This is a genomic window from Halobellus inordinatus (genome assembly GCF_024464655.1).
Classification (GTDB): Archaea; Halobacteriota; Halobacteria; order Halobacteriales; family Haloferacaceae; genus Haloquadratum; species Haloquadratum inordinatus.
Map to the genome: position 1 here is coordinate 386,888 of NZ_JANHAV010000002.1, position 55,875 is coordinate 442,762.

59 protein-coding genes and 1 tRNA gene (1 of these 60 running past the window's edge) are annotated in these 55,875 nt (G+C 65.1%); 26 read left to right on the forward strand and 34 right to left on the reverse strand.

Going from position 1 to position 55,875, the window contains the following annotated elements; genetic code table 11:
- Positions 1-81 precede the first annotated feature (81 nt).
- Both NO347_RS06280 and NO347_RS06285 read left to right on the forward strand, forming a co-directional pair.
- Complete coding sequence (locus NO347_RS06280) at positions 82-510, forward strand: 30S ribosomal protein S12 (RefSeq protein WP_089768796.1); 429 nt, start codon at positions 82-84, stop codon at positions 508-510.
- Between the two features lies 1 nt (position 511).
- The gene (locus tag NO347_RS06285; RefSeq protein ID WP_256288772.1) at positions 512-1,126 is read left to right on the forward strand and encodes a 30S ribosomal protein S7; all 615 of its coding nucleotides are present in this window, start codon (positions 512-514) and stop codon (positions 1,124-1,126) included.
- A gap of 94 nt (positions 1,127-1,220) precedes the next feature.
- On the opposite strand, the gene NO347_RS06290 is transcribed toward NO347_RS06285, so the two are convergent.
- Complete coding sequence (locus NO347_RS06290; RefSeq protein WP_256288773.1) at positions 1,221-1,994, reverse strand: DUF5781 family protein; 774 nt, start codon at positions 1,992-1,994, stop codon at positions 1,221-1,223.
- 410 nt (positions 1,995-2,404) lie between these two features.
- Between NO347_RS06290 and NO347_RS06295 the strand changes: the two genes are divergently transcribed.
- The 11 genes from NO347_RS06295 (at position 2,405) to NO347_RS06345 (ending at position 12,646) form a co-directional block, all read left to right on the forward strand.
- Entirely contained in the window at positions 2,405-4,594 is a 2,190-nt protein-coding gene (locus NO347_RS06295) for an elongation factor EF-2 (RefSeq protein ID WP_121568526.1), read from the forward strand.
- 158 nt (positions 4,595-4,752) lie between these two features.
- Positions 4,753-5,880: a sensor histidine kinase gene (locus tag NO347_RS06300; protein ID WP_256288774.1), complete on the forward strand. Its 1,128-nt coding sequence runs from the start codon at positions 4,753-4,755 to the stop codon at positions 5,878-5,880.
- A 235-nt stretch (positions 5,881-6,115) separates the two neighbouring features.
- Positions 6,116-6,742, forward strand: coding sequence for an amino acid-binding protein (locus NO347_RS06305; RefSeq protein WP_256288775.1), 627 nt, complete (start codon positions 6,116-6,118; stop codon positions 6,740-6,742).
- On the forward strand, positions 6,739-7,704 hold the full coding sequence (locus NO347_RS06310; RefSeq protein WP_256288779.1) for a homoserine dehydrogenase: 966 nt from the start codon (positions 6,739-6,741) through the stop codon (positions 7,702-7,704). Before NO347_RS06305 ends, NO347_RS06310 begins: the two co-directional genes overlap by 4 nt.
- Positions 7,705-7,861: 157 nt before the next feature.
- Positions 7,862-9,127, forward strand: coding sequence for a translation elongation factor EF-1 subunit alpha (tuf, locus tag NO347_RS06315; RefSeq protein ID WP_121568523.1), 1,266 nt, complete (start codon positions 7,862-7,864; stop codon positions 9,125-9,127).
- A complete protein-coding gene (rpsJ, locus tag NO347_RS06320) occupies positions 9,128-9,436 on the forward strand; it encodes a 30S ribosomal protein S10 (protein WP_121568522.1) in 309 nt (102 codons plus the stop codon).
- A 188-nt stretch (positions 9,437-9,624) separates the two neighbouring features.
- Positions 9,625-9,696, forward strand: a tRNA-Ala gene (locus NO347_RS06325).
- A 266-nt stretch (positions 9,697-9,962) separates the two neighbouring features.
- Positions 9,963-10,223, forward strand: coding sequence for a DUF7563 family protein (locus NO347_RS06330; RefSeq protein WP_256288780.1), 261 nt, complete (start codon positions 9,963-9,965; stop codon positions 10,221-10,223).
- Entirely contained in the window at positions 10,220-10,417 is a 198-nt protein-coding gene (locus tag NO347_RS06335) for a hypothetical protein (RefSeq protein WP_256288781.1), read from the forward strand. Before NO347_RS06330 ends, NO347_RS06335 begins: the two co-directional genes overlap by 4 nt.
- Before the next feature lie 112 nt (positions 10,418-10,529).
- A complete protein-coding gene (locus tag NO347_RS06340; protein WP_256288782.1) occupies positions 10,530-11,000 on the forward strand; it encodes a hypothetical protein in 471 nt (156 codons plus the stop codon).
- Complete coding sequence (locus NO347_RS06345; protein WP_256288783.1) at positions 10,997-12,646, forward strand: DUF7845 domain-containing protein; 1,650 nt, start codon at positions 10,997-10,999, stop codon at positions 12,644-12,646. Before NO347_RS06340 ends, NO347_RS06345 begins: the two co-directional genes overlap by 4 nt.
- Positions 12,647-12,938: 292 nt before the next feature.
- Here the strand turns inward: NO347_RS06345 and NO347_RS06350 are convergent, their stop codons facing one another.
- The 14 genes from NO347_RS06350 to NO347_RS06415 all read right to left on the reverse strand — a co-directional run bounded on the left by NO347_RS06350 (position 12,939) and on the right by NO347_RS06415 (position 25,208).
- Positions 12,939-13,223, reverse strand: a complete 285-nt coding sequence (locus NO347_RS06350) for a hypothetical protein (RefSeq protein WP_256288784.1) — start codon at positions 13,221-13,223, stop codon at positions 12,939-12,941.
- Positions 13,220-13,648 carry a hypothetical protein gene (locus NO347_RS06355; protein WP_256288785.1) on the reverse strand — a complete coding sequence of 143 codons (429 nt, stop codon included), beginning with the start codon at positions 13,646-13,648 and terminating at the stop codon, positions 13,220-13,222. Before NO347_RS06355 ends, NO347_RS06350 begins: the two co-directional genes overlap by 4 nt.
- Positions 13,649-13,709: 61 nt before the next feature.
- Positions 13,710-14,018, reverse strand: a complete 309-nt coding sequence (locus tag NO347_RS06360; protein WP_256288786.1) for a hypothetical protein — start codon at positions 14,016-14,018, stop codon at positions 13,710-13,712.
- The gene (locus tag NO347_RS06365; RefSeq protein WP_256288787.1) at positions 14,015-17,143 is read right to left on the reverse strand and encodes a hypothetical protein; all 3,129 of its coding nucleotides are present in this window, start codon (positions 17,141-17,143) and stop codon (positions 14,015-14,017) included. Before NO347_RS06365 ends, NO347_RS06360 begins: the two co-directional genes overlap by 4 nt.
- Positions 17,144-17,363: 220 nt before the next feature.
- Positions 17,364-18,740 carry a hypothetical protein gene (locus NO347_RS06370; protein WP_256288788.1) on the reverse strand — a complete coding sequence of 459 codons (1,377 nt, stop codon included), beginning with the start codon at positions 18,738-18,740 and terminating at the stop codon, positions 17,364-17,366.
- Positions 18,737-19,648, reverse strand: a complete 912-nt coding sequence (locus NO347_RS06375) for a hypothetical protein (protein ID WP_256288789.1) — start codon at positions 19,646-19,648, stop codon at positions 18,737-18,739. The genes NO347_RS06370 and NO347_RS06375 overlap by 4 nt, the downstream gene beginning before the upstream one ends.
- Positions 19,641-21,404, reverse strand: a complete 1,764-nt coding sequence (locus tag NO347_RS06380; protein ID WP_256288790.1) for a hypothetical protein — start codon at positions 21,402-21,404, stop codon at positions 19,641-19,643. Before NO347_RS06380 ends, NO347_RS06375 begins: the two co-directional genes overlap by 8 nt.
- Positions 21,401-21,841, reverse strand: a complete 441-nt coding sequence (locus NO347_RS06385; RefSeq protein ID WP_256288791.1) for a hypothetical protein — start codon at positions 21,839-21,841, stop codon at positions 21,401-21,403. The genes NO347_RS06380 and NO347_RS06385 overlap by 4 nt, the downstream gene beginning before the upstream one ends.
- 58 nt (positions 21,842-21,899) lie before the next feature.
- Complete coding sequence (locus NO347_RS06390; protein WP_256288792.1) at positions 21,900-22,136, reverse strand: hypothetical protein; 237 nt, start codon at positions 22,134-22,136, stop codon at positions 21,900-21,902.
- Positions 22,133-22,639: a hypothetical protein gene (locus NO347_RS06395; protein ID WP_256288793.1), complete on the reverse strand. Its 507-nt coding sequence runs from the start codon at positions 22,637-22,639 to the stop codon at positions 22,133-22,135. Before NO347_RS06395 ends, NO347_RS06390 begins: the two co-directional genes overlap by 4 nt.
- Positions 22,639-23,031 (reverse strand): hypothetical protein, encoded by a 393-nt coding sequence (locus NO347_RS06400; protein ID WP_256288794.1) that lies wholly within the window; start codon positions 23,029-23,031, stop codon positions 22,639-22,641. The genes NO347_RS06395 and NO347_RS06400 overlap by 1 nt, the downstream gene beginning before the upstream one ends.
- A gap of 46 nt (positions 23,032-23,077) precedes the next feature.
- Positions 23,078-23,521 carry a hypothetical protein gene (locus NO347_RS06405; RefSeq protein ID WP_256288795.1) on the reverse strand — a complete coding sequence of 148 codons (444 nt, stop codon included), beginning with the start codon at positions 23,519-23,521 and terminating at the stop codon, positions 23,078-23,080.
- A 6-nt stretch (positions 23,522-23,527) separates the two neighbouring features.
- Complete coding sequence (locus tag NO347_RS06410) at positions 23,528-24,991, reverse strand: hypothetical protein (RefSeq protein ID WP_256288796.1); 1,464 nt, start codon at positions 24,989-24,991, stop codon at positions 23,528-23,530.
- Between the two features lie 34 nt (positions 24,992-25,025).
- Positions 25,026-25,208, reverse strand: coding sequence for a hypothetical protein (locus NO347_RS06415; protein WP_256288797.1), 183 nt, complete (start codon positions 25,206-25,208; stop codon positions 25,026-25,028).
- Between the two features lie 180 nt (positions 25,209-25,388).
- Here NO347_RS06415 and NO347_RS06420 point away from each other — a divergent pair, with 180 nt between their 5' ends.
- On the forward strand, positions 25,389-25,646 hold the full coding sequence (locus NO347_RS06420) for a DUF8053 family protein (protein ID WP_256288798.1): 258 nt from the start codon (positions 25,389-25,391) through the stop codon (positions 25,644-25,646).
- On the opposite strand, the gene NO347_RS06425 is transcribed toward NO347_RS06420, so the two are convergent.
- Together NO347_RS06425 and NO347_RS06430 are read right to left on the reverse strand one after the other, a co-directional pair.
- Positions 25,647-26,249, reverse strand: coding sequence for a site-specific integrase (locus tag NO347_RS06425; protein ID WP_256288799.1), 603 nt, complete (start codon positions 26,247-26,249; stop codon positions 25,647-25,649).
- A 189-nt stretch (positions 26,250-26,438) separates the two neighbouring features.
- Complete coding sequence (locus NO347_RS06430; protein WP_256288800.1) at positions 26,439-26,765, reverse strand: hypothetical protein; 327 nt, start codon at positions 26,763-26,765, stop codon at positions 26,439-26,441.
- Positions 26,766-26,968: 203 nt separating this feature from the next.
- On the opposite strand from NO347_RS06430, the gene NO347_RS06435 reads away from it, so the two are divergent.
- Positions 26,969-27,973: a Cdc6/Cdc18 family protein gene (locus NO347_RS06435; protein ID WP_256288801.1), complete on the forward strand. Its 1,005-nt coding sequence runs from the start codon at positions 26,969-26,971 to the stop codon at positions 27,971-27,973.
- Between the two features lie 167 nt (positions 27,974-28,140).
- A complete protein-coding gene (locus NO347_RS06440) occupies positions 28,141-28,419 on the forward strand; it encodes a hypothetical protein (RefSeq protein ID WP_256288802.1) in 279 nt (92 codons plus the stop codon).
- Positions 28,420-28,424: 5 nt separating this feature from the next.
- On the opposite strand, the gene NO347_RS06445 is transcribed toward NO347_RS06440, so the two are convergent.
- On the reverse strand, positions 28,425-28,679 hold the full coding sequence (locus tag NO347_RS06445) for a MarR family transcriptional regulator (RefSeq protein WP_425492353.1): 255 nt from the start codon (positions 28,677-28,679) through the stop codon (positions 28,425-28,427).
- 620 nt (positions 28,680-29,299) lie between these two features.
- Between NO347_RS06445 and NO347_RS06450 the strand changes: the two genes are divergently transcribed.
- The 4 genes from NO347_RS06450 to NO347_RS06465 all read left to right on the forward strand — a co-directional run bounded on the left by NO347_RS06450 (position 29,300) and on the right by NO347_RS06465 (position 31,167).
- Positions 29,300-29,593: a hypothetical protein gene (locus tag NO347_RS06450; protein WP_256288804.1), complete on the forward strand. Its 294-nt coding sequence runs from the start codon at positions 29,300-29,302 to the stop codon at positions 29,591-29,593.
- 130 nt (positions 29,594-29,723) lie between these two features.
- Positions 29,724-29,858, forward strand: coding sequence for a hypothetical protein (locus NO347_RS06455; RefSeq protein ID WP_256288806.1), 135 nt, complete (start codon positions 29,724-29,726; stop codon positions 29,856-29,858).
- Positions 29,855-30,133, forward strand: coding sequence for a hypothetical protein (locus NO347_RS06460; protein WP_256288807.1), 279 nt, complete (start codon positions 29,855-29,857; stop codon positions 30,131-30,133). The genes NO347_RS06455 and NO347_RS06460 overlap by 4 nt, the downstream gene beginning before the upstream one ends.
- Positions 30,130-31,167, forward strand: coding sequence for a tyrosine-type recombinase/integrase (locus NO347_RS06465; RefSeq protein ID WP_256288808.1), 1,038 nt, complete (start codon positions 30,130-30,132; stop codon positions 31,165-31,167). Before NO347_RS06460 ends, NO347_RS06465 begins: the two co-directional genes overlap by 4 nt.
- Before the next feature lie 323 nt (positions 31,168-31,490).
- Here NO347_RS06465 and ddfA read toward each other — a convergent pair whose 3' ends face one another.
- Together ddfA and NO347_RS06475 are read right to left on the reverse strand one after the other, a co-directional pair.
- Positions 31,491-31,754, reverse strand: a complete 264-nt coding sequence (gene ddfA, locus NO347_RS06470) for a DdfA family disk-determining factor (RefSeq protein ID WP_256288809.1) — start codon at positions 31,752-31,754, stop codon at positions 31,491-31,493.
- Between the two features lie 176 nt (positions 31,755-31,930).
- Complete coding sequence (locus tag NO347_RS06475) at positions 31,931-32,746, reverse strand: hypothetical protein (RefSeq protein ID WP_343217977.1); 816 nt, start codon at positions 32,744-32,746, stop codon at positions 31,931-31,933.
- A 152-nt stretch (positions 32,747-32,898) separates the two neighbouring features.
- Between NO347_RS06475 and NO347_RS06480 the strand changes: the two genes are divergently transcribed.
- Positions 32,899-33,762, forward strand: coding sequence for a DUF2250 domain-containing protein (locus NO347_RS06480; RefSeq protein WP_256288810.1), 864 nt, complete (start codon positions 32,899-32,901; stop codon positions 33,760-33,762).
- A gap of 149 nt (positions 33,763-33,911) precedes the next feature.
- Here the strand turns inward: NO347_RS06480 and NO347_RS06485 are convergent, their stop codons facing one another.
- The 14 genes from NO347_RS06485 to arcC all read right to left on the reverse strand — a co-directional run bounded on the left by NO347_RS06485 (position 33,912) and on the right by arcC (position 48,280).
- Entirely contained in the window at positions 33,912-34,325 is a 414-nt protein-coding gene (locus NO347_RS06485; RefSeq protein ID WP_256288811.1) for a universal stress protein, read from the reverse strand.
- A gap of 1 nt (position 34,326) precedes the next feature.
- On the reverse strand, positions 34,327-35,076 hold the full coding sequence (locus NO347_RS06490) for an ABC transporter ATP-binding protein (protein ID WP_256288812.1): 750 nt from the start codon (positions 35,074-35,076) through the stop codon (positions 34,327-34,329).
- A gap of 2 nt (positions 35,077-35,078) precedes the next feature.
- The gene (locus NO347_RS06495; RefSeq protein WP_256288813.1) at positions 35,079-35,876 is read right to left on the reverse strand and encodes an ABC transporter ATP-binding protein; all 798 of its coding nucleotides are present in this window, start codon (positions 35,874-35,876) and stop codon (positions 35,079-35,081) included.
- Positions 35,869-36,936: a branched-chain amino acid ABC transporter permease gene (locus NO347_RS06500; protein WP_256288814.1), complete on the reverse strand. Its 1,068-nt coding sequence runs from the start codon at positions 36,934-36,936 to the stop codon at positions 35,869-35,871. The genes NO347_RS06495 and NO347_RS06500 overlap by 8 nt, the downstream gene beginning before the upstream one ends.
- Complete coding sequence (locus tag NO347_RS06505; protein WP_256288815.1) at positions 36,933-37,820, reverse strand: branched-chain amino acid ABC transporter permease; 888 nt, start codon at positions 37,818-37,820, stop codon at positions 36,933-36,935. Before NO347_RS06505 ends, NO347_RS06500 begins: the two co-directional genes overlap by 4 nt.
- Before the next feature lie 5 nt (positions 37,821-37,825).
- Entirely contained in the window at positions 37,826-39,154 is a 1,329-nt protein-coding gene (locus NO347_RS06510) for an amino acid ABC transporter substrate-binding protein (protein WP_256288816.1), read from the reverse strand.
- A 225-nt stretch (positions 39,155-39,379) separates the two neighbouring features.
- Positions 39,380-40,924, reverse strand: a complete 1,545-nt coding sequence (locus tag NO347_RS06515; protein WP_256288817.1) for an SLC13 family permease — start codon at positions 40,922-40,924, stop codon at positions 39,380-39,382.
- The gene (locus NO347_RS06520) at positions 40,924-41,172 is read right to left on the reverse strand and encodes a helix-turn-helix domain-containing protein (protein WP_115821740.1); all 249 of its coding nucleotides are present in this window, start codon (positions 41,170-41,172) and stop codon (positions 40,924-40,926) included. Before NO347_RS06520 ends, NO347_RS06515 begins: the two co-directional genes overlap by 1 nt.
- Positions 41,173-41,290: 118 nt before the next feature.
- Positions 41,291-42,139 carry a hypothetical protein gene (locus tag NO347_RS06525; protein ID WP_256288818.1) on the reverse strand — a complete coding sequence of 283 codons (849 nt, stop codon included), beginning with the start codon at positions 42,137-42,139 and terminating at the stop codon, positions 41,291-41,293.
- 253 nt (positions 42,140-42,392) lie between these two features.
- Entirely contained in the window at positions 42,393-42,686 is a 294-nt protein-coding gene (gene yciH, locus NO347_RS06530; protein WP_049985144.1) for a stress response translation initiation inhibitor YciH, read from the reverse strand.
- 124 nt (positions 42,687-42,810) lie between these two features.
- Entirely contained in the window at positions 42,811-45,081 is a 2,271-nt protein-coding gene (locus tag NO347_RS06535) for a transglutaminase TgpA family protein (RefSeq protein WP_256288819.1), read from the reverse strand.
- The gene (locus NO347_RS06540) at positions 45,078-46,211 is read right to left on the reverse strand and encodes a DUF58 domain-containing protein (RefSeq protein ID WP_256288820.1); all 1,134 of its coding nucleotides are present in this window, start codon (positions 46,209-46,211) and stop codon (positions 45,078-45,080) included. Before NO347_RS06540 ends, NO347_RS06535 begins: the two co-directional genes overlap by 4 nt.
- A 1-nt stretch (position 46,212) precedes the next feature.
- Positions 46,213-47,187 carry an AAA family ATPase gene (locus tag NO347_RS06545; protein ID WP_256288821.1) on the reverse strand — a complete coding sequence of 325 codons (975 nt, stop codon included), beginning with the start codon at positions 47,185-47,187 and terminating at the stop codon, positions 46,213-46,215.
- Positions 47,188-47,314: 127 nt separating this feature from the next.
- Entirely contained in the window at positions 47,315-48,280 is a 966-nt protein-coding gene (arcC, locus tag NO347_RS06550; RefSeq protein ID WP_256288825.1) for a carbamate kinase, read from the reverse strand.
- Between the two features lie 89 nt (positions 48,281-48,369).
- On the opposite strand from arcC, the gene NO347_RS06555 reads away from it, so the two are divergent.
- The 5 genes from NO347_RS06555 to NO347_RS06575 all read left to right on the forward strand — a co-directional run.
- Positions 48,370-49,710 (forward strand): cyclic 2,3-diphosphoglycerate synthase, encoded by a 1,341-nt coding sequence (locus NO347_RS06555; RefSeq protein ID WP_256288826.1) that lies wholly within the window; start codon positions 48,370-48,372, stop codon positions 49,708-49,710.
- A gap of 54 nt (positions 49,711-49,764) precedes the next feature.
- Positions 49,765-50,472 carry a TVP38/TMEM64 family protein gene (locus NO347_RS06560; RefSeq protein ID WP_256288827.1) on the forward strand — a complete coding sequence of 236 codons (708 nt, stop codon included), beginning with the start codon at positions 49,765-49,767 and terminating at the stop codon, positions 50,470-50,472.
- 211 nt (positions 50,473-50,683) lie between these two features.
- A complete protein-coding gene (mutS, locus tag NO347_RS06565; RefSeq protein ID WP_256288913.1) occupies positions 50,684-53,518 on the forward strand; it encodes a DNA mismatch repair protein MutS in 2,835 nt (944 codons plus the stop codon).
- Positions 53,511-55,217 carry a DNA mismatch repair endonuclease MutL gene (gene mutL / locus NO347_RS06570; RefSeq protein ID WP_256288828.1) on the forward strand — a complete coding sequence of 569 codons (1,707 nt, stop codon included), beginning with the start codon at positions 53,511-53,513 and terminating at the stop codon, positions 55,215-55,217. The genes mutS and mutL overlap by 8 nt, the downstream gene beginning before the upstream one ends.
- Before the next feature lie 334 nt (positions 55,218-55,551).
- Positions 55,552-55,875 carry the 5' portion of an MFS transporter gene (locus tag NO347_RS06575; protein WP_256288829.1) on the forward strand. Its footprint extends 879 nt past the window's final position, so only the first 324 of its 1,203 coding nucleotides appear in the window; its start codon is at positions 55,552-55,554; its stop codon lies off the right edge, out of view.

Below are 55,875 nucleotides of genomic sequence, written 5' to 3' on the forward strand. Positions count from 1 at the left end.
GGTCGCTAACCCGACCTGCGCCCGTTTCGTCGGATCGGAAAAGGGAGGCTTAAGTAGCTCCGACGGGAAATCCGGGTCACTATGGCGAACGGCAAGTACGCCGCGCGGAAACTCAAGCAGGACCGGCAGAAGCGACGCTGGTCCGACTCCGAGTACGCGCGACGCGAGCGCGGTCTTGGCGCGAAGTCCGATCCCCTCGAGGGAGCCCCGCAGGGTCGCGGGATCGTCCTCGAAAAGGTCGGGATCGAAGCGAAGCAGCCCAACTCGGCGATCCGAAAGTGCGTCCGAGTGCAGCTGATCAAGAACGGCAAGCAGGTCACCGCCTTCTGTCCCGGTGACGGTGCGATCTCGTTCATCGACGAGCACGACGAAGTCACGATCGCCGGGATCGGCGGCGCGAAGGGTCGCGCGATGGGTGACCTTTCCGGCGTGAACTACAAGGTCGAGAAGGTCAACGGCGTCTCGATGATCGAACTGGTCCGCGGTAACGCAGAGAAACCGGTGCGCTAAGATGTCTGAGAGCGAAGCCCCCGAACCCGACGCCCCCGCAGACAGCGAGGAAGCCGAGACGAACGCACAGCTGTTCGGCGTCTGGGACGTCACCGAGATCGAGTACGCGGACCCCTCGACGGAGCGCTACATCAACGTGACGCCGATCGCCCACACGATGGGCCGTCACGCCTCGAAACAGTTCAAGAAATCCGAGATCAGCATCGTCGAGCGCCTCGTCAACCGCCTGATGCAGACCGAGGAGAACACGGGCCACAAGCAGAAGACGATGAAAATCGTCAAGAACGCCTTCGAGATCGTCAACGACCGGACCGAGGAGAACCCGATCCAGGTCCTCGTCCGCGCGGTCGAGAACGCCGCACCCCGTGAGGAGACCGTCCGCCTCAAGTACGGTGGCATCTCCGTTCCGCAGGCCGTCGACGTCGCGCCCCAGCGTCGCGTCGACCAGGCGCTGAAGTTCATCGCCGAAGGGACCCAGCGCGGCTCCTACAAGACGCCGCAGGGCGCCGACGAAGCGCTCGCACAGGTGCTCATCGGCGCGGCCGACTACGACGTTCAGTCCTACGCCATCAGCCAGAAAGAAGAGTCCGAGCGCGTCGCCGAAGCGGCCCGGTAGACCGTTCGCAGTCGCGACTCCTCGAACACGTTCGTTTTCTCTCTGCTCTCTCTGCCCTCTCCGGTCTGTCTTCTCGTACTTCTGTCCGACAGTATCAGTCGGCAGCGACGTCGCCGCGAGCGTCACCCGGTTCACCGACCACGTACGCGCGGGTGGCGTCGACCAGCGTCTTCCGATAGTCGCTGTCGGAGGGGTCCTCGCCGAGTGAGCGGAAGCGCCGCTTGAACGCGTCGAGATCGACGGTTGGGGCGTCGTCGGCGGCAGCGTGCGCTAAGTCGTAGAGCCGGTGTTCGGGGTCGATCACGTCGTGGCGCTCGACGAGGCCGAGCGCGAACGCCGCGTTGACGGCCGTGATCTCGGGGTCCGAGCCGGCGGTGACGCGGCGGGAGTCGGGCCACGGTGCGGGGTCCGAGCGAGTCGCGACCGCGCGCGCGAGCTCGGATTCGAGGAAGGAGACCAGTTTCTCTGGCGGCATCACCGAGAGTGTGATGTCGTCGGCGTAGATGTCCTTCATATGATTCGCGATCTGATAGCAGTGTGCGACCTTCCGCCGCTCGACTGACTCGCCCGACAGCGCGAGAAAGAGCGCCTCTTCCGTTTTGAGGTGATGAGAGGCGTGGCCCTCCTCGTTGCGGGCCATATGCGCGAGTTCGTGGACGACCAACTCGCGGGCCATCGCGCTCGTCGCCGCCTGTCGGGAGATGTTCAGGACGTGGTGGTCGTCGTAGTGCGCCGCCCAGGTTCGCTCGTCGGGGTCCGTCCGAACGTCGACGTACACCGGCAGTTCGAGGTCGTACTCGGTCTCGAAGAGTTCGCCAGCGCCGAGAAACGGGTCGGCCGGGACGTCCCCGCGTACTCGCAGGTCCATGCGTATCTCTCTCACGGGGTGGCCGAACAAGACTCTTACTCTGCTGTGGGTCCGCTGTCGGGTGTCTGCGGACGTAGTGGACGGCTCGGCCGCGACCCACAGGTCTGGGTTGTCGTAGGGATTATCGTACGTCTGCATAGATGTCTCGCCGGACGGTACGGGAGAATCTCTGAACAGTTACGATAATCCCTATCGCGGCCGGCGCCGACCTCGCCTAATGATTACTCTCACTGTGTACCGCCGAGCGCCACTCCCGGTGGCGATAGTCGGCGGTAAGAGACGAGAGTAATCATTAGCCACCCTACTGTGTCAAAACGAGGCATACCCTGGGTAGCGACCGCCGTATCCGGCGATTTCGCCACCGGCAAAACACTACCCTTTTGACCCTCCTACCGGTACAGGCTCGTATAATGGGCCGACGAAAAAAGATCGTACAAGAGTGTGAGCAATTGATGGACAAACCGGAGCAGATCCGGAACATCGCCATCGCCGCTCACGTCGACCACGGGAAGACCACGCTGACGGACAACCTCCTCGCCGGGGCGGGAATGATCGCCGACGAGGGCGAGGCGACCCGTCTGATGATGGACACAGAGGAAGACGAACAGGAACGTGGGATCACCATCGACGCGGCAAACGTTTCGATGACCCACGAGTACGGTGAGGACAACCACCTGATCAACCTCATCGACACGCCCGGCCACGTCGACTTCGGTGGCGACGTGACGCGTGCGATGCGCGCCGTCGACGGTGCGCTCGTCGTCGTCGACGCCGTCGAGGGCGCGATGCCGCAGACCGAGACGGTCGTCCGGCAGGCGCTGCGAGAGGGCGTCAAGCCCGCGCTGTTCATCAACAAGGTCGACCGCCTCATCTCCGAACTGCAGGAAGGACCCCAGGAGATGCAGGAGCGGCTGATGGACGTCATCGGCGACGTCAACGAACTCATCCGCGGGATGACCGAGGATATGGACGACGTCGACGACTGGACGGTCTCCGTCGAAGACGGCACCGTCGCGTTCGGATCGGCGCTCTACAAGTGGGGCGTCTCCGCGCCGTCGATGGCCGAGACCGGCATCGGCTTCCCCGAGATCATCGAGATGGAGCGCAACGACCAGCGTCGTGAACTCCACGAGCAGACGCCGCTCTCGGACGTCGTCCTCGACATGGTCGCCGAGCACTTCCCGGACCCGCTCGACGCCCAGCCCCGTCGTATCCCGCGCGTCTGGCGTGGCGACGACGAATCCGAGATCTCCCGGCAGATGCAGGAAGTCGACGACGACGGCGAGGTCGTCTTTATGGTGACCGACATCTCGATGGACCCGCACGCTGGCGAAATCGCCACCGGGCGGCTGTTCAGCGGGACGATCAAGCAGGGCCAGGAGCTCTACGTCTCCGGGACCGCGGGCAAGAACCGCGTCCAGTCGGTCGGTATCTTCATGGGTGGCGAGCGCGAGGAGCTCGACCGCGGCGTTCCCGCCGGGAACATCGCGGCCGTGACTGGCCTCCGTGACGCTATCGCCGGTTCTACCGTCTCGTCCATCGAGATGACGCCGTTCGAGTCGATCGAGCACATCTCCGAGCCGGTCATCACGAAGAGCGTCGAGGCGAAGAACATGGACGACCTGCCGAAGCTCATCGAGACGCTCCAGCAGGTCGCGAAGGAAGACCCGACCATCCGCGTCGAGATTAACGAGGACACCGGCGAGCACCTCATCAGCGGGCAGGGCGAGCTTCACCTCGAAGTCATCACCCAGCGTATCCAGAAGAACCAGGGCATCCCGGTCCAGACCGGTGAGCCGATCGTCGTCTACCGCGAGGCTCCCCAGCAGGAGTCCCGCGAGGTCGAGGGCGTCTCCCCGAACCGCCACAACAAGTTCTACATCACCGTCGAACCCCTTTCGGACGACGTCGTCGAGACGATCAAGCTCGGCGAGGCCTCGATGGATATGCCGGAACTGGAGCGCCGCGAAGCGCTGCAGGAAGCCGGAATGGACAAAGACACCTCCCAGAACGTCGAGCACATCCACGGGACGAACATCCTCATCGACGACACGAAGGGTATCCAGCACCTCAACGAGACGATGGAACTCGTCATCGAGGGCCTCGAAGAGGCCCTCAACGACGGCCCGCTGGCTAACGAGCCTGTCGAGGGTGCGCTCCTGCGACTGCACGACGCGAAGCTCCACGAGGACACCATCCACCGCGGTCCGGCACAGGTCATCCCCGCCGTCCGCGACGCCGTCCACCGCTCGCTGATCGACGCCGACATCAAGCTGCTCGAACCCATCCAGAACGTCCGCATCGACGTTCCCTCCGAACACATGGGTTCGGCGTCCGGCGAGATCCAGGGCCGTCGTGGCCGCGTCGACGATATGTACCAGGAAGGTGACCTGATGGTCATCGAGGGCATCGCGCCCGTCGAAGAGATGATCGGCTTCTCCTCGGACATCCGCTCTGCGACCGAAGGTCGCGCGTCGTGGAACACCGAGAACGCCGGCTTCCGCGTGCTCTCGGACAACCTCCAGCGCGAGAAGATTATGGAGATCCGCGAGCGCAAGGGGATGAAGCTCGAACTCCCCAGCTCCGTCGACCAGTTCTAAGCGACGACGAGCCGATTTCGGCTCACTCTCTCGTCGGCCCGCCGGTTCGCTTTCGCGTTCGGTCGCCGGCCGTTTGATCGCGTTCTGCTCCCCGATTCTCCCGCCCGATAGCCGGGCCAGTACTTTCAAACGGTCGTTAGTCTTCTTTCGAACGATCTATGCGAACGCGACTTCTCACCCTGATCGATCAACTCGGGCTCGGATCACCACCCGAGGCGGTCGCGCCGACCGGACCGTCGGCGGTGCGCGTCGCCGCCAGCGCTGTCGTCTCGCTCACTGGGCTCGGGTTGCTCGTGCCGAATCTGTTCCCGCTTTTGGACGGCGGCGGCCCGCTGGCGGTCGTGCTCGGCGTCGTCGGAACGCTCGTCTCGATCGGCCTGATCGCCATCGGCGGCCTCCTGTACGTCAGCGGGTTCAGCGACCGCAACGCGGTCCGCATCGCGGTCTGGAACCTCCTCGGCGTCGTCGTCCTCGGGAGCGTGATGATCGCACACGCGTACGCGCAGAACCGACTGTCCGGCGGAATCGCGCCGTCGATGTTCACCGTCGGCAATCTGCTGGCGATCGGCGCGGCGGCACACGTCATCATCGGCGTCTACGACGCTCGCCGGGTGCGTGCGGAACAACTCGCCCGCGAGCGGCGGCGGACGGCGGTGCTGAACCGCGTGCTTCGACACAACCTCCGCAACGAGGCGCAGGTGCTCACGGGGCACGCCGATATCGTCGCCACCGTCCCGGACGACGACCAGATCCGACAGTCTGCGGCCGTCTTAAAGCGCAGCGCCGACACCGTCGGGAGCCTCGCCGACGGCGCGAAGACGATCACGCGGGAGCGCGACCGCGGTCCCGAGGAGTACGACGCGACCGATCCGACGGCTGTGTTCGAAGACGTCGTCGCACACGCCCGGGATCGATTCACCGAGACCGACTTCGCGTTCGACGCGCCCGACGACCTCGACGGGACTGTGCGCGCCAGTGACGGGCTCCGGACGGCGCTCGACGAACTGCTCGAAAACGCCGCCGAACACGGCGGCTCACCGGTCGAAGGGTCGGTTCGCATCCTTCCCGACGTGGTCGAACTTTCGGTTACCGATCACGGATCGGGCATCCCCGAACACGAGCGGAAAGTCGTCGCGGGCGACGTGGATATCACCCAGTTGACGCACGGCAGCGGGCTCGGACTCTGGGTCGCGAAGACGGTCGCAGACACCCACGGCGGGTCGCTGTCGTTCACCGAGACCGACGACGCGACGACGGTGACGCTGTCGCTGCCGCGAGCGGCCTGATATTCTCTTCGGGGCTCCCGTCTGCTCCTCCGCCTCGCGTATCGATGCGCCGGGTTGGGACGCCGGCAATGCGTGCCATCGACGAAGGCTTATATCGGTCCGGGGGTTGACCTTGGAGTATGCGTACGGGAACGACCTCACGATCCCGAGCCGTCGATGCGAGACCGGACCGTTGTGCCGTCTCTCACCGCACATCGGCTCGTGAGGAACTGAACCTCTCGGGAGTGATCTGTCTATGACGTCCGCGCTGAACTCCGAGTCCGAAACCGACGCCGAATCCGACGACCGAACGCGGTCGCAGTCGTGTGGTTCGCGCGGCGATTCGGACGTTGACACCGGCGCCGACGGACAGCCACAGCCGCACACGATCCGGCTCGAACTTCCCGACCAGCCGGGACAGCTTCTCGCCGCGCTGGAGCCCATCTCCGACAACGGCGGGAACCTCCTGTCGATCTTCCACGAGCGCGGGAACGTCACGCCGCGCGGCCGCATCCCGGTCGAAGTCGACGTCGAGGCCACGCCGGACCGCTTCGACGCCATCGTCTCGGCGCTCCGCGACGGGGGCGTCAACGTGGTGCAGGCGGGCGCCGAACACTACGCCGAGGAGGTCGTCGTGCTGCTCGTCGGCCACTTGGTCGATACGGACCTCTCGGATACGCTCCGCCGGATCGAGCAGTGCCCCGCGGCCTCGATCGCGGACTTCTCGCTGAACGCACCCGAGGGCCGGACCGATACGTCGAGCGCGCGCCTCCGGATAGCGACGCGCGCCGGCGCGACCGCCGAGGCGCTCGAGATGGTCTCCGACATCGCCGAGGAGAAAGAACTGCACGTCGTCGAACCCCTCACGGGAGGTGCGGCATGAGCGACGGAAAGCGACTCGCCGTCGTTGGCGCGGGCGCGGTCGGCGGTTCCGTCGTCGACCTCGCCGCGGAGTACGGCCACACCGTCGTCGCCTTCGCAGACTCCTCGTCGGCGGCCGTCGCCGGCGACGATTCCGGGATCGACGCGGCTGCGGCCCTCGACCGCAAGGCCGACGAGGGAACCGTCGGCGACGCCGACCCCGACGACGCGTTGCACGCCGACTACGACGTCCTCGTCGAGGCGACGCCGACGACGCTCGGCGACGCCGAACCGGGCTTCTCGCACCTGCAGACCGCGCTGGAGCGCGACCGTCACGTCGTGCTCGCGAACAAAGGCCCCGTCGCCGAACGCTACGGCGACGTCCGCGACCTGGAGCGAAACAGCGCGGGACAGGTCCGATTCGAGGCGACCGTCGGTGGCGCGATTCCGATCGTCTCGACGGTCGAGGACCTCTCGCCGTCGCACGTCACCGCCGCGCGCGGCATCCTCAACGGGACGGCGAACTTCATCCTCTCGCGGATGGCCGCCGAGGGCATCGACTACGAGCACGTCCTCGCGGAGGCCCAGGACCTCGGCGTCGCCGAGGCGGACCCGACGTTCGACGTCGAGGGGACCGATGCCGCGCTGAAGTGCGTCATCCTCGCGAACGTCCTCTCGGAGGGCGAACGGGAGTTCACGCTCTCGGACGCCGACGTCGAGGGTATCACGAACGTACCGGGCAGCGCGCTCGAACTCGCCGCCGAGGACGGACGGACGATCCGCCTCGTCGGTGAGGCGACGCGCGATGGCATCCGCGTGGGCCCGCGCTTGGTCCCGCAGAACGCCGCGCTCGCGGTGACGGGTACGCGGAACATCGTGCAACTGGAGACGACGCACGCCGGGCAACTGAACCTCAGCGGCCGCGGTGCGGGCGGTCCCGAGACCGCTTCGGCGGTGCTCGGCGACGTCGGACGACTCGAATAACGGGGGGTCGGACCACCTCGGGGTCGCTCGAAATGCCGTGGTAGATGCTCCCACAAACCGCGATACTCCGGCGTTTCGGCCGTCTACGTATCGAAATGGTTTTAGGGCTTTCTGGCCAAAGTCGTCGGTACAGAGCGCCTTAGCGCGTGACCCACCTATGAGTGACAAACCGCACCAGAACCTGGCCATCATTGGCCACGTCGACCACGGTAAGAGTACGCTGGTCGGGCGACTCCTGTTCGAGACAGGATCCGTCCCCGAGCACGTAATCGAGCAGCACCGAGAGGAAGCCGAAGAGAAGGGTAAAGGCGGATTCGAGTTCGCCTACGTGATGGACAACCTCGCCGAAGAGCGCGAGCGTGGTGTCACCATCGACATCGCCCACCAGGAATTCGACACCGACGAGTACTACTTCACCATCGTCGACTGTCCGGGCCACCGCGACTTCGTGAAGAACATGATCACGGGCGCGTCCCAGGCAGACAACGCGGTCCTCGTCGTCGCCGCAGACGACGGCGTCGCGCCGCAGACCCGTGAGCACGTCTTCCTCGCCCGCACCCTGGGCATCAACGAGCTCATCATCGGCGTCAACAAAATGGACCTCGTCGACTACAGCGAGGACTCCTACAAGGAGGTCCAAGAGGAAGTCAACCAGCTCCTCAAGCAGGTCCAGTTCAACTCCGACGACGCGCTGTACATCCCGATCTCCGCGTTCGAGGGCGACAACGTCGCCGAAGCGTCGGAGAACACGTCGTGGTACGACGGCCCCACCCTGCTGGAAGCGCTGAACAACCTGCCGGAGCCGCAGCCGCCGACGGACGCGCCGCTGCGCCTGCCGATCCAGGACGTCTACACGATCTCGGGCATCGGTACGGTCCCGGTCGGACGTGTCGAGACGGGTACCATCAGCCCCGGCGACAACGTCTCCTTCCAGCCGTCGGACGTCGGCGGCGAAGTCAAGACCGTCGAGATGCACCACGAAGAAGTGCCGCAGGCCGGCCCCGGTGACAACGTCGGGTTCAACGTCCGCGGCATCGGCAAGGACGACATCCGCCGCGGTGACGTCTGTGGTCCCGCAGACGACCCGCCGTCGGTCGCCGAGACCTTCAAGGCTCAGATCGTCGTGATGCAGCACCCCTCGGTCATCACCGCGGGTTACACGCCGGTCTTCCACGCCCACACGGCACAGGTCGCGTGTACGATCGAATCGATCGATCAGAAGCTCGACCCCGCCTCGGGCGAGGTCGCAGAAGAGAACCCCGACTTCATCCAGTCCGGCGACGCTGCTGTCGTGACCGTGCGACCGCAGAAGCCGCTCAGCATCGAGCCGTCGGGCGAGATTCCGGAACTCGGGTCCTTCGCAGTCCGTGACATGGGTCAGACCATCGCGGCCGGCAAGGTCCTCGAGGTCAACGAGCGATAGATGCAGCAGGCACGCGTCCGCCTCGCCGGGACCAGCCCGGACGACCTCGACGACATCTGCGACGACGTTCGCGAGATCGCGAGCAAGACGGGGGTCAACCTCAGCGGACCGATCCCGCTGCCGACGAAGACGCTCGAAGTGCCCGCACGGAAGTCCCCGGACGGTGAGGGGACCGCTACCTGGGAGCACTGGGAGATGCGCGTCCATAAGCGTCTCATCGACATCGACGCCGACGAACGCGCGCTCCGGCAGCTGATGCGGATTCAGGTGCCCAACGACGTCAGCATCGAGATCGTCCTCGAAGACTGAGGACGGTCGGACTGCGTCCGACTGCACGACGCCCCCTTCCGGCCCGCGCGGTCTCACGACTGCACCGGGTGACGGCGCTAAGGCGTCGGCGTCACCGCCGTGACGTCTCTTTCGGTGGTGTGATAGCGCGTCTCGCGCGGCGAGCGAAACAGAAGGTACAAATGATCCGCTGTCTTCGAACGTAATGCGGGCTCGTAGATCAGGGGTAGATCGCTTCCTTCGCAAGGAAGAGGCCCGGGGTTCAAATCCCCGCGAGTCCACTCACTTCTGGCCTTCTCACGAAGGCTTCGATTCCTCGCTGGAGAGCGCCTCGCTCGGCATTCTTCACTGAGCGACTGGTGTAACAAAACCAAGAAGGACACGAAGTTCGCCAGGATCTGGCGCGATCCCCGCGCCGTCCCCCGAAGGAGGTGGTCGTTTTGAGCCTCGAGGCTCGCGGCCAGCTCATCTGTGAGTTCTGCGGTTGCCCGATCGACGAAGAGGGACAGCGCTGTCCCGCTCTCGATGACGGGAGGTGTCGCCCTTGATGGACCTCTCTCGGGAGTCCGACGACAACCGGTGCCGCCACTGCGGCGCCCACGTCTCCCGTGACTTCGCCCGGACATTCGGCGACGAGGATGGGCGAGTTCACCGCTGCCTCGCCTGCGACTCTCGCGCGAGACTCCAGAAGGGCTCGGGAGCAGGGTGCACCGTCGGCTATCCGGACCCCGAAGATCAGGAGGGCCGGAACCACGGCCCGCGCGTTCGTGCCTCGACAAGCGGAGTCGTCAGAGGTGACGAGCGGTGACGCACTGCTACGACTGCGGTCAGAAGGTCACGCGGCCGGAGAAGGCCCGCGTCTTCCTCCTCTACAACACCGAGCACGCGGTCGTTCTCTGCTACCGCTGTCGGCCGGGACGGGCTTCCGAGCGGCAGTACAAGCCCAAGATGGGCCTCCCACCACGACCGAAGGTCGAGATTCCCGGAGGTGAGCAGTCGTGATCTGCTTCGGCCCGTGCGACAACGAGGCTGAAGTCGTCGTCGACGGCCGGCGTGTCTGCCGGGAGTGCGCGTCACTCCTCGAAGCCGATCCTGAGCCCGCAGAGACAGCGCTATGAGCAGCCGACGGACGCGCGATCGCGTCGAGTTCCCTCGCCTTCGTGACCGGCTCGGTGAGGATCCCGCGCGGTTCCTCGATCGCCACCTCGTCGGTGATCGCGACGCACAGCGTATGGTCCGTGACCGGATCAAGGGCATCGACTCCCTCGCGGTCCTCTCTGCGTGGCGCGCTGTCGAGAAGAAACTCGCCGATCACCACGATCGCGAGCCGCGCCAGGGAGTCCTCAACCTGCTCGACGAGCGCGGGATCTGGCTCGATGAACACGGCGATCGCGAAGACCGCGCCCAGCGCCTCGATCGCGGCCCGCCTACGGAGAGCGTCGCTGTCTTCCTCGATGAGGACGGCAACGAGCGGACCTCCCGCGACACCTATCAGTCGAGTTCTGCCTTCGACCGCGACCTCGAGGCCTACCTCTCCGATTCGGAGGAGTCGGCTGTCGCAACGGACGGAGGGGAAGAGCAGTGAGCCACCAGGCACCGGCGAACCACGAACTCGACGCCTTCTGGTGGTTCACCGATAACGGACTGAGTCCCTACTGGGCGCTCACCCAGATCGGAATCGAGCGTCTCGACGGCTACGCGGAGATACAGCGCGAAATCGGCGGTGAGGAGTGGAACATCCGATTCAACTACAACGCCGACACCGGCCTCGCACCCCGGCCGTCCGATCCCATCAACGGGGAGAAGGTCTACGAGTGGAAGATCCACGTCGAGAGCGTCTACACCGAGGCAAAGGCCGATTTCGTGGTCTCTCCTCGCTGGGACGGCCTCAAGAAGCCGAACGGCGACGAGGCACAGATTCCGTGGTGTGGCGGCGAGGGCTGTCAGATCCACGTTCAGGGATCGAATCTCGAACTTGAGGAGTACCAGTGGCTCCTTCAGCGCGCGCTCCAACAGCTCGCCGCGCACGCTGGCACCGACTTCTCCCGGCGCTACTTCAACCGCATCCGCGGCGACTCGAATATCAGCACGCTCGAGCGCTACGTTCGGATCAAGCGCGAGTACGGGAAGAAGCTCACCCGGTCGACGGGCGTCTTCTACTCGATGATGCACCTCCTCGCCGACGAGGAGGGGTCTCAGTGGGTTTACAAGGGCGACAACACGGACACCGTCGGGTATCGTCACGCGATGGAACTCGATCCGGTTTCCTCCTCGGATCTGATCGACGACCACCACCTCGGAAAGCGGCTGAAGAGCTATCACCCGGAGTACGTCCGCTTAGCAGAGAGCGAGGACGATCCGCTTTCCTCGCCAAAATTCGGCGTCGCGTTCCACAAGTCGCTGAACACGACGGACGGGTTCACCGGCGAATATCGGTCGGACGGCCACTCGAAGAAGTGGCGCGACCGCGACGAACTCATTCGCGAACTCGACGAGACCCTCGTGAACACGCTCCGATGGGCCGGCGTACCGATCAAGCCCGATCCCACCGTGTTCGTCGAGGACGACCACTTCGAGATCGAGGAGTCCGAGCGGTCGATCGGCTACTGGGACGATCCGACGCCTCAGCTCGAAGCCGAACAGGAGAACCTGATCACGGCCGTTCTCCAAGACCTCTCCCCAAGCGCGCGCGGCGTGATGAAGACGCTCGCGACGGACGGGGGCCAGGTGCGCTACGATGAGCTCGCGGACGAGACCGGGTACTCGGTCAGTCAGATCTACCGCGCCCTCGAGGAGATCGGTGACGTCGTCGTGAACGACAACGGTCTCGTACGGTACTACTCGGAGAAGATCCGCCAGGAGATCACCGCGATCGTCGAGCGCGTCGAGAACTTCGTCGGGAGCGGGATCGAGCGCGTCGCGAAGCTCGCGAACGTCGAGACGCGCTCGGCCGCGGACTCGGCGATCCAGCGCTGGATGGACAAGTACGGCGTGGAGTTCGAACGACGGACCGATCAGGACCGCGGGAAGATCCGCTTCGACACCGTCCTCTCGGAACTGAAGAGCGATCCGGAACCGACGCTCCACGAGGTTCTCGAGGAAGGCCTCGACGCATGGTGTCGTGCCGGTCGGGACCTCATCGACTTCGTGGATCTCGAGTTCCAAGCGCGTGAGGTCCGCGGACGAGATCGCGATGGCGGCCTCGTGAAGCGAGAGAACATCACCTGGTAGCGCGGTGACTGCTGAGTGGCAACACCGTCCCGTCCCCTGTTTCTTTAAATACCTATCTAGATAACCCCTGTTTCCTGTGGAGTGGCGTTTCGGCCGCGATCCTTTGTTTCGGAGCTTGAGGACGTGAAACCGCGCGGGGACTTCGCACCAAGTGCGAAGATCTCCTTAGGGAGTGTCCCTAAGAGGGACAGACTCCAAAAATACCCCTGCGGCTGCGCAAAAATTCGGCCCTCCAGTTGAAACGCAGCGAGAACGACGGTGATCAGAACGGGAGTCGATCGAGTGCGCGACCTCAGCCGGTCTCGACGAAGACAAAATCCGCCAGGTAAGAGCAATATCTACGACAGAGGGCGACTGAGAGTCGCAGCGCAACGACAACGGCGAGCCCGTAGCCGACCGCGTACAGAACGGATGTCTCAGCGAACATAAGCCCACATACCATTGAATCGGTGGGACCCATACAGTACGCGGGAACCGCAGCGTAATCTATCACAAAATATGATAGGATGACGGCCGCGATAGCGAGGGCGTCTCTCGCGATCCCAAGAGCCTCTCGAATCGCGGAGACAGCGTTCATAGATGATCCTCCTCGAGGACACGATCCTCGGGCGTTGTCCGCCGTAGTCGCAGATACTCCGCGAGCCATACGGCCCCGTGATAGCCCAGATACGCGCAAACGAGTACGAGCAGGCCATTCGAGACCGCCGGCGCGATCGCGTAGGCGATCTGTCCCACCGGATTCGCCTGTAGCAGGTAGGTCAGCCCCGTATCCGGCGACGCCACGAACGCCACGATCGCGATCGCGAGTGTACCGAGGAACCCATATCCCAGCTCGCTCACTCGCGCGGCCAACTCCTCGCCTGGATCGAGCGTCACGCCGACAGCGATCGTCCACACTGCCGCGAGCCACCCGACGAAGTTGTTCGACCAGCCGATCCCGAGCATCCCGACGAGATCAAGGTAGTTCACCAGTGCGAGGAGAGCGAGCCCCCCGAGCAGCACAGTCCGCCGGAGACGCGGAGAGCCGGCCGGGAAAGGCCAACGCGGACACCCACGAACGGGATCACGAGATCCACCTCCCGAGTTGTGCGACGAGATCTGTCCGGCGCACGTGATCGAGGCCGACTTGGATCAGCTCCCGGCCGCGCTCGATGTCAATCGTCGCCACGCCCAGCACGAGCAGCACCGTCAGCACCAGCGCGATCACTTTCAAGTCGTGCTGGATCGTCGAGCCCGCGTGCACGACTCGCTGTCCCGCGGTCGCCGCCTTATGCGTGTAGAGCAGAACCGAGACTAACAGCACGAGTGCGACCGTGCTCACGCCTTTGAGCCCGAGCGCCGTGATCGCCCGGCCAGCAATCCCCTCGATCACCTTCGGAACCTCCCGAGGTTGAAGTCAACCGTCGTCTCGGGCGTCGCGGCCTCCTTCTTGCGAGACTGCCACCACGTGACGACCGAGTAGCCGACGATCCCGATCGTCGCGAGTCCCGCCAGCGGGACGACGTCCTGGAGGCCCGCGCCGATCGCCGAGGAGACGATCCCCGGTCGAAGCACCTCCACGGACAGCAGTCCCGTCCCGAGGCTGACCGCGCTGACGAGCACCCACCGCGGCCGTCCGGATAGCTCCGAGCGTCCTGTCGCAGCGACCAGCAGCACGACCAGCGCCGCCCACGCGACGACGACTGCGATCTCCTGGAGTGTGGTTCCCGGCGACGGCTGCGGCCAGTTCCCACCGACGCTGCCGATCGAGGAACTACCACCACTGTCAGAACCACCGCCGTCGGAACTCCCGGCGAGTTGGATCTTCAGGACCTCCTCGCTATCGTCGACGTCAAAGACTGCGACGCCGTTCTCGGCGGTCGCTTTGTCGACGGGTCGCTCTCGGGAAACCGAGTACGCCTCGTAGCTCTCACCGTTCTCGACTGCGTAGTATCGGATCGCGACGTCGTCACCGACAGCGCTCGGACCGCCGCTGATCTTGATCTTCGATCCGTCCGCGTCCTCGAGGCGGACCCGAGCGTCATTGGTCTGCGGGACGACCTCCATCGGAGCGGTGGTGATCCAGGCCGTGTCTCCCGCGTCGGCGTTCGGGAGATAGAGTTTCTGTGTGCCGTCGGATGAGATTACACTTGCGTCCGCGGTAGTCTCCCAACTCTCCTGATATGCGTAGTGGAGCCGTTCGCTCTTCCCGACGACGATATGAAAGCCGCTGCTGCGACTGTCGACCTGGATCTTACTGTCGATCTTCGCCGCATCCGGGTCGGTAGGCTTCGGGACGCTGATCTGACCGTTCTCTACCTGAACCATCCGACCCTCAACACGGACCTCGACTTTCGTCCCGGCGTCGACGTCGCCGTCAGTATCACCGTCTTTCAGATCGACGACGAGCGTGTTATCCGACCAGCTGTAGCGGCTGTCCGGCACGCTGCTCCACGACCCATCGTTGATCGACCACTCCAGCTGCGGGAGTCGGTAGACTGTCGACGAGAATGGGACCTCAAGCGTCGGGTTCGATTGCGTCGAGCTGAATGTGTTTGAGACGTTGTACGTCTCTGCGAATCCGTTGCTATGGTACTCAGTTTTGACAGAGGTCGACGCATCGTGGCTGTACTGGAGGTCCACTTGCATCGGCGGCGCGTCAGCCGAGAGCGCGCCGTCGTCGAGCGAGACATTCAGTTGGTTTGTACCGTCCCGGAGCGACGCCTTGTCGCCGGACAGTGTGGCAGTCTCCCCATCCGAGAGCGTTCCCGAATAGGACGACCATACGCCATTAAGATCGACAGCGGGGTTTTGTGTTTCCGTCTGTTCGGTGAACTGAACTGTCGCGTCGACAGGTCCCCCTGTTAGCGTCGCCGACGCGGTATGAGATCCCACCGAGATGTTTGACAGTGATCGCGTTGCTGACTCGCCAGCCACCAATATCCCCGAATACGATGCTGTCGAGCCGTCTACCGATAGACTCGGGTCCTCGGTCGCCGTCCGCTCTTTCATCCGTAATACGTAATCGATGCTCCCCCAGTCATCCCCGAGGAAGTCGATTGTAGCCGACGACGGAGAAAGCGAAACCTCTCGCGTTTTGGTTTCGCCATCGGCGAAGTCCCCAAAGGAAGCGCTAACGTCACCTCCCACGCTTAGATCGTTAACTGGCTGTGTGATTTTCAACCCAATATCAGCGTAGTCCTCGCGTGTCGTCCCGCCTAATGAGTCGGACATTACCCACACCGACGAGGCGCTATCGTCCGTGGCAATATCGAGGTAGTCTCCAGTATCGTCACCGTCTGAGTTTGTCGTGACAAACTCGATTGTGTAGTCCTGCCCGGATTGAATCTTATACGGAGTGTCGAGCGTGACTGTCTGCGTGCCCGTGGTCCACGACGGATTCCAATTCTCTTTAACGAGTGTTCCCTCGCCTTGAGTAGTATCCGGCGTCTCGTGGACCATATACACATCCACGTTCGGGTTGTATTCGTTTCCATAAACACGGTCTATATTGACTGTTAGCTCTGTGACCTCTCCACTGGCGTCGGGCTGAACACGGAGTTCTATCCAAGTTTTCGCGTTGTTGGAGTCGTCTCCCGCGATGTTCCACCCCTGATCATTTGTGCCGTCTCCGTGTGTGTCAATCGGATTATAGGAGGACGTCGATCCGTGGTGCGCTGTGACCTCCAAAACTGGCTTATTGTTTGATCCCGGTCCGGTCGGATCGAGGTTGCCGCCGATAGAGGGCGAAAACTGGCCCGAAGGAGAGTCGGAGCCCGAGACGTTGTGCCACGAACTTGAGGAGCGGCCGTTGAAGGTAACAGAAGCGTCCGAGGCCGCTGTCGTGCCAGCAACATCCAGGCTGAGGCTATCTCCGTCGGTCAGCGTCGCCGATGCTGATTCGGTTTCTGAATTGGTTACGCCGGTTAGGTCTATCACTGGATCGGAGACGCTGTCGGTGCCGGATAGATCGTAGGAGAAGGACGAGCCGTCAGTCGCCGGCGCCGCAGAGATCTCGACGGTCCCCGAGAACGTCACCGAGTTACTGGAGAACTTCGGGATCTCGAAGTACAGCAGACCGTTCTCCGCGCGGACCTGACTCGACCACTCGTCACCGTCCTCGTGGACACCGTAGACGACATTCGGCACGTGTCCGACCGCCTGCCGGATCGCGTCGGATGGCACCGCGACGGTCCGTCCCTGATGCTCGCTGTCGTCTTTGAACACGAGTGCGAGATCGCCACTCCCGACCTGCGAACTGCTCACGTAGTCGGACGCTCGCTCCGGCGTCGTGATCACGACCTGGAGACTGTCGGCGTGATCGCTCGCCATCACCGAGCCCTCGAGGTCCGACGGTGCGAGCCCCACGCTCGAGCCCGCCGGCAGATCCTCGGTGATGTTGCTGTCCGGGACACCGACGTAGCCACTGCTCTGAGCGAGCGCCGGAGTAGCCGCGCCGGCCAAGACAGACGTGAGTAGCAAGAGCGCCACCAGCGCCGAGGCGATCTTCGATCTCATCGGTCCACCTCCAGCGCCAGCGCTCGCTCAGATCGAGGGGGGTGGGGGGTTGACTTTATTCTCTGTACTACGCGCGGGCGCGTAATCGCTGACAGCGCCCGCCGCGCGAGATTCTCGCTAATCGCTCTCAAATCGGGCCGAACCCGCCGATTCCGCCGTATCTGAGTGGAATCCTTTTCAGAATCGCCTCCGAGCGCCGAAATACGGGTGAGCCCAGGGGTCAGCATCCTCCGAGCACCTCCTGAACCTCGGGGAATCGAAGGTGCAACTGCCCCGGCACCTTGAACTTCGAAGGGACGTCGGACCACGAGAAGTCCGCGAAGTGCTGGGAGTTCCACGAGAGCGCCTGCCCCAACTGCATCCGGTTCGTATAGTTCCGGTTCATCGGCGCCTCGCCCATTCCGGTCGTGTCTCCAGTCGGGTTGTCAGCGCCAGCGAGCGTGATCCGCCAGCGCTGTTTCTTCCGGACCAGTGAAGCGAGATCCTCGGGATCGTGGCCGATCCCGAACACGGAGAACTTGTTTCGGCGAGCGTCGACATACTTGTCTCTGAAAGCCGAGATCCGGTCGTACAGTCGGTGGTAGTCGTTGCTCGCGTGTTCCGGCATCCAGTTCCCGATCTCGTCGGCGAGCAGTGAGACCCAGATCGGCGGTCCGTGGTCGATCTTGTCGATCGCCCAGGCGAACCACCACATCTCCTGCGGCGTCACGTCCTGCGGAGTGAGATCGTCCTCGTCGCTCCGCTTGACGTCCCACGCCGAGATGTGCTCGATCTCCTGAATCTCGTCGGCCTCGCGGAACGCCCGAGTTGCGCCGCGGAACTTCGGATCCGGGTAGACCACGTGGAACATTCCCTCCTGGAGGACCTCGTGGTTCAGTTCTCGGATCGAGTCGTACCGGACGACCTCGTGGACCATCTCCTCGAGGTCGATCTCGATCGGATCCATCGTGTCCGACGGAGGGTCGAGGACTGCGTCGACGTCGAGACCAGCCGGGAGACAGAGCCGCGTCCACGCACGGAGCGGGAGCCACTCCGCACGGGCCGGCGAGCCGCGCCAGACGACAGCGTCGGGGTTGATCTCCAGGTGCCGAATCATCAACGAGATCGCCATCGTCGACTTGCCCGAGCCCTTCGGCCCGAACGCGCCCCAGTCGGTGCCGCCGATCCGCAACTCCTGAACGATCTCCGGATGCTCCTGGAGCCACCGGAACAGTTCTCGCCGCGGCTTCGAGAGCCCCGAGAGGTCGTCGTGCTCGAGCCGCAGTTTGTCGAGATCGTCGATATGGATCAGGTGATCCAGGAACGCTCGCGGATGATGAACGATTGGGTGAGTGCCGTCCTCGATCGCCGGGTGGTTCATCCGCTCCAAGTCCTCGAGGACGTTCGACCACGTCCGGAAGCCGAACGCCCGCCGTAGGTTCTCGCCGATCGTGTGAGCGCGCTCGTCGCCCGTCAGTTGCCGCGTGCGCTCGATCCCTGGCGCGTCCACCTCCTCGACACGCTCGCGCAGGAGGTCCGGATCCTGAACGACCTCCAGCATACTGTACTCCTCGTCGTCGGTGCCGGCGACGTCCGCCGGCGGCGTCTTCGAACTCATGTGATAGATCCGTCTCCTGTTTCGGCTCGGAAGCCGCGCGCGGCCGTGACCTCCTGGGCGCGCTTTCCGAGCGCGTCCGCCGCGCGATTGAACGCGGGGAGGAGGTACTCGCAAGCCCACGACTCCCGGATAAATCGATCTTCGCCGGTCGGTGCAGTCCCCAGCAGCCGCTCTCGAAGCGGCGTCTCGAAGTACGGAGCCGTGACCGTCTCCCGCTCGATCTGCGCGTAGGACGCCGACGTCACCCGGTGCGCCCACGCGAGCAGATCCTCGGGAGCCTCGAAGCCCTCCAAGAGGTCCGAGAGCGCCGCCTCCTGCTGTCCGTGTAGCTCACCGAACGCCGGCCGCATCAGCGGGTACTGCTGCGCCTGCGGATCGATCGGCTCGATTTCGTCATCGTCGGCGTCGTCGTCGAGGTGATCGACACGCTCGACAGCCGCCCAGCGGGCGACCTCGTGGCCTGCGTGGAACGCGGGGAGAAGGTCTTGAGCGGCGATCCCCCGTCGCACCTCGCGAGCGAGCGCCGGCGGCATCTCTTTGGTGGTTCCCCAGGGCTCGCCGAGCAGCGCCGAGACCGTCGGCGCGTTCGCGGCCGTCCGCGAGTACCACGAGTCCTCCAGTTGACCGACTGTCTGGATCACGAGATCCTGCTGCCACTGGAGGAGATCGTGTCGCGTCTCGAAGCCCTCGAGGAGATCGACCAAGAGGTCCATCTGGTCGTGCGTGAGCTTCGACATTGCCGGCCGCGTCGGGTGGTCGATCCCAGCCTCTTCGAGGCGCGCGTGGAGACGATCGCGGACGTCGTCGCCACCCCAACGGTCCTGGTCGACAGCCGCCAGGATCCTCTCGGTGACGTCTGCCGGCCCCTCAACATCGAGATCGAGGTCGCCGTGGAGTGCCTCAGTCATCCGCAGGTGCCTCCTCTGAATCGGTGTCCCTCACCGGTGAGTCGCCGGTGTCACTGCCGACGTAGCGATCGAAGAGCCGCTCCATCTGGCTCTCGCTGCGATCGTCGAGCAGTTCTTTCCGATCCGCGTGCGATTCGGCCTCGCTTTCGGCGTAGTTCCGGAACCAGTCGTCCCAGGACTTCGCGTCAGCGAGTCCGCGGGCGTGCGTCAGCATCGACGCGACCGCGTGGTGGTAGTGGATCGGCGCGAGGTTCGCGAACAGCCGTCCGTCTTTCGGACGGGCGATCTTGAACGCGAACAGTCCGAAGCCGCCCACGAACAGCCCCAGCGGCCACGAGCCGGCCAGCATCGATCCCGCGAGCGCTGAGAAGCCCAGCGCCGAGCCGCCTGCGAAGTACGGCACCGGATGGATCTGCCGGCGGACGTCGCCGTCCTCGGTCTCCTCGTAGGTGATCAGATCCGGGAACTCGATCGAGTGACGTTCGGGCTCGTATTCGAGCGGGTCCGGATCCTCCGGGTCGAGGAGATACAGCTCCTCGATCGGCCCGTCGACGTCGATCCGTGTCTGCATATTCCCGTCGACCTCGAGGTCAGCCGACGCGCCTCGGGCGCGCGCCCAGAACTTCCGGAGACCCTTCCGGATCGCCGAGCGCTCGCCCTGGTCACCCCGAGCGAAGCGAGCGATCGAGAACGAGGCTTTCAGCACGCCCGGCGCGTCCTGCGCCCCGCTCGTGTCTGGATCCTCGTGAGCGTCCTTCGCGGCCTTCTCGACTGCGTCCGGGTCCGTCGGATCGAACCCGTCTTCGAGGCGGAACTGGAGGAAGCCCGCACCGTAGGTGCGTCTCCCGAACCACTCGACGGCGATCACGCCCAGCAGCACACCCGCCGCCGCGGAGACGAGCCACGGCGCGCGGATCAGCGTCGCACTGAGCCAGTCCCACGCGACCACGAGGAACAGCAGGCCGCCGACGGCCGTGAGGAACCACCAAATCGCGCTGATCTGCGGGCCGGCCTTCGCCTTTTCGACGAACTTCCGGCCGCCGTAGAGCGTCGTCACCGTGGTTCCGAAGAACGGCAGGAGGATCAGCGCGATCCCCCAGCCGAGACGCGCACCCGCGCTGTTCGTGTCGATCGACATCGTCGCCTTTGAAGACGAGTGGTAGAACGTCCAGCGCGTGTCGCCGGGGTTCGCGAGACAACTCGGCTCGTTCGGCTGACGGGCGCACATTACGGTCCGCACGCGCTGATCGTAGTGCGGCCGCAGGTCGATCTGCGCGTAGTCGTACCCGCCGTCGATGTTGACTGTCCGCGAGTAGCTGGTGACGTTCTGTGCCACCTTCTGCGTCGTCGACGAGCCGTCCTCGTCGGTCACTGTCTGCTGACCGACCGTGTAGTGAGCGACCTCGACGACGTATTTCTGCGTCTCTGCGCCGTAGGCGCGCTTGCTCCAGAGCTGTACGTAGTTGCGTTTGATCGCAGTCTTCGGACGGAGGTACCGCCAGCTCGAGCTGTCCTCGCTCTCGTCGACCAGGAGCCCGGTCGGCAGATATTTCACCGCGAACTCGCCGTAGCGGCCGTTCTGTCGGATGCTCGCCGGCGCGTTCGCCGGTTTGGTACCGCCGGGGACGAGGTCTTCGAGCGTGAGGTTACGGGCCGCCGCGCCCGTGTCTCCGTTCTCCTGGGCAAACGCGGGCGCGACGGCACCGCTGGCTACGATCAGGACTGCGAGCGCCACGAGCGCGACGGTCCGCCTCACCGGCCGCTCGCCTCCATTGAGAGATCCGCGCGGTATGCGTATCCCAAGAGGACGATCGCCGTCGAGACCAGCACGAAGTGCCACCACTCGATCACGATCACGTCTGCGAGCCCGATCGCGCCCAGCGAGATCGTCAGCGCCGAAGCGGTGAGCACGGGTACGAACGGAACCAGCGAGAGCAGGAACTGCCCGGCCTCGCCGGCCGTGGAAAACGTTGTCGCCGCCCAGCCCGTGACCGTCACGAGCCCAGCGAGCAGCACGTTCAGCACTCCGCCGGTCCCGCGCTTCGCGTTGGATCCGAAGCCCCTGGCGGCCTCCATCGCGTCGTCGGCTTCCTCAGCCGCCTCGTAGGCCCACGTGAGTAGGGCGATCGCGAGGACCACCGTCAACACGAGCCCCACGTGGGAGGAGACCCAGCCGATCACGTCGATCGGCATTGGCGCACCTCCTCGAGGCGGCCGTCTGTTCGTCGTCGATTCTGTCGATATCTGTCGATCATAGTGTCTCGTCTACCTCCTCTCGTTTGCTCCAGAGATCACCCAGCCGCAGGCCGACGTACAGCAGCGTCGCGAACGCCATCGGCCCGCGGAGATCGGGGAGATCGTACACTGGAGCGAGGTACGTCTGATAGCTCCCCAGCATCCCGAACCAGATCGTCTCCGAGTGAGCGATCCAGGCGACGAGATTCCCGAGGAGCGCTGTTCCGCCTTCGAGCGTGTTCTTCAGACTCATCGTTTGAACGCCCCCAGTGCGCCCTCGATCGCGCCGCCCGCCGGCGTCGCGTTCACGATCGCGTAGATCGTCGCTACGATCACGGTTCCGAGCAGAACGATCGCGAAGGCCGTCGCCGGGGGACCAGCGAAGCCCGCCGTATGTGCGACGCCGATCGCGACGTCGAAGATCATCCTTATCAGGTCGATCACCGCGTCCTCGGTCACGTCGAACGGCGTCTGGAGCGGCGGAATCGCCGTCAGTAGGATCGAACGGGTTCGCTCGTAGGCGAAGATGATCCAGCCCAGCACGTACTGCGTGGAATCGAGGATCCCGCCGACGATCCACTCGGCGATCAGGTCGAACACGTAGTTTCGAAGCCACTGTCTGGGGTTCGAGGCGATCGTCACGAGCGTCCCGGCGACGGGTGCGAGTTTCTCCAGGTCGTAGACGAAGTCCGGGACGGGATCTGAGCCCCCACCGCCAGAACCAGGGAGCTGGATCGGAAGCATAGGGACCCGCATTAGGCCCACCTCCGGGTCGCGACGACTAGGAGCCCGGCGACGACGACGATCTCGATCGAGAAAAGCGCCGGCGCGAGCAACGGGCTCGTCTCGGTGGCCGCTCGGAACGCTTCGCCCCACGTTACAAACGCGGCCCTCGAGGCGTTCTCGCCAAACGCTACGATGATGTTGTAGTACATCTCTGCGGCCGCGTCGAGCAGTGAGACGTGGATCTGCACAATCGTCTGCGTGACCGTGATCCAGCCGGCCGCGACGACCAGCCAGAGCGATCCGAGAAGCGTGCTTACGAGCTTCCCGACCAGAATCTCACCACCACTCACGAACGTCGATGGATCGGACACTGGACTCCCGAAGCGGCCCGTGATGAGCCTCGGGTCGGAGTCGGAACTCATCGGCCCTCCTGTATCGCCGCTCGGGAGTGGATGGCCGGCGACATCGTCAGTTCTCGTCGTCGAGGTCCCCGCCCGTGTCGAGGCCGATTATCGGGAGGTCGATACCAGTGAACGTGTCCGCGTCGATCACGTCGAGGTACCAGAGCATCGGAGCGAGTCCTGCGACCATCGCTCCGACACCCACGACCACTACGAACGGACCAAGCGACAGCCACGGATCCATCCCGAGCGCGACCGCGGCGGTGTTCCAAACGTCCTGAAGGTACTCCGCCGGAGCGCCGAAGCCGGCACTGATCAGTGCCGACGTAGCTGCGGCGAAAGCGTCGACGGGACTGGTGATCAGGTTCGCGAACGCCTCCCCGACCCCGATAACGATCGAGAAGATCGCCAGCACCAGCCCTCCAGCACCCGCGACGAAGGACTCGCCAAACCCCCCGAGAGTGTCGGCCTTGTTGATGTAGGTCAGCGCGCGGTCGAGGCGTGGTGCCATCGGCTATCAGGCCCCCTTCTTTCTGATGCCGATCATCGTCAGCAGGCCGACGACGCCGCCGGCCACCCAATTATACAGCGACATGAACGGGTTGCTGCTGCCGCCTCCGTTGGATCCCCAGAAGCCCCCCGCGCTCTGCGTGACCTGCGAGAGCGTCGTGTGCTGGTCTGCGAGGAGTTTCACGTCGAACTCGACCACGTAGTTCGTGTCCGGCTGGACTGTGCTGTCAGCCGTGAGAACCTGATCCTCCTCACCGAGGCTGTTCGTGACGTCGATCCAGGAGTCCTCGGAGACGTCGCTCGGATCGGTGTCGCCGACACCCTCCGCGTAGCGGAGCTGGATGTAGCGATCACTCATAAACGTCTGCCGGTGCCGAAGTTCCATATCCCCGTGGCTGAGGTCGTATGCGGCCGGGATTGACCGCTCCCACGTCAGACTCAGACGCTTCGGGAAGCCCGGATAGTTGTCCGCGTCCTCGAAGGAGATCGAGACCGCGCTCGGCTTGTCCTGGAGGCGGTACTGCACGTTCAGGTACGTGAGCTTGTGGACTGTCGCGTCCTCGAATGCCTCGTCGAGCCCCTGTAGACTCGACATATTGATCTCGCCGCCGAGAGGCCGCTCGCGGACGATTTCGCCGGTGTAGTCGCCATCGTCGTCAGTCGAGGTGTCGAGAACGCGCTCCTCGCCGAAGTCCCAGCGGGACTTCTTCTGGACGTTGAGGCCGGTCAGCGTGACCGTGGCGTCGCCGTCGCGGATCTCCACGCGGACGGTCTCGACCGCGTCGAGAGAACCGTCGCCGGTGCCTTGAACAGCGAACTGACCGAGCTGACGCTGGTAGATCACGCCGTTCGCCGTCTGGTTGGTGACGACGTCCTCGGCAGTCGCCGTCGCCGAGGAGCTGATCGTCGCGTTCACGTAGTCGCCGTCACCGTCGCGGACCTGGACGTCGACGACCGCGCCGCTCTCGAGGCTGTCGACGTTCAGGATCGACTGGAGGTAGAGCTTCTCGACGTCCGAGGTGATCGGGCTCCCCAGCGTGTACTCTGCGTTTCCGGTGGTGCCGCTGGAGAACGAGCCATCCGTAGCGATCTCGATCGAGGGAACGCCTCCGGCAGTCTTGCCGTCGGAGTCCGTGACCGAGACGCCGGTCGTCGAAGACCACTGACTGGTGTTGAGCCACGTGTAGGTGTTGTTCTCTTCGCCGGTGTATCGCGGGAACTGACCGAGAGGTTCGGCCTCGAGGCGATCGGCGCGGTAGGTGATCTTCGCGTCGCCGTCGGTACCGTTCACGTGGCCGTCCACTGTCCGGATTTTCCCGTTGTCGCCCTCGTACTGGAGCCAGCCCATTGAGGTCTGATCGTGGGACTCGACGGTGAGACGGTCCTCGTGGATCCAGGTGTCGGGGTGGTCGTCAGCCTGTGCGTTCATCCCGTAGCTCGCCGCGACGGCCGTCCCTGCGCTGGAGGCCACCACGGCGAACACGAGCAGAATCGAAAAGAGTGTCTTACGTCTCATTGGTGTGGTTGCCGGTTTCCGGCCGGCTACTCCGTGACTCGGTGTCCGGTCGCACGTCGAGCTCCCGCTCGACGCGATCGAGGGAGATCTCCGCGACGCGCTCGCGGCGCTGCTGCTGCCGATCGAGCGCGTCAGGCATTCCGCCCTCCGTCGAGGTCAGACGGCTCGTCATCGTGAGGGAGGCTCTCGATCACTCCCCCTGCACTTCTGGTCATAGATCGGTATCGACCGTACTGGTCGATACCGCGGGCGTGACGACCACCTACTATGTATTTCAGGGAAATCTGAGGAATCACCAGACGAACACCCGACAGGAGTTACACTTATACCGGGAGGTCGTCAGCCGACGGCTATGCAGAAACTCAGAAAAGACAGCGGGTCCGGCGTGGTCACGATCCCGAAGAAGTTCCTCGAGAAGGACGACGTCATCTCAGACGACGAAGTCCCCGAAGGAGTTGCCGTCGACGTTGAACGCCTCGGGCGCAGGTCCTACGCGGTTCGGATCAGCGAGGATGGTGACTTCCCCGACCTCCAGGAGTCGGAGATCGTCGAGCGGCTCGCGGCCCAGCGACTCTTCGACGAAGGACTTCGTCCTGGGAGCGCCGACTGATCACGCGAGATCGGCTTCTTCGAAGGCTTCGTTGACGACCTCGGGTGTCGGCGCATTCAGGTATGGCTCGATCGCCTGGAACGAGTCCCACCCGCCGACCTGCATCACTACTCTCGGATTGATCTGTTTATCCACGAGCAGTCGCTGGGCGAACCGCCGCCGGAGATCGTGGCTGCTCACGTATCGAAAGTCCTCGTCGCCAGTCTGCTCGGCTGCACGCTCGGCTGTGCGTTTGACCACGTCCCGGACGCCTCGCTCGGAGAGATCGACGTATGGCTCGTCGCGGCCGATGTCCTCTGCCGACTGATACCGATAGAGGTCGCCCTCGAGGGAGCTTGGAAGGTAGGCATCACGCGGCTTCCCGCCACTCCCAGTCGTGTCCTTCCCCTCCGGCACACGGAGGCGGTAATGATCCTCTTCGATCCGTTTGACGTGCTTCGGACAGATCTGTGGAATCTCGAAGGCGCGAAGTCCCACGAAGCCCCCGAACTGGATCACGAGATCGTCTCGGTGGGTCGCCGCCGCACGTCTGAGCTTCAGGAGCTCGTCGTCGGTCATCCACACGTGGTACTGATCTGGCTTCGAGGTGGCCTCTAATCTCATTCCGATTTGTCCTGAGAACCTTGCACTATAAGCCTACGGGCGCGCCGTGATCGGCGCAGAATCTGGCCCGATTTCGGGGGTTCGTTTCCGACTTGTCTCACAAATCGGCATCCCACCAACACCTCTATCTTAACCAACGTCCCGCCCCCCGACGTGCCGGTGTTAGTTATGGAAAGGTCGCTGGCGTCCTCAGCCGAAAATCTTCCCGAGGATCTTGAACGGAAGAAGAAGGAACCACACGGCTACTTTCAGTATCCAAATCGTGAGCTTGAACGGGAGCATAATCAACGCTCCGAGAGTCGAACCACCCGATGAGGTGGACGATGTTTCCATCTCTACTTCGTCTTCGTACTGATTGAGTGTCTTCCGCGTCCACGACTCCGATGCCCCCGTCTCGTCGGCGATCTCCGGCACATCCATCTCGGGATTCAGTGCCGCTGTTTCCAGAATTTCCTTCTGGAGGTCGGATAGCTCTTCGTCCGCTTCTTCACTCCAGTTGGCTTTGACTTCACCCATCGTGACCACCGACAGAAATACAATCCGTTGTCGTCACTGCCCCTGTGCGGGCGTTAGCCCGCCATACACCTATTTCCATACGCACTGAACACTTCGAACCGCTGACTTTTATCTTTCGCCAGCAAACGCGGTACTGCGCCCAGGTGGATCACTTTCACTCCGGACGGCTCGCTTACAAGTTCCCGAATCGAGTACCCCGAGCCGTGATCCAAAACGCCCGTGTCCTCAAGGAGGATTGGGTCCCCCAGGAACTACAACACCGCGACGGACAGCTCCAGCATCTCTCCGGGGAGCTAAAACCGATCGCTCACGGCCTCGGCGCGAAGTCGATCATCATCACCGGCCCGAGTGGGACTGGCAAGACCACGATCGCGAAATACATCGTCCGCCAGCTGGAGCAGGAGGTCTTCGGCATCCGCTGGGGCTACGTGAACTGTATCTCCGAGACGTCTATGTCCTCGATCATCTACTCGCTCGTCGGCGACGCCGGCCGGGCGAACGACCTCCGGAAAGAGGGGACGCCGACCGCAGTGCTGCTCGATCGCCTCCGCGAGATGGACGAGCACTTTATCGGGATCGTCGACGAGGTCGACGTCCTTTCCGACGAGCAGACAATCCAAGCTCTCTGGGAGATCCCGAACGTCACGCTGGTCCTAGTCTGCGTCAACGAGGATGATTTCTTCGCCGACTTGGACTCCCGTGTCGCCTCACGACTCCGCGGCGCCGCGAAGATCTCCCTGGAGAAATATCACCACGACGAACTCTGCGATATTCTCTGGGGGCGCATCCACGCCGGGATCGCCTCCGGCGTCGTCGAGGAGGAGACGGTCGACTATATCGCCGACGTCGCGGCCGGCGACGCCCGGCACGCGATCACGCTCCTCCGCCGTGCGGTCCGTGACGCTGTCGAGAGCGGAGACGAGACCCTCACCGGAGACCACGTCCGGAAAGTCCGAGAGGATGCCCGCGAGGAGATCCACGACCGGAACGTCGACACGCTCGGCACGCACCAGCGCCACCTCTACGAGATCATCAAGGACGCCGGCGAGATCAGCGCGAAGGACCTCCACGCTCGGTACGAGGGTCGCGTTGCCGACCCCCGCGCGAAGTCCACCCGGCGGAAGTACCTCCAGTCGCTGGAGCACTACAAGCTGATCGAGTCCGCGGGATCGACACGGGCGCGGCGGTATCGATTCCGCGAGCCCTGACTTTCGATATTTCGCTAATCGCCATACGGCGTCGCTTTCGATATTTCCGATATTTCGACGTTTATTGAACCCTCGATGATCTAAAACCCTGAGAATCGGTGTTTGAGTGTCTCTTTCGATACGACGCGCGCTACCGCTTTTTCCATCCCGTTTGTTGGCTCACCTGTATGAGTCGAGCACGACCGAAATCGCGCGACGCAAGCGAAGTCATCACGATCGAACCCGAGGATGTCGAAGACGACGACGTCGGCCCAGTTACGGTGATCGTCTTCGACGATCCAGACAGCCGCGTCGTCGTCGACGGAGGTGGCGACACTTGGGAGTTCGCGGTCAACGATGAGATCGCGTACTCTCGCTGGGAGATTGGTCAGCTCCCCGCGTGGGTCGAACCCGTCCTCACGCGGATCGGGATTCGAGCCGTTCGTACTGGGCAGGAGGACGTGTGATCCGACTACGGTTCAGGGAGATCATCTTCGTCAAGGTCGCCCGCGAGGAACTCTCGGCCCAGGTCAGAGAGTTCGTAGATCCCGTCCGTGTTCTCAAAGAGGCCGGCATCCTCCAAGACCCGCATTCGCTCGTTGACGTACCTTCGATTGTAGTCGATGTTGAACGCGAGGGATTTCGCGGTCAGAGCTACGTCGTGCTCATCGAAGAACAGGAGAATCTCGTAGTCAACTGGCGAGAACCACGAGATCCGTTCTACCATCTCTTCGAGAACGTCTCTGAACATACGACAAAAGTTGTGACCATTGCTCATAAGCTTATGAACCTTAGTTCAGTGATTAACTGTACTATCGTGCAGAGAATTTATTACCGATTAGTTATGACTGGTTGTCAGCAGGAACCTATCGCGGACCCGTCGCTCGGCGATCGGGTCCATCCCGAAAACGAAGCGGACCCCGCTGTTAGGGCAGCGGGCCCGCGTGAGGTCCTGCGAACAGGCGCAGAACCTATGCAAGGTCTGACTCTCCGGGGGCTTGAAACCCCCGGCACGACGGAAGCATCGGCAACGATCGAGGGTGCGTGCGAGAAGTGTGGGCGCGCTATCGCGGGGATCTCCGCGGACGCTCCCGGGCGACGCACGCTCGAGCCGTGTGGTCACGGAATCGACTTTTTGACGACGAAACAGCGTATGCGACGGGATTCATCCACGACGAGCGGGACGCACAGTCTCCGAGCAGACGGCCGCGGCGCACCGCTGACGCGGGAGAAGCCCCAGCGTCGACGTGATCGAGCGGCGTCGCACTGGTGCGAAGCGATCGGTTCCCGTCGGTTCTGTCCGAAGGAACAGTGTGCCTACTGTGGCGGTCGGGATGGCGGTCGGCGATGAACACGGAGCGTCTCCGCGTCGAAGGCGCTCGCGGGATCGTGTACGGCCCGGCGGTGGATGCCGAGGGGTACGTGCTCGCGATCGGGACCGATGAGCGCCGCGTCGAGATCGAACTCGACGAGGACGCGATGTACACGCTTTGGACCGAGGTGAAGGGGACTCCGTGGCCGGAGCCGGATCGGATGGCCGAGAAGGATCGACTCGTGCGCCAGGTTCTCCACGCGGCGAACGGTGCTGACGAAGAGGGTCTTCGCGAAGCGCTCCGGGTTCTGGGGGGTGAGTCAGCGTGATATACGAGTTTTGTCCCCGCTGCGGCCACGAGTGCTACGACGCGGGGGTCTACTGCACCGGTTGCGGACTCGACTTGGACCGCGTGACTCGCGGACCGCCGAAGACCGATGAAGAACTGGAGGAAATGCGATGACCGACGCAACATCTCGAGACGTGGTCTCGTGTCCGCTCTGTCCGACTGGAACTCTCCGGGTTGTGAACGCGATCTACGCTAAGTGCGGCCACTGCGGCCAAGAAGTCCGTCGTGACGAGGTGGATCTATGAGCGATCGACCGGGAGACGAAGGGTCACACTACTGCGACGGCCTCGGCGAACGCCGTCCCGTCCCCGCGTGGCGCTGTAGTCTCTGCGGGATGGCGGAGGGCGGCGATACTGACCGACCCACGGACACCGTCTATCACGTCGTCTGTCACGGGTGCCCCTTCGAGCAGATTGTTGAGGGCGATCGCGTCCTCGCTGCGGCGAACGAAATCGTCCACCGGAAGCGCACGGATCACGCTGTCGAGTACGCGCCGGTTGAGGACTCAACGTCACGATGAGGGACGAGCCGAGCCACGGTCGGCTTCGGGAGCATCTTGAACCGCTCTCGCCTCAGGAGGGTGTCGAGCGGTTCTTGGAGCATCGAGAGCCGAACGTCGCGGAGTCGACCTTTCAGAACAACCAGACGACGCTCGAGCAGTTCCTCGCGTGGTGCCACGACGAGGAGATCGAGAACTTGAACGAGCTCTCGGGCCGAAAGCTCGCGGACTTCGTCCATCACCGCCGCCAAGAGGTGAAGCCGATCTCGCTCCAGAAGGAGCTCTCGGCGATCCGAGTGGCGCTGGAGTTCTGGGCGGACATCGACGCGGTCGAGCCTGGGCTGCGTGAGCGCGTTCACGCGCCTGATGTCCCGGACGGGGCTGAGGCTCGTGACGTGAAGGTGGACTCTGCGGTCGCGGAGTCGATCCTCGAGTATCTCGATCGGTACCGCTTCGCGACTCGCGAGCACGTCGTGCTGTCGCTGTGGTGGAAGACGGGGATCCGACTGGGGGCGATGCGTGGCCTCGATGTCGACGATCTCCGCGAGGAGGATCACGCGATCGCGGTCCATCATCGTCCGGAGTCTGGCACGCCGTTGAAGAATGGCTCGCAGGGCGAGCGGTGGGTTTGGGTCGGCGAGCGGCTATTCGAGCTGATCGAGGAGTATGTCGACGTCCATCGGATCGACGTTCGCGATGATCGGGGCCGCGAGCCGCTGTTCACGACTCGGCAGGGGCGCGTCAGCGATTCGACGCTCCGCGATATTTCGTATCGGTGGACTCAGCCGTGTCGGTGGGACGAGTGCCCTCACGATCGCGAGCCGGAGAACTGCGAGGCGGTCGGGACTCCGAACACGCCGAGTAAGTGTCCGTCCGCGCGGTCGCCGCACGGGTGGCGTCGCGGGTCGATCACTGATCACCTCGCTCGAGGCGTGTCTCCGGAGATCGTCTCGGAGCGGATGAACGTGTCCCTCGAAGTGTTGTATCGACACTACGACGCCCGACGGCAGGACGAGAAGATGGCCGTGCGTCGTGAGCACCTCCAGGACAAATAAAACTATGAGAGAAATCGCCAATTCGACTCACTCATTCAGTCAACGCGACGGTTCCCAGTTGGTGCTCTCCCCGCGAGTCCACTCGACTCACTTCGTTCGTCTCGTTCCCTCGCTTGCCTCGGTCGTTTCGCTCGCTGAGGCCCCGCAAGTCCACTCCAACTCTTTCGACGCAACCCAAGGAGTTGTAACCCCGTCAGTCGTCCGACGGGCCGCCTCATATTGCGTGATGTAGTGCCTATCCGAACGGATTTCCGAAGCCGCAATCGGGCCTCTCCGAACGAAAAATAGCCTTTGTGGGGGAGTGAAGCGCGGCGGCGTCGCCGTCAGTCGTCGCCAACGACCGCTTCAGTGGGGGACCCGCGCGTGAAGGACCCGGTCAGATGCACGCCGCCGTCGCTGTCGACTGTGATTTCACAGTCCGCGTGCTCGAACGAGATCTCGCCGTCGGACATCGAATCTACGAGCTCGTTCAGCGCGTCCGGGTCGACGGACTCGTACAGCGGCGGCAACGTCGCAGGATCGGTATCGGTCGCCTCGGCCACGGCTCGGATTACCCGCTCGGAGACGGTCCGCATCGTTTCAACCATATGCTAACTAAAGACAACTAAAACATAAACATTCGTCAGACAAGTATAATATTATCTATGTGTACGAGCGACCGACGCCGCACACAGTGTGTCATAGTCGGGGAAATCCCGCGGGATATCTGCGGGACCACCTGCGCTACCGATCTGCGCCGGGCCGTCGTCCGCGCGCGGGGAGGTCACATCTCCACTTTCGCGCTCTGGAGATACCGCCGCGCCGTGCGCTTTGCCTCGCTCCCTTCGCGGACCAGCGTCGGTTCCGTGACCGGCTCGGAGAACCGGTCGGGGTCCGGCGTAACTCGCGCTAACATCTCGGAGAACTCCGATTCGTGTCGCCCGCCGGCGGAGACGATGCCGCCGTATTTACGCTCCGAGAAGGGCGCTTCGTCGGGACTAGGGAACTCATCGCGGATGATCTGTGCGGTCTGACGGAGATATTCGGCGGCCTGCTTCTGTTCGTACTGGCTCTCGTTGAAGTACTGCTGGGAGTACGTTTCGTCGGCGTCGACGGTCGTGTGCTCCGGCGACTCGAAGGGAATCGACTCCGTCGTCGTGTAGTCGTCGGTGAATCGGAGATTGACCGTGAAACTATCCGGATAGCGCAGGATGAGCGGGAAAAACAGCATCTCCGAGATAGTCGAACGCTGTTGGATCCGCCACAGACCTTCGGTGTAGTACGCGGTGAGGCGCCCGATTCGGTCGTTGCGCTCGCCTCTGAGGTACTCGCGGGCGACCGATTCGTAGTTCTCGCCAGCGAGATGGCGGAGTCGTCCCTCGAACGTTTTGGCGACGCGCTGTACCTCCTCCTCGTACGCGTCCGCCACCGAGACGGCAGGGTCGGCGAGCAACTCCGCCTTCCGCTCGCGACCCTCGGCGATGGTCTGCATATTGCCGTGGAACATCCTCTCGGCGTCCTCGTCCGGGAGCGGCGTTCTCACTGCGTAACCCCGCAACACCCCTGCCCCTCCATCGGCCCGAGGTTCCAGCTTCCCCATACGGCCAACGATATGCGTCAAATACATAATAAATCTGGGATTGCGAGTATCTGTGATCGCCACGGCGCGTCGGACACACGCTGGTTCGTGTCTCGCCCGACTGGTTGCTCCGTACATACTTACGTCTCACACGCCTACGGCCGCGCGACAGGATGGTCTCGGAGGCAGAGATCGAACGGTTACGGCGAGAAGCCGACACGATTCTCACGCGAATCCAGGCGGTCGAGGAGACACTCGCACGGGCGCGTGAGAATCCTGGCGACCACTGGGACGACGGTGAACTCACGACGACGCTTGCGACGCCCCAGGGTGAGCCCATCGACGTCAGTTTAGACTTCGATGCCGACGCGGCGGAGAACGCCCAGCTCCGCTACGAGAGAGCCGCTGAACTGGAAGCTGAACTCGAACGGCAGCGCGCCGTCGTGGGGCAACTCGCACCGCTGCCGGCCGATCCGGTCGCGTACCTCGTCTGCTATCATCTCGACACCGTCGAAGGCAACTATCCGCGGTCGATGGCGGGACACCTCGACGCCGAACGGAACCACGTCGAAGACCTCTGTTCGGAGATGGAAACGGCTGGCCTCCTCGAACGCGTGGAGTCGGGCACGGTCAAACAGCGACGTGTGAAGGCGAAGCAGGCCGACGAAGTCCGCCAGCATCACACCTACTACCGGCTTTCACGCGAGGGCGATCACCTCCTCCGGTTCCTCTCGGAGCGCGAGGGGAAACTGAACGTGCTCCGGCACCTCCAGGACGGCCAGCGCATCGCGAAGCGACTCGCACGCGGCGGCCCCGACTACCCCCGAATGACGGCAGAAGAACTCGAGATGGACTTCGAGTACGTCCGTCACCTCTATCGGGCGCTGCAGCGCGTCGGCCTCGTGAGGACCTACGAGGGCAGCACGATCAAAGGGAGCGAACGGAAACTGAAACCGAAATCAGAGACGCACCGCAAACACACCTACTACGTGACGACGCCAGTCGCAGAGCAGTTGCTCCGAGACCTCGACGACTGATAGCGATTACTCTCACTGTGTACCGCCGAGCGCCACTCCCGGTGGCGATGGTCGGCGGTAAGAGACGAGAGTAATCATTATGAATCGCGGCGATGTGTCCCGGCGTTCCGAGGAGAACAGGACGACGAGCGCCTGCGCCGGCGCCGCTCTCAGTCAGGCGTGGGACCGACTACCGTGACTGGCACGTCGGCCTCGAGGATCACCTGCTGGGCGACGCTGCCGAAGATCGCTTTTCCGGCGGGCGAGCGCTGTCGCGATCCCATCGCGACGTGGTCGACCTCGAACTCCGCGACGATGTCGAGGATACCCTCAGCGGGTGGGTGACGTGCCTCTGCGAGTTCGACCGCGATCCCACGCTCTTCGAGGGCGTCGCGGACGAGTTTCACCGTATCCACGCGCTCGACGTTCCGGAGCTCCTCCGGTGCGTCGGTCTCCGCGCTAGTCAGCGTGTGCGTTACGACGACGCTGATGTCGCTATCGGCTGCCGGGAGTCCAGCGACGAACGCGGCCTGTGCACGGGCACGGTCTTCGTCGTCGTCGACGGGAAGGAGTATGCGGTACATCTTAGCCTCCGAGATAGAGCCGGCCGACCTCCTCGTCGTTGAGGAGTTCGGTGCCGGTGCCGGTGAACTTGATCTCGCCGCTCGCGAGCACGAACCCGCGGTCGGCGACCGAGAGGCCCTTCTCGGCGTTCTGTTCGACTAGGAGAATCGTCGTCCCGAGGTCGTTGAGCTGTTGGATCCGGTCGAAGACGTCGTCGATGAAGCGCGGTTCGAGCCCGATCGAGGGCTCGTCGAGCATCATCACTTCGGGGTCGACCATCAGCGCACGTGCCAACTCGAGCAGGCGGCGCTGCCCGCCCGAGAGCGTGCCGGCCTTCTGTCCGCGGATGTCGCCCAGGACGGGGAACTCGTCGTACAACTCCTCGGCGCGCTTTTTGGCGCGCTCGTCGTCGTTGAAGATGTACCCGCCCATCAGCATATTCTCGTGGACGCTCATTCCGGGGAAGACGCTCGCCTCTTGAAGGACGTAGCTCATCCCGTTGGCGAGGTTCTCCTGGGGCGAGCGCCCGGTGATGTCCTCGTCGCGGAGCGTGATGGTCCCGTCTTTCACGTCGGCGAAGCCGTAGATGCTCTTCATCAGCGTCGACTTTCCCGAGCCGTTCGGCCCGATGAGACAGGCGATCTGTCCGTCTTCGACGGCGATGTTCACGTCGTGCAGGACGGTCGTGTTGCCGTAGCCCGCGACGACGTTGTTCATCTCCAAGAGCGGATCGGACGTGGACCGTGGGTCCGCGTCGGACGTCGTTGCCACGATCACTCCCTCCCGAGATACGCGTTGAGGACGCGCTGATCGTTCTGAATCTCTTCGGGCGTGCCCTCGGCGATGCGCTCGCCGTGGGCGAGGACGTAGATGCGGTCGGCGATTTCCATAACGAAGTCCATATTGTGTTCGATGAGGAAGATCGTCGCCTCCTCGTCTTCGTTGGCCGTTCGGATGTACTCGATGAGGTTCTCCAGCATCGAGGGGTTGATTCCCCCGGCCGGCTCGTCCATCAACAGCAGATCCGGTTCGGCCATCAACTCCATCGCGAATTCGATGAGTTTCTGCTGGCCGAAGCTCAGCCGGCCCGCGCGGGTCTCCGCGAGGCCGCCGAGGTCGACGTAGTCCAGCAGTTCTTCCGTTCGTTCGATGAGCGTGTCGTCGGGCCGGCGCAGGAGACTCCCGACGTTGGCACCGCCCTCCTGGGCGGCCAACAACAGGTTCTTCCGGACGGTCATATCGCCGAAGATCCGGGTTTCCTGGAACATCCGGCCGAGCCCGGCCCGGGCGATCTTGTACTCGGGCCAGTCGGTGACGTCCTGCCCTTGGAGGTAGACGCGACCCTCGTCGGCGCTGAGCGTCCCCGTGATACAGTTGAACAGCGTGGACTTGCCAGCGCCGTTCGGGCCGATGAGGCCGACGATTTCGCCCTTCTGTACTTCGACGTCGACGTCGTCGACGGCGGTGAGGCCGCCGAAGCGCTTCGTGACGCCGTCGGTTCGGAGCACCGCGCGGTCGCTGTCGGTCGCGGCCGCGGCAGTGCGCGCGTCGGGCTCTGTCGTCTCACTCATCGGCCGTCACCTCCGTATCCTCGCCGCTGTCGACGGCGGCCATCCCGCCGCGCTCGTAGTACGCCATCTCGCTGGCGTACTCCCGGAGCGTGCCGACCACGCCCTCGGGGAAGCCGATCACCGTCACGATGACCGCGCCGCCGAGCAACACGAGCTGCCAGCCGACGAACGCCGTCTCGACGAACTCGATGAGCGTGTGGAGACCGAAGGCGCCGATGACCGGTCCGGCGACGGTGCCGGATCCGCCCAGAAGCGCCATCGCGATGAGTTCGACGTTCCACGCGCCGTTGTAGGCCGTCTGCGGGTCGATGAAGGTGTTGAACAGGCTGTAGGTGCCGCCCGCGACGCCGGTGAAAAGCGCCGCCAGCATCCACGCGGCGGTCTTGTAGTAGGTCGTGTTGAACCCCATCGCGGTCGCCTTCTCCTCGTCGTCGCGGATGGCGTTCAGGATGAAGCCGAACCGCGTGTTCGAGAGGTAGTAGATGAGCGCCATCTCGGCGATGAGCACGCCGAAGAACAGGTAGTAGAACACCGTTCCCGAGGGGACCTGCAGCAGGATCTTCCCGCTGGCCCCGCCCGTGATATCGAGGTTCCGTGAAATCTGCTGGGCCGCGAGGAGAACGCCGAGCGTCGCGATGGCGAAGTAGTGCCCGCGAAGCCTGAGGACGACGGCGCCGATGAGCGCCGCGAACAGAAGGGCTAACAGCCCGGCGGCGATCAACGCGACCGGGAACGCGACGGCGAAGTCCTTGACGAGGATCGCCGTCACGTACGCGCCGAGCCCGAAGAAGGCCATATTCCCGAAACTCGGGTAGCCGGTCTGGCCGCCGACGAGGTCCCACGAGAGCGCCAGGATCGCGAACAGGTACATCTCGGAGACGACCGTCATATAGTAGCCCTGTTCGAGGCCGAGCAGGGGCGGAAGCGCCCCGACGACGGCCCCGAGAGCCAGCAGTTTCCAGCCATTTTCGCCACAGAAGTCGAAGACGCGGTCGACCTGATTGGGGGGGAGCACCGTCCGGAGCAGTCCGGTACTGTCCTCGGATTCGCTCGTGCTCATTGTTCAGCCCCCTCGCCGAACAGGCCGTTCGGCTTGACCACCAAGAGGACGATGAGCAGCGTGAAACTCACTGCGAGCGTCCACTGCGAGGAGACGAACCCCGCGGTCAGTTCCTCGACTGAGCCGAGTAGCAGTCCGCCGACGAGCGCGCCGGGGATGGAGCCGACGCCGCCGAACACGACGATGACGAAGCTCTTGAGCGTGTAGATGAGGCCCATCTGTGGCTGAATGTTGAGGATCGTCGCGATGAACGCGCCGACGCCGCCTGCGATGGCCGACGACACCCCGAACGTGACCGCACGGGTGTGTTCGACGTCGATGCCGACCAGCGCGGCGGCCTCGGGGTTCTGTGAGACGGCTCGAATCGCCCGGCCCGTCCGCGTCCGCTGTAAGAACACGTAGAGCGCGACGGTCAGGAGGATCGCGCCGACGAACGCGATCAGTTTCATCTTCGGGATGACGAGACCGGCGGCGACGAGCGACGGATCGGCGAACGAAACCTGGATCGAACGGGGGTTCGCCGACCACGCCTGGATCGCCAACTGCTGGATCGCGATGCTGATGCCGAAGGTGACCAGAAGCGTCAGGAAGATGTCGGTCCCGATGACGCGCGAGACGAGCGTCCGCTGGAGCGCGTACCCGACGACGTACAGCACGCCGATCGCGGCCGGAACCGTCACCAAGAACAACGCTGGCGACCCTTCGGCGTTTCCGGTGATGAGGCTCAGCACCCAATACGAGGTGTAGCCTCCGAGCATCACCATCTCGCCGTGCGCGAGGTTGATGATGTCGACGACCCCCCAGATGAGCGCGAAGCCGACGGCTACCGCCGCGAATAGCGCGCCGACGAGCAGGCCGTTGACGACGAACTGCGTTACTGCCATCGGTCTCAGCGCTCACTCCAGTCGGGCATCGGGTAGATGGGGTCCGATTGGGCGACGTTCTCGGGGTAGGTGATCTGGAGGCCCGGATCGGGCTGCCACTGGTAGACGAGCATATTCTTGTTGATGACGCCGGTGTCGTCGAAGGACACCGTGCCGTACACCGTCGAGAACTCCGCCTGCCGGATGTGGTCGCGGACCGCTGTCGGCGTGACTTCGCTAACGTTCTCGAACGCGTCGACGAACGTCATAATGACCGCCTCGCCGGCCGCGCTGTGGTAGTCCGGCGTGTAGTCGTAGTTCTCCTCGATGGCGGAGACGAAGTCGCCGGTCGCTCCGTACACCGGGTCCTCGAAGTCGGCGTTGACCGCCCACGAGGAGGGGCCGTATATGTAGTCGCCGTTCGCACCGACCTCGTTTTTGAACGACTCGTTGAGGCTGCCGACCGTCCCCATCGCGGCGTCGACGTTGACGCCCTGGCTCTCCATCTGGTTCGCCAGGATGATGTTGTGCTTCTGGTGGGCACAGAGGAGCAGCACGTCCGCGCCGGCGTCGCGCACCCGACCGAGGTTCGTCGAGAGGTCCGACGTCCCCGAGGGGAACGTCTGGTCGACGACCAGTTCGAGGTCGGTCTGTTCGATCTTGTTCCGCGCGCCCTCGGCGGTGGACTGGCTGAACGTGCCGTCCTCGGCGAGGATGGCGATTGACTCCGGCGTCTCGTCCTGCGCGAGGCACATATCGATGTAGCTCTTCGCGTACTTGTTGGCCGTCGGCAGGAGGCCGAAGATCCACTCGTTGCCCTGCGCGAAGATCTCGGGGCTCGCACCGCCGCCCTCGACCATCGGCTTCTGATTCTGCGCGGCGACTGCGCTCGCCGGGAGCGTCACCGTACTGGAGTACGGGCCGAGCAGGTAATCGACGTTCTCGCGGTCGATGAGCTCCTGATAGATGCTTTTCGAGGTGGAGGCGTCGGTCCCGTCGTCCCGGAGGATCATCTCCAGTTCGTAGGTGTTGCCGTCGCCCGCCTCGACGCCGCCGTTGTCGTTGATGCGCTGAATCGTCAGTTCGTAAGCGTCCTTGTACAGTTGGCCCAGGTCGGCGTTGTCGCCGGTGAGACTCATCGAACCGCCGAGCGTGATGGTGTCCATCCCGCTGTCGGCGCTCCCGGTCGTGCCGCCGTCGGTCGACTCGCCCCCATCGGTCGATCCGCCGCTATCGGTCGACTCGCCGTCGCCGTTGCCGCCGCCGCCGGAACAGCCCGCGAGGCCGGCGAGCCCGACTGCACCTGTGCTTCCCGCAACTCGTAGGAACGTCCGTCGATTCTGTTTGTCTGCCATAGTTACTCTGGCAAGCGCGTATCAACGATACACGCTCTGTACTGGCCATAGTCTATCACGGTAATAAATGTTAATGGTTGATCAGGAGGACTACGTATGCCACTCTATGCGACTATAGGTCACTGGTAGGCTGTCTCTCGTCCGCCGGTGCGGGCCGTCGCTCGTCCGTCGGTACGTATCGAGCCCCCCGGGGACCGCCTCCGCGTCGGTCTCACTCGGAGGCGATCACCAGAGGACGATCGGCCAGACGAAAGTGAAGAGTACGACGACGAGCACCGTGAGCACCAGCGTCATCAGCGCGTTCAGGATCACGCCGGCGCGGATCATATCGCGCTGTTCGAGGTGCCCGCTCCCGAAGACGATCGCGTTGGGCGGCGTCGCCACGGGGAGCGCGAACGCGAAACTCGCAGCGATCGCGCCGGTGACGGTGAGGAAGATGGCGGCCGGCACGGGATCGACCCCCAGCGTCCCCGCGAGCACGCTCCCGAGTCCGATGAGGATCGGCGCCAGGATCGTCGTCGTCGCCGTGTTCGAGGTGAGTTCGGTCGCCAGCACCGCGAAGACGATCACGACGACGATCACGAGCACGAGCGGTGCGCCCACGACGGTCTCGAAAAGCGACTGTGCGAGCCACGCGGTGGCGTCGGTGTCGGCCAACGCGTCGGCCAGCGAGATCCCACCGCCGAACAGGACGATCGTTCCCCAGTCGATGTCGACGAGGTTCTCCCAGTCGTCCGCGTCGCTCACCACGAGTGCGGGGATCGCCAAGAGCCCGACGACGACGAAGTAGAGGATCCCGCGGTGGCCCTCCAGGCCGAACAGGTTCGGTCCCGTACCGCCGAACAGCGTCACCTGCCACGCTGGGGGGAGAATCCCCTCGAAGAGGAAGCCGAGCCCACCGAGGATCCACAGCGCCGCCGTCGCGGCGAAGATGTACGTCGCCCGCCGGGCCCGCGGCGAGAGTGGTCCCTCCTCTGCGAGGAAGTCGCCAGCCTGCGCTTGCGCTTCGGTCACGTCGTCGATCTCCGGCGGATACAGCCAGAACGTCAACACGTACCAGGTCAGTGGCAGCGTCACGACGACGATCGGGAGCCCCACGACCAGCCACTGTACGAACGAGATCTCGACGCCCACGAGGCGATCCAAGAACGCGACCGCGACGACGTTCGGCGGCGTGCCGATGAGCGTGCCGACCCCGCCGACGCTGGCGGCGTAAGCCGTCCCCAGCAGGGTCGCGACCCGCATATTCGACACCCCTCCGTCGGCTTCACGGCCGACGACCCGCGCGAGGACGCCGAGCGCGACCGGCGTCATCATCGCCGTCGTCGCGGTGTTCGAGACCCACATCGACAGGAACGCCGTCGAGAGCATGATCGTCAGGATGAGCAGTCGCGGGGAGCGTCCCATCCAGTTGATCAGATACAGCGCCAGCCGTCGGTCGATGTTGTGCGTCTGCAACGCTTTCGCCAGCATAAAGCCCGCAATGAACAGGAAGATGAGCGGATCGGCGAAGCCCGACAGCGCCGTCTCCATCTGGTCGTAGATCCCGAAGATCGTCAACACGACCGGGATGAGCAGTGCCGTCACTGCGAGTGGGAGCGCCTTCGTCACCCACAGAATCGCCGCGAGCGCCATCGTCGCGAGCGCCAGTTGCGCGGCCTTGTCGAGTCCCGCGGGTGTCGGTGCCGTGGCGATGAGCGCGGTCGCGACGACCGCGACGAGAATCGCGATGGCGCGCCGTCGTCCCGACGCCTGTGCGCTCCACAGCATCAGAAGTTCACCACCAACACCTCGATCTGCTGGTCGGTCAGGTTCGCGCGGTAGGTGTCGAACAACTGTTCGAGGCGGTCATCGGAGAGACTCCGCGTATCGCTTTCCAGCATCGAAATGTGTGCCTGCATAATGTCGTCGACCTCGGTTTCGACGTCCCGCTGGCTATATCCTGCCGCAACCCGGAGGAGGCGCCACGCCATCGGCGAAATCTCGCGAACGTCTACGTCGTCTCCACCGGCTCCCATCTGTCGATACTGGTAGCCTCTCACGAACTTACATAATTGTTCGTTTTAACTTCGGGCGGTGCGCGGGGCCGTCCTCCGCGTACGGGGCTTCTCCGTCGCAGCCATCTCCGACGGGCCCCTACGGCCGTCCGACCTGCTGACGGCGTAGCCAGAGGTAATACCCGCCCGCCGGAACCGAGAGCAGCCAGACAAGCGGCACGAGCACGTTGCAGAGGTGGACGACGGCCACGGCTCCCCACACGCGCCGGTCGGGTGCCCACGCGACGTCGCTCTCGCGGATCCGGCGCGTGTCGAGGAACAGCGAGAGGCTGAACACCGGGATGAGTACCGCGGACGCGACCAGCGAGAATACGACGGCGAACGGGAGGAACACGCCCACTGTTGGGATCGTCTCGTAGACGAACCGTGCGTTCTCCGGCATCCCCATCACTGCGACCAAGACCGGTGTTGCCACGACGACGACGAGGAATGCCGCGACCGTGAGCGCGACGCCGTAGTACCACCGCGAGATTCGTTCAGGCGCTTCGCGTGCGTCGTCTGATCCTGCCTCGTCGCGAACGCGGTCGTCTTCGTACCACCCATCGCCGCTGTAGACGTCCCGTGCGGCACCGCTCCCGGCGTCGCTGGAGCGGAACCGGCGCAGGAGGTACGCGCTCGCGACGAACACCAGAAGCGGCGAGTCTGCGAGCACCAGCCCGACGATCGGGACCGTGATCCCGAGTCCGCCCCAGATTCGAGGCCGCGGAACCCACGTTTCGGCACTCCGTGCGACCGCTCGCGCATCGAAGTACAGCGCGATTGCGAAGACGGGAATCAACAGTTGACTCACGACGACGAAGACACCGCCGAGGAGTCCGGGAGTCACCGCCGATCCACTCGACTCGGGCGCCAAGACGAGACCGATCCATCCGACGATTTCGAGTACGGGAGGGAGGGCGACGCCGACCCACCAATCTGAGTCGACCATACTCCGCGTGGCGTCGCCGCTGGTAGAATCCTTTCGGTCGCACAGTGATCGAATCGCGAGGGCTACGGCTCACACTGTCGGACAGAACGATGTGAAAAGTATCGGCACCCCTCGGTGCCAATATGATTCACGAGCTGCTGTCCGACAGTATCAGTGTCTGTTCTCGGGCGGGAGCGCTGTGTGACTACAGCGCCGCCGCTATTTGCGTGGCGTCGAACAAAAAACCGCTCGACGTGGGACGGTTAGGTGACGGTCACGCGACGTTGAAGCCCTTGTCGCGGAGGAAATCCTCGACGCGACCGGTGTGGTTCCCCTGGAGTTCGATGGAACCGTCCTCGACTGTGCCACCGCAGGCGAACTTCGACTTCAGATCCGAGGACAGACTGTCCATATCTACGTCCTTGGGGTCGAACCCTTCGATGACCGTTACCTCTTTTCCGTAGCGGCGCTCGTCGATGCGGATGGTGATCTCCTGGGACTCTTTTGCGACGTCTTCGCAGACGCAAAGCTCCTCAGGGAGTCCGCACGTCGAGCAGACTTCCGACATTACAAATCGAACCTACAGGATGGGGATATTAAACAGTATCGGGAATCCGTCCCGAGTGCACAGCCACCGAGGTCCGAGGAGGTGCGACTCTGCTCCGCTGCCGACATCAGCACGCACGACACGTTCACTGGAACCACCGGAGGAGCGGCGTCGACGAACGGACCAGTCGGTCGACGGCCGACACCGCTTCGTCGGCCTCGGCCGCACTGACACCGTCGCCGTAGCGTGCGCGCTCGTAGTACTCACCGACGCGCCGTGCATCTTCGAACCGTTCCGTCAACGGCACCGACTGCAGGTACGACCGCGGCGTCTCGCCCCGGCGACGCGGGCGGTACTCGCGTTCGAGCACGCCTTCGAGACGCCGGTACGCCCGAGCGACGTCGGTTTCGGGGTCGCGCCGCCGCTGGTACTGGATCGCGAGCAACCGCACGGTCCGGTCCGCGGCACCGGTTCGGTGCGCGCCGGCTGTGAGGCCGACGAGCGCGACGGCTCCGACGAGGAGCGTCCGTCCCGACGGTAGGTTCGGCACCGGAATCTCGCCGCCGATCGGCGTCGACGACGTGTCGGTCGCGTCTGCAGTGGCCGCCGACGTCGCGCTCGCGGGCGTCGTCGCCGTCACCCCCGCCGGCGTCGATCCGCCGGGGGCGCCAGACACGGCGGGCGTCTGGTTCTCGATGCCCGATCCTGGCGGCGGCGTCACCGTCTCGTTCGACCCCGGCAAGTCGATGTTCTCCTCCTCGTTCTGTCGTGCCTCGGTGAGGCGCGTGTTCTCCGCCGTCTCGCGCGGCCCCGACGGCGTGGGATCGAACCGGACCCAGCCGACGTCGGGGAAGTACACCTCGACCCAGGCGTGGGAGTTGAGCCCGCGGACGACGTAGCTGTCGTTCCCGACGTTCTCTCCCGGCGTGTAGCCGGTGACGAACCGTGCGGGGACGCCCTGGGAACGCAGCATCACGACCATCGTCGTCGCGTAGTAGGTGCAGTAGCCGGCGTCCATCTCGAACAGGAAATCGTCCGCCGCATCGCCCGACGGCGCGGGGACGCTGAGGGAGTACTCCTTGCTGGATTCGAGGTGCTCCTCGATCGCGACGGCCTTCGCGTAGGGCGTCTCCGCGTCGCCGGCAACGGATTCGGCCCGCTCACGGACCCGCTGGGTCGTGCTCTCGGGCAACTGGAGGTACGCTTCGGTCACCCTGTCGGGATAGTCCGTCCCCGCTCGCCGGAGTCGCTCGCTCGTCGCGTTCGGGACTCTGCTCGTGACCGTGAACGTCTCGCCGGCCTGGAGCGTCCCGCCCGGCCGCACGTTCCCCTGTGGCGTCACGAGCGCGCTCGACCTCACCGGGCCGTCGAGATCGACCGGTCGCCACGCCGCCGGCAGGATCGAGATCGGATCCTCGGCCGTGACGGTCTGTTCGAGTCGACGGGACGGTCCCGGCGGTCCCCGGAGGCGGCCGTCGTACGGCCGTTCGTTCCCGGTTCGGACCCACCCGCTGCCGGTGTAGCGGTCGTATGCGGCCGTCTGCCAGTACTCCGCGCGCGCGCTATCGACGGTGAACCGGACCGACGGCGAGAGCCGGATACTCCCGACGATTTCGACGCTGTCGTCGGCGTCGACGAGGCTCGCTTCGACCGTCGGCGCGCCGCGGTCCGGGAGGATCGGCGATCCCGCTGCGCCGGGGACGACCGACAGCGTCGAGGCGGCGACGATCATCGCCGCGAGAAGGACCGTCAGCACGTCCGCCTGCCCGACGGCGGTCCCGTGGCGGTCGAACGTGGACGCCGCGAGCAGTCCCGTCGCGCCCACGACGCCGACGAGCGTCGCAACGCCCTCAGCGTCGCCGGTGAGAACGACTAATCCGAGCGCGACGCCGCCGGCGACCGCCGCGGAGACGTAGCGCTTCCGGACCGTGAGGTACCACGAGAGAAAGACGGGACCGGGCACGACGGCCATCGCCCACACGCCTGCGCCGACGAGTCGCAGGACCGAGAGCCCGGTCAAAAGCGCGACCGTGTCGCTGAGGGCGCGCTCGGGCGTCAACAACTGGATCTGGCTCTGTGGAAGCGTGAGCAGATACACCGCCAGACCGAGGCCGAGCAAGAGCGAGGTGACGACGAACGCGACGCGCACACCGACGAAGCGACCGACGAGGACGGCGAACGCGATCGCCCCGGCCACGACGACGGCGAATTCGGTGCTCCCGCCGACGACGTCGGTGACGCGCCAGAGGACGCCCGCGTACGACCACGTCAGCGCCAGGAGGCTCACGACGGCGAGCGCACGGCTGCCGTCGATATCACTTACGAATCCTGCGGTCTCGCTCCCGTCGGACCTGTCGCTCCGGCCTGACTGCGACCCACCAAGCGACGGCGCGTCGCGGCCGACGCCCGAACTCATCCGGTGGCCTCCTGTGCGGTGGGGGCCGCTGTGTCTCCGGCCCCGGTCGTCAACTCCTCGAAGCGGTGTTCACGCCCGTCGAATCTGATCGACGCCGAACCCTCGTCTGCGACGACGACGACGTCGGCCTCCCGCGTCGGTACCGGGCCCGCTCCGGCGACAGCGAGGTGATCGAGCAGCGGTCTGGTCGTTCCGGGTGTCGCCTCGACACGTCCCGACGGCGTCGTGAGTGCCACCGACGCCCCGCCACGGAGCAGCGACAGACAGACGGTCGCCGCCGCCTCGGCCATTATGTCGGCCGCGTCGTCCGCTGCGTCTGCCGCCTCACCCGCAGCAGTCGTCGATTTGCTCGCCGCCGTGCGTTCTGTGTCGGCTCCACCGCCGGACTCGATGCCGGCGACGACGCGCACCTGATCGGGGTCCGCCTCGGCAGTGAACTCCCGAACCATCAGATTGCCGCGCTTCGCCGAGGACTTCCAGTGGACGTCGCGGAGCGCGTCGCCGCGTACGTACTCGCGCAGGTCGTCGAACTCCTCGCGGCGGTTCGCGCGCGGCGACTGCGTCAGCGTCCGGAGGTCGGCCTGCGCCCCCTCAGAGAGGACGCCGACGGCGGGAAAGACGACGAGTCCGTCCCGCTCGTCGACCGTCGTCGTGCGTTTGAGCAGTCCCAGGACGTCGGTGACGACGACGCTCACCGGGCCGAGTTCGTGCTCGCCGCGCCGCTGTGGCGTGATCTCGTAGGCGACGTCCGCGTCGGTCGCTCCGGCGACGACAGCCTCGTGTGTCGCGGTCGACGCACTGCCGGCGTCGCCGCTCGATGCCGCTTGCGCCCCTCCGCTCGCGCCGCTATCGATGCTAGGGGGGAGTCGATCCCGGACCGTCGCCGGGTACGACGAGGGAGCGTCGAGCGTCACCTCGACCGTTCCGGTCACGCCCGGAACGTCGGCGGGCGGGAGCGTCCGCTCGACCTGCGGCGTCGGCGCGCGCCAGACCTGGACGACGGCGGCGACGAGCGCGAGTGCGCCGGGGATCACGACCGCGTCGAGCGCGCGCGCCCCGAAGAGCGCCCCGAGCGCGAGCGCGCCGAGCACCACGATGCCGACCGTGTAGCCGCGTCGTGTCGGCCGCATACTACTCGACGGCGACGTCTTCGAGCGCGCGTTCGACCACCGTCGCGCCGTCGACTTCCGTGTCCGTCCGGACGCGATGACTCAACACGGTCGGCGCTTCCAGCTGGACGTCGTCGGGCGTGACGTAGCCGCGGCCCTCGAAGACCGCGCGGGCCTGTGACGCGCGGACGAGCGCGAGCGCCCCGCGTGGGCTCGCACCGAGGCGAGCGTGTTCCCGCGTGTAGCCCGCCAGCCGAGAGACGTACGCGCGCACGGGCTCGCGGACCGTCACCTTCGAGACGGTCTCACGCGCGCGCCGGACGTCTTCGACGGTCGCGACCGGCGCCAGGGACTCGATCGGATGCTCGCCCGTCAGGCGGCCGAGTAACTCGGTCTCCTCGGCTTCGGTGGGATACCCGAGTCGGATCTTCTTCGTGAAGCGATCGATCTCGGCGACCGGGAGTTCGTAGGTCCGTCCGGGTTCGACGTCGTTCTGGGTCGCGATGACGGTGAACGGGTCCGGGACGGGGTAGGTCTCCCCGTCGACGGTCACCTGCTGTTCCGCCATCACTTCCAGGAGCGCAGCCTGCGTCTTCGGCGGCGCGCGGTTGATCTCGTCGCCGAGGACGACGTTCGCGAACACCGGTCCCGGCCGAAACTCGAACTCGCGCGTCTTCTCGTTGAACACGCTCACACCGGTCACGTCGGAGGGCAGGAGATCGGGCGTGAACTGCACGCGCTTGAACGAGCAGTCGAGCGAGGTCGCCACCGCGCGCGCCAGCATCGTCTTGCCGACGCCCGGCACGTCTTCTAAGAGGAGGTTGCCGCGGGCGAACAGCGCGACGAGGATGTGTTCGATCGCGTCGCGGTGGCCGACGATGACGCGCTCGACGTTGTCGACGATACGTGTGGTCAGTTCAGCCGCCTCCTCGACGGCGAGCGGGGTAACCGAATCTGCGTCCGGAGTCGACTCGGGAAGGGCGTCTACGTCGGTCATTGTGTGGGGGGCAGAGAGCGCTGAACGAGCGCGTCCCGACCGTCACGCGCCCTGTTCACGCTATCACCGGTCCATTGCTTCCCGGTCCACGTAACTTTGCTGGCATAGAGTGATGCTAACTATCACACTATAGTTCGTCCTCTGCGGGGGCGTCCGCGTACACCTGTGTCCCGGCGTCGCCCGCCAGCGCGTCCGTCAACTGCTCCGGCGTCGTGATGATGGCTCGCTCGCCGCCGCCTTCCACGAACTGGAGACAGGCTTCGACTTTCGGCTGCATACTCCCCGCGCCGAACTCGCCCGAGTCGAGATGCGAGCGAAGTTCGTCGGCTCCGACTCGCCGAATCGGCCGCTGGTCGTCCTCGCCGTAGTTCACGTAGGCGTGCGCGACGTCGGTCAGGATGACGAGCGTCTCGGAGCCCAGTTTCTCCGCGAGCAACCGCGACGTGCTGTCTTTATCGACGACGGCCTCGACGCCGCGCAGGCCGGACTCGCCGCGGACGACCGGGACGCCGCCGCCGCCCGCACACACCACGGAGTTCCCACGCTCGACGAGTTGTCCGATCTCGTCGGCTTCGACGATTTCGACGGGGTCGGGCGACGGGACGACCCGCCGGAAGGGGCGCTCGCCGTCGGACACGCGCCGCGTCTCGAAGGGCTTCTCCGCCGCCTCTGCCTCCGTGTAAAACGGACCGACGGGCTTCGCCGGCTCTGCGAACGCGGGGTCGTCGCGATCGACGACCACCTGCGTCACGATCGTCATCGAGTCCGTCTGTGCATCGCGCTCGTTGTCGAGCGCCTGCTGCAGGAGGTAGCCGATCTGCGCCTGCGTCTCGGCAACGAGTACGTCCAGCGGGAGCTGTGGCGTCTCGCTCGCGTGTTCCTGCTGGAGGAGCAGATTGCCGACCTGCGGGCCGTTGCCGTGCGTGAGCACGACTTCGTAGCCGGCGTCGACGGCCGCCGCGATTCGCGCGGCCGTCTGCTCTACGACCGCCAACTGCTGGTCGAGCGTCCACGGGCCGTGCTCGCCGAGCAGGGTGTTCCCGCCCAGTGCGACGACGACGGGGGCGTCGCTCGCGGAAGATTCGGCTGCCATACGACATCCTCTACCGGCCGCGACCGAAAGCGTTCGCCCGGTCGATAACTGGCCGGGATTCTATGTACGATCCCGGCGAAGTGTACCGTATGGCCCCCACGCGAGTCCTCATTATGGGTGCGGCCGGACGCGACTTCCACGACTTCAACACCGTCTTCCGCGACGACCCGGCGCACGAAGTCGTCGCGTTCACCCAGACGAGCACCCAGAACGTCGGCGAACTCGACGAACTCCCCGAGCGACGCTATCCACCGGAACTGGCTGGCGACCGCTATCCCGACGGAATCCCGATCTATCCCGAATCGAACTTAGAGCGCCTCGTCGACGAAGCGGACGTCGACACGGTCGTCTTCTCGTACTCGGACGTCTCTCACGAGCACGTGATGCACCAGGCGTCGCGAGCGCTCGCGGCCGGTGCGGACTTCCGACTGATCGGCCCCGATCGGATGATGCTCGAAGCCGCTGTCCCGGTCGTCGCCGTCGACGCGGTGCGAACCGGCTGTGGCAAGTCACAGACAGCCCGGAAGTTCGCCGACCTGCTGACCGCGCGGGGGAGAGACGCCGTCGTCGTCCGAGAGCCGATGCCGTACGGCGACCTCGCGGCCCAGCGCGTCCAGCGCTTCGAGACGCTCGCGGACTTAGACGAGAGCGACGTCACGATCGAAGAGCGCGAGGAGTACGAGAGCCACATCGAACGCGGCCACGTCGTCTACGCCGGCGTCGACTACGCGGCGATCCTCGAACGGGCCGAAGCCGAGGCCGACGTGATCGTCTGGGACGGCGGCAACAACGAACTCCCGTTCTACGTCCCGGACGTCCACGTCGTCGTGGCCGACCCACACCGTCCCGGCGCAGAACTGCGATACCACCCGGGCGAGACCAACCTCCGCCTCGCGGACTACGTCCTCATCAACAAGGAGAACACCGCCGACGTCGCGGGCATCCAGGAAGTCGAAGCCAACGTTCGCGAGACGAATCCCGACGCCGAGATCGTCCACGCGAACTCGACGATCACCGCCGACGGGGACGCCATCGCGGGCAAGCGCGCACTCGTCGTCGAGGACGGGCCGACGCTTACCCACGGCGACGCCTCCCACGGGGCCGGACTGATCGCCGCCCGCAAGTACGGCGCGGCGGAGATCATCGACCCAAAACCGGCGGCGGTCGGATCGCTCGAACGTGTCTTCGCCGCCTACGACCACCTCGACGCCGTCCTCCCGGCGATGGGGTACAACGACGCACAGATCCGAGATCTGGAGGCGACGATCAGAAACGCCGACCCGGAGGTCGTCGTCTCGGGAACACCCCACGACCTCGGACGGGTTCTCGACGTCGACGTGCCGATCGTGCGCGTTCGCTACGAACTCGAAGAGAAGAACGTCACGCTGGCGTCGATTCTCGATCGACACGCCGAGAGGCTCGGGCTCTAAGTATCGAGGCGTCCTCACCACGACTAACGCGTGAGTGACACATTCATAGACCGGATGCGAACACGGCTCGAAGGGGTGCAGATCTTCGCCTCGGAACGAACCCGACGGCGCTTTCTGCTCCACCTCGCCGTCGCCATCGTCGTGCTCGTCGCGCTCGCTCTCCTCGCCCGTCCCCATCTCGCGCTTCTGACCGACGCGCCCGCCCTCCGCGCGTTCATCTCCCAGTACGGCATCTGGGCCCCGCTCGTGCTCGTCGTGCTGCAAGCCGTGCAAGTCGTCGCCGCTCCGGTCCCGGGGCAGATCCTCGCAGTCGTCGCCGGCTACCTCTTCGGCGCGTGGTGGGGGACGCTCTACAATATGATTGGCATCACGATTGGGAGTACGATCGCGTTCTGGCTCTCCCGGCGGTTCGGCCGAGCCTACGTCGAACGTATGGTCCACGAAGACGCGCTCGCGTCCTTCGATTCGATCAGCGACGACTACGCCCGCCTCGGGTTGTTCGTCCTCTTTTTCATCCCCGGACTCCCCGACGACGTCATCTGCTTCGCTGGCGGCCTGACCAGACTACCCCTGTGGCAGCTCGTCGCGCTCGCGATCGTCGGCCGGACGCCAGCGTTCTTCCTCGCGAACGTCGTCGGCGATTTCCTCGGGGGCGATCAGTTCGTGGCCGCCGCCGCGCTCACTGCCGTCATCCTCGCTCTGTCGGCGCTCGGCTACGCGAACCGCGATCGGATCGTCGGCCTCTTCGACGACCGCTCCTGACGGTGCCGTCCGCGAGGCCACCGGACGCGTCGCGGGAGCGCCGTCTTCCCGTCCGCTTTTGGTCTTCGACCGCCGTCCGGTAGGTATGGAAGGCGCGGAGTCCGACGCGAGCGACGGGGCCGGAGAGCACGCCGAGGAGACGGCTGCGGCCGGCACGCCGTCGCGGTCCGACGACGAGTCCGAGCGGCGCCCGGAGGGGCCACCACAGAAGATGCTCGACCGTCGAGAGGAACTCACGCCGATGCTCTCGCAGTATCTCGAACTCTGCGAGGCGCACCCCGACGCGCTCGTGCTCTTTCAGGTCGGCGACTTCTACGAGGCGTTCTGCGAGGCGGCCGAGACGGTCGCCCGCGTCTGCGAGGTGACGCTGACCAAGCGCGAGGACTCGACGGGGACCTATCCGATGGCGGGCATCCCGATGGACAACGCTGCGTCGTATCTCGAATCACTCCTCGACGCCGAGTACCGGGTCGCCATCGCCGATCAGGTCGAAGACGCCGAGGAGGCCTCGGGGCTGGTCGACCGCGCCGTGACGAACGTCGTCAGTCCGGGCACGGTCGTCGACGACGAACTGCTCGACCGCGCGAGCGCGACGTATCTCGGCGCGGTCGTCGGTCTCGGGCGAGATGGGGGGCGCGACGGGGGACGCGCGGGCGAGTCGACCGACGCGACCGACGCCGAGGCCGCACTCGCGACGCTCGACGTCTCGACGGGCGAGTGTCAGGTGACGAGCGCCCCCGCCGCGCGGATCGACGACGAACTCGAACGCCTCGCACCCGCTGAACTGCTCGTCGCCCCCGACGCGGGCGTCGAGCCGTCGATGCTCGGCTTCGAGACGATGCTCACCGAACACGACCCCGAGGCGTTCGCGCTCGATCGGGCCGACGAGACGCTCGCGGCGTACGTCGCGGAACCAACCGCCGTCCTCGACTCACCCACCGAACGGCGCGCTGTGGGGGCGCTCCTCGACTACGCCGAGTACACGCAGGGCGACGACGGTGCGCTCTCGTACGTCTCGCGCGTCCGCCGGTACGACCTCCGACGCTCGCTCAGACTCGACGCGACGGCGATGCGGAGTCTCGAACTGTTCGACTCGCGGCACCCCGGGCGCGGGGACACGCTGCTCGACGCGCTCGACCGGACCGCGTGCGCGCCCGGCCGCCGCAAACTGGAGTCGTGGCTGCGGCGCCCGCTGCTCGACCGGGAGCGAATCGAGCGCCGACACGACGCCGTCGCGGAACTGCTCGACCGGCCGATGGCCAGAGAGACGGTCCGGGACCACCTCGAACAGGTGTACGACCTCGAACGTCTGGCCGCTCGCGTCTCCCGAGAGCGTGCGAACGCCCGCGACCTGCGCTCGCTGCAGACGACCCTCGACGTCGTCCCGGACGTCAGAGCCGCCCTCGAAGACGCCGAATCGGACGCCCTCTGTGACCTTCGGGCGTCGCTCGACGAACTGGCCGACGTCCGCGACCTGATCGAACAGGCGATCGAACCCGACCCGCCGCAGGAGATCACGGAGGGGGGCGTCGTTCGCGAGGGATTCGACGACGAACTCGACGAGATCCGCGCGACCGAGCGGGAAGGCCGCGAGTGGGTCGCCTCGCTCGAAGCGCGCGAGCGCGGGCGGACCGGCATCGACTCCCTGGAGGTCGGCTACAACCAGGTCCACGGCTACTACATCGAGGTGACGAACCCGAACCTCGACCGCGTCCCCGACGACTACACCCGGCGGCAGACGCTGAAGAACGCCGAGCGATTCTACACGCCGGAGTTGAAGCGTCGCGAGGACGAGATTCTCTCGGCCGCCGAGCGCGCCGATTCCTTAGAGTACGAGGTGTTCTGCGAGGTGCGCTCGCGCGTCGCCGACGAGACCGAGCGGATTCAGGCGCTCGCGGACGCGCTCGCCCGCCTCGACGTGTTGACGTCGTTCGCCGCCGTCGCCGCCGGCGAGAACTACGTCCGCCCCGAGATGGGTGCGGAGACGCTCCGTATCGAGGCCGGGCGGCATCCCGTCGTCGAGCGGACCCAAGCGGAGTTCGTCCCGAACGGCGTCAACTTCACGGACGGCCGCGTCGCCGTCATCACCGGCCCGAATATGAGCGGCAAGTCGACGTATATGCGGCAGACGGCACTCATCGCGCTGCTCGCGCAGGCGGGGAGTTTCGTTCCGGCGGACGCGGCGAGATTGCCCGTCCTCGATCGAATCTTCACCCGGGTCGGCGCCTCCGACGATATCGCTGGCGGGCAGTCGACGTTTATGCGCGAGATGGCCGAACTCACCGACATCCTCCACGATGCCACCGACGACTCGCTCGTGCTCCTCGACGAGGTCGGGCGCGGTACCTCTACCGCTGACGGCCTCGCGATCGCCCGCGCGACGACGGAGTTCATCCACGACGAGATCGGCGCGACGACGCTCTTTGCGACTCACTATCACGATCTGACCGCGCTCGCCGACGACCTGCCGGACGCGTTCAACCTCCACTTCACAGTGAGCAAAAGCGAGGACGGCGACTCCCCGTCGGACGACGGGAGCGAGTCTCCCTCTGAGCCCGACGTGACGTTTCTCCACCGCGTCGCGCGCGGCGCGTCCTCGTCGTCGTACGGCGTCGAGGTGGCGAAACTGGCCGGCGTGCCGGACCGCGTCGTCGCCCGCGCCAGAGAGCACCTCCGGGCGTCGGCCGGCGACGACACGGATTCGGAGCCGGCGCACGCACGTCTCCCGCGCGAGGATGCGTCGCCCGCGGAGGATGCGTCACACCCGCCGACACGGGCGACGAACGGCGAATTCGACGCTCCTGCAGCCGACCGAAACGACACGCTCGCGGCGTACGTCGACGGCCTCGACGCGACGGACGACCCCGATCGACCGGATGCCCCCGGCCGACCGGACGACTCGCACGACGCCGTGCCGACGGACGCCGCGCCGACAGACGCCGAGCGCGCCGTCCTCGACGAACTCCGGGATCTCGACGTCGCCCGAACCACCCCGCTCGAAGCGCTCAACACGCTGGAAGCCCTACGACGGCAACTAGATGAGTGAGGAGCGCCCGGAGCCGCGCGGCGACCCCGACTCGGTCCGTCGACTGGACGACGCGACGGTCGCGAGCGTCGCGGCCGGCGAGGTGATCACCCGCCCGGCGGACGTCGTCGTCGAACTGCTCGAAAACGCGCTCGACGCCGGAGCCTCGCGGATCGACGTCGCGGTCGACGGCGATGGGACAGCGCGGATCCGCGTCCGCGACGACGGCGGTGGAATGAGCCGCCGGGACGCCGAGCTCGCGGTCGAGCGGCACACGACGAGCAAACTCGCCTCCGGGGAGTCGCTCTCGGCGGTCGAGACGCTCGGCTTCCGCGGCGAAGCGCTCGCCAGTATCGCCACGGTCGCCGAACTCGAAGTCGTGACGAACGACGGCGGGCCGCGCGGAACGCGCGTCGTCGCGTCGGGCGGTCCCGGCCCGGACCGCGTCGAACCCGCCGGGCGCGGCCGGGGAACGACAGTCACCGTCCGCGAACTGTTCGCGGAGACGCCCGCGCGCCGCGAGTCGCTCGCGGCCTCTCAGACGGAGTTCGCCCGCATCAGCGACGCGGTCTCCCGGTACGCGCTCGTCCGTCCGGACGTCGCGATCACGCTCGGACACGACGGCTCGGAGGTGTTCTCGACGCCCGGGACCGGCGAGTTCGCCGACGCGCTACTGGGCGTGTACGACCGCCAGGTCGCCTCGCGAGCGACGGCGTTCGATGCCGTGCGGCGCGTCGGTTCCGGCCCAGAAGACGAAGGCGTGGGACTCACGATCGACGGTGCGCTCGTCCAGCCGTCGATCAGCCGCGCGCGCCGCGATCACGTGTACGTCGCTGTCGACGGCCGCCCCGTCCGCAACGCGCAGTTGCAGCGCGCCGTCGTCGATGGCTACGGGGATCTGCTCGCCGACGGCCGCGCACCCATCGCGGTCGTGTCGCTGTCGCTACCGACGTCGTGGGCGGACCACAACGTCCACCCGCGCAAGCGGCGGGTCCGTCTCCGGTCGTCCGACGAGGTCGCGGACGCAGTCGCGGGCGCCGTCCGTGACGCGCTCTCGACCGCCGATCAGCGGCGCGCGGCAGACCTCTCGATGGCTCTCGACGACACGCTGGAACCGCTGTCGGACACTGAATCGGCCTTCGAGGACGTGCGCGTGCTCGGACAGTTCCGCGATCTCTATCTCCTCTGTGCGTTCGAGGACGAACTGCTCGTCGTCGACCAGCACGCGGCCCACGAGCGGGTGAACTACGAGCGTCTCCGGGCCGCGGTCTCGGGTGAGACCCCGACCGCCCCGGTCGAACCGCCCGAGAGCGTCTCACTGACGCCGGGACAGTACGCGGCCGTCGAGTCACACCGTGATGAGTTGTCCAAACTCGGATACGACCTCGACTGCTTCGGCGAGACGACGGTTCGCGTCCGTTCGGTACCGGCACCGATGGGCCGAGCGGCCGCCCCCGAGAGCGTCCGCGACGCAGTCGACGCGCTTCGGCACGGCGAGACACCTGAAGACGGCCGCGACGCGCTGCTGAAAGACCTCGCGTGCCACCCCTCGCTGAAGGCCGGCGACGAACTGAGCGACGCGGAGGCGACGGCGCTCGTCGATCGGCTCGGTTCCTGTGAGAACCCCTACGCCTGCCCGCACGGCCGCCCGACGGTGCTCACGATCGGGGAGGACGCGCTCGTTCGGGGATTCGGACGACGCGGCACCCGGATGGATTGAGATACCGCGACCGTCGCCGGGGCAGCCGCATCGCCGGATTAGTCGCGTCGTTGGTTCGGCGGCGCTATAGTAGCGTTTGCAGCTGATAGGGACTATCGTAAGTCCGCATAGGTTTCTCGCCGGACGGTACGGCGAGAATCTCCGAACAGTTACGATAACCCCTATGATTACACAGACAATCGCACGACTGCGTGCGATTAGGCGCGTGAAGACTTGCAAACGCTACTATAGTGCGGAATGTCGAAATTCTTTACAACCGCCATCACGAGGCTTCGGCAGTGCACGTCCGTCCCACCGATCACCCTGAACAGCCTCGTCGGGAGCCGATACGTCGATGACGATTCTCGGCTCGATCGGTCGGGAAGCCAGGGCGCTCTGGGGCGACGGCGAGGGCCGTTCGCTGGCCGTCATCGCCGGCGGTTGGGGCCTCCTCTTGGGCACGCGGATGATCTACCCGGTTCTTCTCCCGTACTTCCGCGAGACCTTCGGCCTCAGTCTCTCGGTCGCGGGGTTGCTCGTGACGATCCTCTGGCTCGGGTCGGCGATCGGACAGCTTCCGGGTGGAATCTTGGCCGACCGATACAGCGAACGCCTCGTGATGACGGCCGGTGCCGCTGTCGTCGCCGTCGCCGTCGCGGCGGTCGTCGCCGCACCCACG

Excerpts from the sequence above, each read along its gene's own strand:
- NO347_RS06540 (WP_256288820.1), bottom strand. The coding sequence starts at position 46,211 with ATGCGGCCGACACGACGCGGCTACACGGTCGGCATCGTGGTGCTCGGC.
- NO347_RS06460 (WP_256288807.1), top strand. The coding sequence starts at position 29,855 with ATGAGCGATCGACCGGGAGACGAAGGGTCACACTACTGCGACGGCCTC.
- yciH (WP_049985144.1), bottom strand. The coding sequence starts at position 42,686 with ATGTCGGAAGTCTGCTCGACGTGCGGACTCCCTGAGGAGCTTTGCGTC.
- NO347_RS06485 (WP_256288811.1), bottom strand. The coding sequence starts at position 34,325 with ATGTACCGCATACTCCTTCCCGTCGACGACGACGAAGACCGTGCCCGT.
- NO347_RS06525 (WP_256288818.1), bottom strand. The coding sequence starts at position 42,139 with ATGGTCGACTCAGATTGGTGGGTCGGCGTCGCCCTCCCTCCCGTACTC.
- arcC (WP_256288825.1), bottom strand. The coding sequence starts at position 48,280 with ATGGCAGCCGAATCTTCCGCGAGCGACGCCCCCGTCGTCGTCGCACTG.
- NO347_RS06280 (WP_089768796.1), top strand. The coding sequence starts at position 82 with ATGGCGAACGGCAAGTACGCCGCGCGGAAACTCAAGCAGGACCGGCAG.
- NO347_RS06305 (WP_256288775.1), top strand. The coding sequence starts at position 6,116 with ATGACGTCCGCGCTGAACTCCGAGTCCGAAACCGACGCCGAATCCGAC.
- NO347_RS06430 (WP_256288800.1), bottom strand. The coding sequence starts at position 26,765 with ATGGGTGAAGTCAAAGCCAACTGGAGTGAAGAAGCGGACGAAGAGCTA.
- NO347_RS06295 (WP_121568526.1), top strand. The coding sequence starts at position 2,405 with ATGGGCCGACGAAAAAAGATCGTACAAGAGTGTGAGCAATTGATGGAC.
- ddfA (WP_256288809.1), bottom strand. The coding sequence starts at position 31,754 with ATGGTTGAAACGATGCGGACCGTCTCCGAGCGGGTAATCCGAGCCGTG.
- NO347_RS06285 (WP_256288772.1), top strand. The coding sequence starts at position 512 with ATGTCTGAGAGCGAAGCCCCCGAACCCGACGCCCCCGCAGACAGCGAG.
- tuf (WP_121568523.1), top strand. The coding sequence starts at position 7,862 with ATGAGTGACAAACCGCACCAGAACCTGGCCATCATTGGCCACGTCGAC.
- NO347_RS06535 (WP_256288819.1), bottom strand. The coding sequence starts at position 45,081 with ATGAGTTCGGGCGTCGGCCGCGACGCGCCGTCGCTTGGTGGGTCGCAG.
- NO347_RS06365 (WP_256288787.1), bottom strand. The coding sequence starts at position 17,143 with ATGAGATCGAAGATCGCCTCGGCGCTGGTGGCGCTCTTGCTACTCACG.
- NO347_RS06310 (WP_256288779.1), top strand. The coding sequence starts at position 6,739 with ATGAGCGACGGAAAGCGACTCGCCGTCGTTGGCGCGGGCGCGGTCGGC.
- NO347_RS06560 (WP_256288827.1), top strand. The coding sequence starts at position 49,765 with ATGCGAACACGGCTCGAAGGGGTGCAGATCTTCGCCTCGGAACGAACC.
- NO347_RS06395 (WP_256288793.1), bottom strand. The coding sequence starts at position 22,639 with ATGCGGGTCCCTATGCTTCCGATCCAGCTCCCTGGTTCTGGCGGTGGG.
- NO347_RS06450 (WP_256288804.1), top strand. The coding sequence starts at position 29,300 with ATGAACACGGAGCGTCTCCGCGTCGAAGGCGCTCGCGGGATCGTGTAC.
- NO347_RS06330 (WP_256288780.1), top strand. The coding sequence starts at position 9,963 with ATGGACCTCTCTCGGGAGTCCGACGACAACCGGTGCCGCCACTGCGGC.
- NO347_RS06390 (WP_256288792.1), bottom strand. The coding sequence starts at position 22,136 with ATGAGTCTGAAGAACACGCTCGAAGGCGGAACAGCGCTCCTCGGGAAT.
- NO347_RS06340 (WP_256288782.1), top strand. The coding sequence starts at position 10,530 with ATGAGCAGCCGACGGACGCGCGATCGCGTCGAGTTCCCTCGCCTTCGT.
- NO347_RS06405 (WP_256288795.1), bottom strand. The coding sequence starts at position 23,521 with ATGGCACCACGCCTCGACCGCGCGCTGACCTACATCAACAAGGCCGAC.
- NO347_RS06350 (WP_256288784.1), bottom strand. The coding sequence starts at position 13,223 with ATGAACGCTGTCTCCGCGATTCGAGAGGCTCTTGGGATCGCGAGAGAC.
- NO347_RS06520 (WP_115821740.1), bottom strand. The coding sequence starts at position 41,172 with ATGGGAGCCGGTGGAGACGACGTAGACGTTCGCGAGATTTCGCCGATG.
- NO347_RS06465 (WP_256288808.1), top strand. The coding sequence starts at position 30,130 with ATGAGGGACGAGCCGAGCCACGGTCGGCTTCGGGAGCATCTTGAACCG.
- NO347_RS06425 (WP_256288799.1), bottom strand. The coding sequence starts at position 26,249 with ATGAGATTAGAGGCCACCTCGAAGCCAGATCAGTACCACGTGTGGATG.
- NO347_RS06545 (WP_256288821.1), bottom strand. The coding sequence starts at position 47,187 with ATGACCGACGTAGACGCCCTTCCCGAGTCGACTCCGGACGCAGATTCG.
- NO347_RS06375 (WP_256288789.1), bottom strand. The coding sequence starts at position 19,648 with ATGACTGAGGCACTCCACGGCGACCTCGATCTCGATGTTGAGGGGCCG.
- NO347_RS06505 (WP_256288815.1), bottom strand. The coding sequence starts at position 37,820 with ATGGCAGTAACGCAGTTCGTCGTCAACGGCCTGCTCGTCGGCGCGCTA.
- NO347_RS06420 (WP_256288798.1), top strand. The coding sequence starts at position 25,389 with ATGCAGAAACTCAGAAAAGACAGCGGGTCCGGCGTGGTCACGATCCCG.
- NO347_RS06515 (WP_256288817.1), bottom strand. The coding sequence starts at position 40,924 with ATGCTGTGGAGCGCACAGGCGTCGGGACGACGGCGCGCCATCGCGATT.
- NO347_RS06510 (WP_256288816.1), bottom strand. The coding sequence starts at position 39,154 with ATGGCAGACAAACAGAATCGACGGACGTTCCTACGAGTTGCGGGAAGC.
- NO347_RS06475 (WP_343217977.1), bottom strand. The coding sequence starts at position 32,746 with ATGGGGAAGCTGGAACCTCGGGCCGATGGAGGGGCAGGGGTGTTGCGG.
- NO347_RS06300 (WP_256288774.1), top strand. The coding sequence starts at position 4,753 with ATGCGAACGCGACTTCTCACCCTGATCGATCAACTCGGGCTCGGATCA.
- NO347_RS06440 (WP_256288802.1), top strand. The coding sequence starts at position 28,141 with ATGAGTCGAGCACGACCGAAATCGCGCGACGCAAGCGAAGTCATCACG.
- mutL (WP_256288828.1), top strand. The coding sequence starts at position 53,511 with ATGAGTGAGGAGCGCCCGGAGCCGCGCGGCGACCCCGACTCGGTCCGT.
- NO347_RS06370 (WP_256288788.1), bottom strand. The coding sequence starts at position 18,740 with ATGAGTTCGAAGACGCCGCCGGCGGACGTCGCCGGCACCGACGACGAG.
- NO347_RS06495 (WP_256288813.1), bottom strand. The coding sequence starts at position 35,876 with ATGAGTGAGACGACAGAGCCCGACGCGCGCACTGCCGCGGCCGCGACC.
- NO347_RS06480 (WP_256288810.1), top strand. The coding sequence starts at position 32,899 with ATGGTCTCGGAGGCAGAGATCGAACGGTTACGGCGAGAAGCCGACACG.
- NO347_RS06445 (WP_425492353.1), bottom strand. The coding sequence starts at position 28,679 with ATGGTAGAACGGATCTCGTGGTTCTCGCCAGTTGACTACGAGATTCTC.
- NO347_RS06290 (WP_256288773.1), bottom strand. The coding sequence starts at position 1,994 with ATGGACCTGCGAGTACGCGGGGACGTCCCGGCCGACCCGTTTCTCGGC.
- NO347_RS06415 (WP_256288797.1), bottom strand. The coding sequence starts at position 25,208 with ATGACGAGCCGTCTGACCTCGACGGAGGGCGGAATGCCTGACGCGCTC.
- NO347_RS06400 (WP_256288794.1), bottom strand. The coding sequence starts at position 23,031 with ATGAGTTCCGACTCCGACCCGAGGCTCATCACGGGCCGCTTCGGGAGT.
- NO347_RS06500 (WP_256288814.1), bottom strand. The coding sequence starts at position 36,936 with ATGAGCACGAGCGAATCCGAGGACAGTACCGGACTGCTCCGGACGGTG.
- mutS (WP_256288913.1), top strand. The coding sequence starts at position 50,684 with ATGCTCGACCGTCGAGAGGAACTCACGCCGATGCTCTCGCAGTATCTC.
- NO347_RS06385 (WP_256288791.1), bottom strand. The coding sequence starts at position 21,841 with ATGCCGATCGACGTGATCGGCTGGGTCTCCTCCCACGTGGGGCTCGTG.
- rpsJ (WP_121568522.1), top strand. The coding sequence starts at position 9,128 with ATGCAGCAGGCACGCGTCCGCCTCGCCGGGACCAGCCCGGACGACCTC.
- NO347_RS06555 (WP_256288826.1), top strand. The coding sequence starts at position 48,370 with ATGGCCCCCACGCGAGTCCTCATTATGGGTGCGGCCGGACGCGACTTC.
- NO347_RS06455 (WP_256288806.1), top strand. The coding sequence starts at position 29,724 with ATGACCGACGCAACATCTCGAGACGTGGTCTCGTGTCCGCTCTGTCCG.